This window comes from Luminiphilus syltensis NOR5-1B (assembly GCF_000158175.1).
Classification (GTDB): domain Bacteria; phylum Pseudomonadota; class Gammaproteobacteria; order Pseudomonadales; family Halieaceae; genus Luminiphilus; species Luminiphilus syltensis.
Genome location: NZ_DS999411.1, coordinates 643,502 through 697,252, shown reverse-complemented (window position 1 = coordinate 697,252; position 53,751 = coordinate 643,502). Strand labels below are relative to the sequence as shown.

Genomic DNA, 53,751 nt, shown 5'->3' with positions numbered 1-53,751 from the left:
TCGCCGATGGAGCTACGCGAGCAGCTCGAGTAATCCGGGGCTGAGCCGCCCGGGCCAGGTGCGACTTCAAAAGGGGTGCCATGCGGAGAGACGGACTATCCTTGAAACCCGCGATGAACCTCTTTTTCTCTGGATTTTTCTGGTGGCGCTTACCGGGCTCGAGCGATGATGGTGGTGAGCACCACAATTAAGGCTATGAATAGCCCAAGCGTTAATTCAGGAATACTCAGGCCAAACAGCGACCAAACGACTTCGGCGCAATTACCATCACCGGTGAGTAGCAAGGTCAGTGTTTCTGAAAAAGGCAGCGTCTCCAGCATGTAGGCCAGTGGGGGGCCGCAGGCGGGTACCTCCTCGGGAGGCAGGTGCTGTAACCAGACATGTCGCGCCGCAAAGCCACAGCCAATGCCGCTAAACAGCAGGGCAATCCCGCCGTAAACTCGTTGGCCCAGCATCGCAGGACCATGGACGAAGCCCAGAAAAGCGACGATACCGGTACCGATAATGAAAACCCGTTGCGTTAGGCACAGGGGACACACGGACAATCCCACCACATACTGCAGGTAGAGGGCGAAGCCCATCGCCGATGCGCAAATGAGAGCAACGCCGCCTAGCAGAACCCGGTTACTGATACCGCCAATCACGACGAAATCTCCTGATACTGTTGATAAAACTCGGCTAGAAAATCATCAAAACGGGTTGCATCCGCCGCTTCTATGGCGCTCTGCTCCGCCAATGATGCCTCGGCCATGGCTCTGAATTGATGGCTTTGTTCGGGGGTGAGTGGGCGTTCCCGAAAATCCTTGTCCCATCGCTTGGAGTATTTCAGTGCCAGTTGCCAAAAGGCGGTTCCACCCTGCTGCATTTCCCCGAGTAAACGCCCCGAAGGGGTCTCTTCGGGGTGCTCAATAAGATGCTGCACCTGTTGCATCGCCTGTGAGTAGCTTGTAGTTCCGTGCGCGGTATCCAGAAGACTCGCAGCATGCTTCATACGCGACAGGGCCTCGGTGGCAAGCTCACGCTGTGTGACTTCACCCTCCGCGGTAAGCAGTAGCTGGTTGGTATCGCGACCATTGTCTACCACCCGGCGCAGATTTTCGGCGTCCCGCTGGCGGGATGAATCATCGCAGGGCGGACTGTCACTGATCAGGCAGTCCACCAGAAAAGTATCAATGATTCTCGCGGTTTCCACATCAATACCCAGAGGTAAAAAAGGATTGATATCGACGCATCGCACTTCGATGTACTCAATGCCGTCCCGTTGAAGCGCCACCAGCGGTGCTTCGCCACTGCGTGTCACCCGTTTGGGGCGGATGGGGCTGTAAAATTCGTTTTCAATTTGCAGTAATGCGGTATTGAGTTGCGCCTGTTCGCCCTCGGCGGTGGTCGTGTACTGCTCGTAGGCCGGGTGAGGCGTGAGAATCGCCTCGCGCAACGTGCTGATATAGGTCTTCAGGCTGTTGTAACAGACCTGAAGACCGCGCTGCGCGTCGCTGTTGTAGCCCAGCCCACCCATGCGAAGCGCCGTCGCCTGGGGCAGATAAAAGCTATTGCTTTGACCGCCCACCGGAATCAGGTGGTGGTCTTTTTTACCCGCCAGAAAGCTCGCGCATACCGCCGGTGATGCACCCAGTAGGTAGATGAGTAACCAGACGCGGGAAAAGAAATTCCTGATCAGACCCAGGTAGCCCTCGGTACGAAAATCGGTGAGGCTGCCGCTCCCCCCTGCTGCTTCGTGGGCCTGTTGCCAGAAGGCTTCCGGCATGGAGAAGTTGTAGTGGATACCGGCGATCGCCTGCATCATTCGTCCGTATCGCACGCCGAGCCCGTTTCGATAGACTCGCTTCATCGTGCCGACATTGGAATGACCGTAGCTGGCGATGGGAATGCCTTGCTCTCCGGCGACGATGCAGGGCATGCTCGCGCCCCAAATCAGTTCATTATCGAGATTCTGGGCGGTGAATCGATGCAATTGGTCGAGATAGTCGAGGTTGGCCTCAATGGTATTACTCACAGGCGTTATGAATTCGAGCAGGGACTCTGAATAGTCGGTGGTAATGGCGCCGTGGGTCAGTGCCGAACCCAAAGCTGCCGGGTGTGGGCTTTGCGCGAGCATCCCGCTGTCGCGATTGACCCGCAGGCCTTCCTTTTCAATGCCTCTGCGTATGTCGGAAAGTAGCTGAATGCCCTCGTTTTCCAATACGCTGCGGCGGAAATGCGCCTGTGTGTCCAAGTTAACTCCTCAGGGGGTGGGCAGCCGCGCTTTGGCGCGGTTTAATGGGGGCTAAGTTTACGGCCTTGGCCCTGCCGACGTACAGCGCGACAAAACTTGAGGTGCACGTATTATGAGAATAACCGAATGGCTCAAGATCCTGGCAGACCAGGGGGGATCTGATTTATACCTGAGCACGGGCGCCCCGCCGTGCGCGAAGTTCGATGGAGCAATGCGTCCGATAGCTTCGACGGTTCTCGGTGCAGGTGAGATTGCCGGGATTGCCGATGAGGTGATGGATGATTACCAGCGCGCCGAATTCAAGAAGGAATTGGAGCTCAACCTGGCGCTTTCGGTGCCCGGATCTGGGCGTTTTCGGGTCAATATTTTTCGCCAGCGCAACGAGGTCAGTATTGTTGCGCGGCATATCGTCACTGATATTCCTAACTGGAAAGACCTGGGCCTGCCCGAGATCCTGACGCAGCTCATCACACGCAAACGGGGTTTAATTCTTTTTGTGGGCGCCACCGGGTCTGGTAAATCCACCTCGCTCGCCGCCATGATCGACTACCGGAACAGCAACTCCAGCGGGCACATTGTGACGATCGAAGATCCCGTCGAATACGTTCACCGGCACAAGAAGTCCATCGTCAACCAGCGAGAGGTCGGAGTTGATACCCGCAACTGGCACAATGCGCTTAAGAATACCCTGCGCCAGGCCCCGGACGTTATTCTTATCGGCGAGATCCGCGACCGCGAGACCATGGAGCATGCGATCTCCTTTGCCGAGACCGGGCATTTGTGCATATCGACGCTGCACGCCAATAACGCCAACCAGGCCCTCGACCGCATCATTAACTTTTTTCCTGAGGAAAAACGCAACCAGTTGCTGCTTGATCTATCCCTGAATCTGCAGGCCTTTATATCCCAACGCCTTATCCCTAAAGCAGGGGGTGGTAGATGCGCCGCTATTGAGGTGCTGCTCGGGACGCCCACCGTGAAGGAGCATATCGTGAAGGGCGAGATCGACTCGATCAAGGAAGTCATGGCGAAGTCCGAGGCGCTGGGTATGAAGACTTTCGACCGCGCGCTGCTCGAGCTCTTTAAGTCCGGATTAATCTCCGAGGATGATGCCCTGCGTAACGCCGACTCCGCCAATAACCTTCGTCTGCAAATAAAGCTCGATAGCGAAGAGGGTATTAGTTCGACGACCAGCGGGTTCAGTCTCGAGGACAAAAATGAGGACCTGGATGCGGGCCCCAAGGTTTTCTAAGACGCGTTGCTACTCGTTCTGAGCGGCGGCATGCAGGGCAATAAACCGATCCCATATGGCGAGGTCGGTATCGCTGGCGTTGAGCACCATCAGGCGGACCTGCCAGTCCCCATTTGCTTCACGATGCCGGCTGGTGACCTCACAGCTGAGAATAATAGGCGCCGCCTCCCCCGGCAGTTCAATACCGAGCTCATGGATGCTGCCGGTCTTTACCGGCTGATCGAGGGTGACGCGTAGCTCTCGTGAAGCAATGGTATTGACGGAACCGATGGCAATAATGGCCGGTTCCGAGCCGTCGTGGGCAGGCGCCAGTATCTGTACGTAGGCTCTGGGGGTTTGCGGCCAGTCGTGGACGGTGATGGGCTCAAGACCGGGCGCCATTAGTTAAGACGCTCCTGTTGTTCCTTGCGGAGCTCATTCACGGTTTCACGGAAGTTGGTTTTACGCTCCAGAATATCCACCATTTCTCGGTCGATCAGCGCCAGGAGTTGCGCGACGGTTAGCTCCCTGAGTTTTATGCCCTCGCGATTGGTGAAGATATAACTGTCCTTTTCCAGATCCCTGACGGCGACTCGAGCCATGAGTGGTGGGTTGCGGTCATGGAAGCCCAACCAGGTACCCATGGGTATCTGCATTTGCACCACGGTATGGCTTTCATAGGGCGCCTCCGCTGTGGGCATGGCATGCGGATCTTGCTTCGGTGCATAAACCTCCTGTTGGGAGGGGGCTTGTTGTGACTCTTCAGGAGCGGCGTCTGGTGCCGAAGATTCTGTAGTTTGCTGGGCCCGGGACTCGGGGGGCTCGGGCGACGGCGGTGATCGCCGATTCCACTGCTCGGGCTCTGGTTTTAACTCTGGCTTGGGTTCCGGGGAGATCGAATGAGTTACCGATCCAATGTCGGGTGCATTGGCGTTGACATAGCTCGCCGGCTGCCACGGATTGTGGGTCTTATGTTGTCCCCACTCTTTGGTCTCCGTACCTTGTTGCCCGCTTTGCCCGCTTTCGCCGTTGCTCGATGGGGATGCTTCATCCTGCTGCTCGGCGTGGGCATCATCGACGGATACCGCTGTGTCGGTATTCTCCTGCGCTTCCTGTGCTTCCTGCGTCGATCGCAATTCCTCCGCAGCGGCCGCTTCGGCTTCGCGCCGCTGGGAAACCTCCCGCTGTTGTGCCTCCGTGACCTCAACCATCGCCCGACAAAAACTATCGGCAATCGTCAGCGGCTTCGCTTCACCCGAGTCGAGCATCGACTTGAACTCGGCGGTGGGGATTCGTCTCGCTCTGGCCCCGTTAAAGTCCATAAAAAGCAGGAAAAGGTTGTCGAGTAGCGGTCGGATCAGTCGTAACCGCTGCTCACCCTCTGCGCTTTCAAGGCTGTACCATTCTCCAGACTGGATCTGGCAGTCCTCAAGCTGATCTCTTTTCAGCGGCGGGTCCATCACGATACCGTTCACGGTGATGGGATCGGCCTGAATCAAGCCCATGTCCTGTCCACGGACATTACGCAGCAGTGCGTACTCGATCAGACCGACGGCACCGGTAACCGCATCATCGTTCGGCTGCAGGCTCAGCAGCTGGCGCGACAGTGTGGCGGGCAATTGCTGCATGGCGTGGTGCAGCCGCTGCAGGCCATTGGCATCGTCTTGTGACACAGGCTGAACCGCATCGACCACCAGTTGGGTAGTGGCTAAAAAGCTTCGCCACGCCTGTCCTTCCGCCCCCTCGCGCTGAACCACGAGCACGCCACTTTCATACCAATCTGACTTCAGGAAGCGCGCGACTGACGCCGGTACCTGGTGTTCGGTAAGAATTCGATTGATAGCCGAAGCGGCGAAAATCTGTGCGACTTCTTCGTTGAGAGACGTCAGTTCCCGCTGTATCAGGGTGACATCGAGACGACCCAACTGTTGATAATGACTGTCTATCTTCTGGCTGAAGTCGGAGAGCGTATTTTCCAGGACATTCTCGTTGGGAAAATCCCGGCGAGCCTGGCGAAGCGCAAGGCGCAAGCCTTCCGCTACGGTGTCATTATTACTACTGACACGCTCCTGCCAGCCGACTAGGCCGTTTCTGATGCCGTCCAGAAGGCGATGTACGGGGTGCCCGCCCGGGATAAAGAAATGGGCATCGGATACGGCGAAAGCCGCCGCAAGGGGTCGCGCGAGATCGAGTAACTGATCGAGCCGGTGGTCGAGGGGGTAGCGTTCTCGCCATTGCCTGAACACGCTATCGATCCAGTTAAGAAGCGCCGCATCCTGATGAGAGGGTGGCATGAAACCGGCGTCGTGCAACATGGCCTCGAGTGACTGCTCGCTGGTACCCAGCTGTTCGAGCGCCGAAACCAGGGCTCGAGTGGTCATCGCGTCATGACGATCGGCGACGGCAAAGCCATCGCGAACATCCGACTCGAGTGAGCTTGTCAGTGGCAGCGGCTGCTCATCCTGCACGGAAATCAGGCCCTCGTTGCGTGGCGCGGCCGCTGTGATGCGGTGCGATCACGATGAATCGATGTCGTATCCTGGTCACGGGCGTTTGGTATCTGCCAGCAATTTATCCACGATACGCTCCAAGTGCTTGAGATTATTACACTCTGCGGCTGTGTGACAGTGTCTAATAACCGGTAGCATTTCCGAATCACGGGTGCCCCAGGCGCTGCGGGGCTCTGGATTGAGCCAGATTAGTTGCCGGCATCGGGCTTTTATCTCGGCGAGCAGGTCGAGGCGCGGGTCGCTGTTACTGTTCCGAGCATCCCCCAGAATCACGACGGTCGTATTGCGATTGATATCCTGAAGGGCAAGCTGCGAGAACTCACTGAAGGCGCGTGCATAGTCGGTGGCGCCACCGTAGTCGAGGTTGACGCGGTCAATAGCGTCTTCAATGGGGAGCTGAGCAAACAGATCGCTGACTTCGCCCAGTTTGCCCGAGAATGCAAAGCTCCGGGTTCGGGGCAGCACGTCCTGAAGCGTGTAAAGAAACATGAGGAGGAATTTGGCATAGGTCGCGACCGAGCCGCTGACATCACAGATCGCCAGTAGCTGAGGGCGTCTGCGCCGGGTGCGTCGCCAGCGGGTCTGAAAAGGAATGCCGTCGGTGGGTAGTGACCTGCGCAGTGTTGCCGGCACATGCAGTTGCCCGCGCCTCGCCTGTTGGCGCCGTTGCCCGTGGCGCGCCGCCAGCTTCCGCGCCAGCCGAGCCATGAGTTTCTTCATGCGCTGGATTTGGTGTGGCGCGACATTGCCCAGGCGCACTTCTTTTAGCGCGTCATCAAGCAGTTCTTCGGTGGCCCCGCCCGCATTGACCAAATAAGCCCGCTCGACACGGTCACGGATACGCTCGCGCAGAACCTGCCGCCATTGCTGCACCAGCGGCAGTCGGGGGTCTGAAGCGGTCTCAAGCGCGATTACCAGGCCTCGCAACCCGCCTTCACCGATGGCGTCGAGCATGCGTCGCGTATATTGGCCCCGCTGGGTAAAGGTCTTGATGCCGTTCAGCTGTACCGCGGTGGCGGCGGCTTCGATGGATAGGGCGACGGTTGAGGCCTCCCCGCGAAGTAGGGCTTCCGCAAGTGTTGCCTGATCGGTATTCATTGCCTCTGGATAGTCGGTTTGGAGCTGTTTAAACGTGTTGAGATCGGTGTTGGCCGCATCCTTATCGCCGGACCCGCCATCGCCATCGCCGGTGCTGGTGTCAGGAGTCGACGCCGCATTCGGATTCACGGCTATCTCCGTGCTGAAAAAGCGATCGAAGGCGCGGTTATAAATGGCCGCTTCACGCTCACTTTTTGCCAGTACCGAGGCCAGGCCATGCTTGAGCGTGTCGCGTTGGGTATAACCGAGCAATCCTGCAACACGCACCGCGTCCATTGAGTCGGCGGGGGATATCGGAATGTCCTGGCCGCGAAGAAACCTGATAAAAGACAGTAATTGATCGCCGGCAGACGTCATTGGGTCATCTAACAGCAGGGCCGAGCAGTTTATGCAAACTGCCCTCGGCGGTGGCGACGTCTTCCTCGTATTTCAGCAACACGTTCAGGGTATCGTGCACCAGGTGAGTATCGAGCTGATCCGCATGTAACAGCAGCAATGCCTTGGCCCAGTCGATGCTCTCCGAAATGGCGGGTGCTTTCTTGAGGTCCAGCTCCCGAACCGCGTGGACGAAACGGACCAACTGATCGGTCAGGGTAGCCGAGGCATTGGGCACCCGCTGGGTCACTATTTGGCGTTCGAGTTCCAGTGAGGGGAACGGAATATGCAGATGCAGACAGCGACGTTTCAAGGCATCTGACAAGTCCCGCGTGTCGTTACTGGTCAGAAACACAATGGGCTTGGATTTGGCTTCAATAGTGCCGATTTCGGGTATGGATACCTGAAAGTCCGATAACACCTCGAGTAACAGCGATTCGAACTCGAAGTCCGCCTTGTCAACTTCGTCAATCAGAAGCACGGCCCCGTCGGGCTGCTCCAGTGCGCGCAGCAGCGGTCTTGGTTCGAGAAACTCCGGGGAATAGAAGACATCACCAAATTCATGCAGTCGCTGCATGGAATCCCTGAGCCCGACAGCGCCTGAAAGGATTTCAGCCAACTGCTGTTTCAGCACCTGGGTGTAAAGAAGCTGCTTGCCGTATTTCCATTCATACAGTGCTTTGGCTTCATCCAGCCCTTCGTAACACTGCAGGCGCACCAGGGGTCTGGCGACCACTGAGGCACAGGTTTTGGCCAGTTCCGTTTTACCGACTCCCGGCGGACCCTCCACCAAAATGGGCTTGTTGAGGGCGGCGGCGAGATAGACCACCGTCGCGATACGACGGGTGCAGATGTAGCCGGCCTGCTCAAAATTATCGGTGATAGTGTCAATATCCCCGAGGCCTGGGTATTGGCTGATAATCAACTCCTCGTTCGGTTACTCAACGCAAGATCGCCGGGCTGAAGTCACCCGCCGGAAGCATTCATAAAGCGGATAATTTGAGGTTCATCGGGTGCATCGAAGTGATGTCGTTCGGGCTTGGCCGCCAGCGCTGATGCAATAGCAGACTTGAGCTCGCTGTCTGTGTAACCCTGGCGCATCAGGTCGCGCAGGCTAATGGAATGTTCGTTACCGAGGCACAGCAACAGGCGCCCCTCAGCGGTAACACGCAGCCGGTTGCAAGCGCCGCAGAAATTGTTGCTGTGGGGTGAAATCACGCCGATGCGCGAGTCGCTGCCTTCGATGGCAAAATACCGTGCAGGCCCCGACTGTGGGCCTGCAGTGGTCGCATTGAGTTGCCACTGGTCGCGTAGCAGGTCAAGAACCGAATCTGAGTCAAACAGTGCCAATGGCTTGCCGCCCTGCGTGACCTGCCCCAGGGGCATCTCCTCGATGAAGGCAATATCGATACCGCGCTCGATGGCAAATTCGGTAAGCGGTATGACCTGGTCTTCATTCTGGCCACTGAGAATGACGGCGTTGAGCCGAATACGGGGAATCCCGGCGGCAACGGCAGCATCGATGCCTGCAATAACCTGCGATAGTTTTCCGGTTCGGGTCAGCTCGGTGAAGCCCGCCGGATCCAGCGTATCGAGGCTGATATTGACGCTGGATAGCCCACTTTCGCGCAGGGTGACCGCTCGGCTCGCGAGTTGGCTGCCGTTGGTGGTCATGGCGAGTTCCCTGAGTTCAGGTACTTTGCCGAGGTTCGCCAGGAACTCATCAACACCCCGCCGAACCAGAGGTTCACCCCCCGTGACGCGTATCTTACGAACGCCAAGATCGACAAACACCCGCGCCACGCGCTCGAGCTCCTCCAGCGACAGCACCTCGCGCCGGGGCAGGAACGTCATGGTCTCCGCCATACAATATTGGCAGCGGAAATCGCAGCGGTCGGTAATCGACAGGCGAAGATACTCGACGTGGCGTCCGAAGCCATCCACCAGGGTGTTGGGAACACTATCAGTCATAGACGAAGTTTAACTGATAATCCTGCTTGGGCAGGAGACCTGATCGCAGAGCTGTCGATTCTCGCGGTATTTGCGATTTACAGCCCCTGGTTTGTGGGTGACCATGCCATTCACTTATAGGAAGCGGATTACCGTCACCAATGTTCCATCCGTCACGCTCACCCCTCCCCGGGATAGTTATAGCTCTGGCTGTGGCGCTGGCACTCGCCGGGTTCGGCCATTCGACGGCGCTGGTGGTCACTGCGACAGTTGGCGTACTGTGTATTTGTTGGTGGGTTTTTGAGCCCATACCGATTCCAGTGACCTCGCTGTTACCGCTATCGCTGATGCCTTTATTCGGTGTGCTGACACCCGCAGAGACCGCGCAGGCCTATGGATCGCCCCTTATTCTGCTGCTACTCGGCGGCTTTCTGCTTTCCCGGGGAATGGAGTCCAGCGGAGCCCACCAGCGGCTTGCCCTGGGCGTGGTAAATCTGGTGGGCAGTCACAGTCCCCGAAGACTCATTTTTGGCTTCATGATAGCCGGCGCCTGCCTCAGCATGTGGATTTCGAACACCGCCACGGTTCTGATGCTGGTGCCGGTGGCGCTGGCGGTCATTCACAGCAGCGATGATCCGAAAAAGCTGGCGCCGCCGCTGCTTTTGGGGCTCGCCTGGGCCTGTAGTATCGGTGGTATCGGAACACCGATTGGTACGCCGCCGAACCTCATTCTAATGCAGGTTTATGAAGAGGTATTTGGCGAGTCCATTGGTTTTACCCAATGGATGCGCTGGGGATTGCCGATTGTGATAACGCTGGTTCCGCTAGTCGGACTGTGGCTCACCCGGGGGCTGCCCGATCGATTGTCCGTCTCCCTGCCGGCAGTGGGCCAATGGCGCAGTGCCGAGCGGCGAGTGCTGATTATTTTCGCGCTGACGGCGCTGGCCTGGATGACCCGCGCAGAGCCATTTGGCGGCTGGCGCGCATGGTCGGGGCTGGAATCCGCCAATGACGCCTCAGTCGCATTTCTCGCCGTGATCGCCTTATTCCTGGTTAGAGATGCCGAGCGCAAGCCGCTGATTAGCTGGGAGCAGGCACAAACCATCCCCTGGGGCGTATTGTTGCTCTTTGCTGGCGGTATCTGCTTGGCCAAGGCATCGGTGGCGTCCGGTCTGAGTGGCCTGGCAGGAGAAGCCATGACCGGAGTCACGGCATTGCCACCGATTGTGATGTTGTTGATGCTTTGCCTGCTGGTCACTTTCATCACCGAAGCGACGTCGAATACGGCGACCACAGCGCTGTTGATGCCAATACTCGCTGCCGCGGCGCTGGCATCGGATGTTGAACCGCTTCTGCTGATGCTACCTGCAGCAATGAGTGCCAGTTGCGCGTTCATGCTTCCCGTAGCCACAGCGCCCAATGCGGTGGTTTACGGGACGGACTTGCTGACCATTTCCCGAATGGCCCGGGAGGGAGTCGTTGCCAACGTGTTGGGAGCAGCGGTGATATCAGGTTTCATTTATTGGGCGCTTGTCTGATACCACCGCCCACTTGGTTTACAACAGCGCCATCATGGTTTCAGCGGAGCTGACGTCGACACCACCGTCCTCATCAATATTCAGTGCGGTGACGGTACCGTCTTCAACGATCATGGCGAAGCGCTTGCTGCGCGTGCCAAGGCCAAAGCCGCGAGCGTCGAGCACGAGGCCTAGGGCCTCGGTAAAGTCCCCGTTACCATCGGCGAGCATGGTGATGGCTTCGGCATTTTGCTGCTTGCCCCACGCATCCATGACGAAGGCATCGTTGACCGACATACAGATAATACTGTCGACGCCGCTGGCTTTGATTTTGTCTGCATTGACGACAAAGCCGGGTAAATGGGTCATGGAACACCCGGGCGTGAATGCGCCGGGCACGGCGAACAGCAGTACTTTTTTGCCATTAAAGAGTTCGCCGGTAGTAATCGGTGCGGGGCCTTCTTCGCCCATTACCATCAGAGTGGCTTCGGGGAGTTTGTCGCCTTTGGCTATAGTCATGGTTGTTTCCTTTTCCGGTTGAATGAATCATTTCTGGTTACGATTCCATGGGTGCATAGGATCGAAACATCAGCCGTCGTCGCTTGCAAGCATCTGGCTGTAAAGGCGTTCACAATCGTCATAGAAATCCTGCGCCTCCGAACCGAGGTAGGGGGCGCAGTATGAGAGCGTCTGCAGCACGCCGCGATGGACAGTTTGGGTACGGTCCTCGGCCTGGCGACGCAACTGCTCGTACGAGAGCCAATACACGATATTCATTGTCATGGCGTCTGCGAGACTCAGCAGGCGCTGATCCTTATCGCCGCGAAGTCGACCACCGACGAGATCCGAAGCCACTGCAAAGCAGGCGGCTCGCTGTAGGCTCAGAAGGCGTCGAATGCCCCGGTCAATCTCCGGATAACGCTGCATCAGGTCAATCATATTGATAAAGATAAAGCGGTGGTCAAACATATGTTCGAACACCACCGTCAGAAACAGCCAGCTACGTTCTATTGACGCTGTCTGTTCGTCATGGAAAAGGGAGGGGTCGTTAAGTGGGGCGCCCAGTACGGCGACCAGCTCGCGCTGCACGGTCGTGAAGAGCGCACTGATAATGCTGTCCTTGCCCTTGAAATGGTAATACAGATTACCGGGGCTGATATCCAATTCCAGCGCTATGTCGTTGGCGCTTACATTGCGTTCGCCGTTCTCGTTGAATAGAGCCAGCGCTGTATCGAGAATCCGGTCTTTGGTTTTCAAAGCAATCACCGAGTTTGATATCGGTGCAGCTTAACAATAAAAAAAGGGGGCCGAAGCCCCCAAAAAAATTGGACCTAAGTGGTGTTACGCGGTCTTGACGAGCTTGGCGCGCAGTTCTTCAAAGCGAGCCTTGGCCTTGTCCATCTGTGCTTCGAGCTTGGCGCGATCAGCGATGGCGTCGAACTCAAGATCTTCCAGTACTTTGAGGGCTTCTTTCTCAACGGCGGTACCGCGCTTGATCAGCGCCTTGTAGAGGTCTTCAGCCTGCTTGCGACGTGAATCAAGACGATCCTGTGCGTCGTCTACCTGCTTCTGCAGGCTTTCGAACTGGTCAATCATCTGATCGTAGGCCTTGCCATAGACACCGAGGCCGGCACGCAATGCATTGCGGCTGGTTTCGATCGCGGTGGCACGCATATCAGACTTCTTGGCTGCGGGCTTGCGCTTGGCGGTAGTTTTTCGCTTTGCGGTGGTCTTCCTCGCAGGCGTTTTCTTCGCAGTCGTCTTTCGCTTCGCCGCAGTTTTACGCTTGGCGGTTGTCTTGGATTTGGGGGTTACTTTGGCTTGTTCTGCCATGATTACTCTCCTGCTGTATTCAGTGGTATGTCGATTAGGCGTGTTGCCCTACTCTGACGTTGGATCGAGTGTGGCGCCTAATTTTAGAATCCACACTCTAAAAGCGGATTTTTACCACTGGGGGCTGAGCGACGGTGATGTAAGACAGGGGAAGCCTGGAGGCCGGAGCGCGTAAGCGGAACTAGTCGGGGTAGCAGTTGAGTGCGGTGGCCTGCCACGCGGGTTTGGGATACGCCCAGTAGAGCACTCCGCGGCGCTTGAAGGGTCGCCATTTATCGAGGGGTGTCGCCAGTCGATTGGCGATAAGCGCCCAGACCATCGGATTCAGCGTCATACCGTTGTGGCTTCCGTAGACCTCCACATTTTCAGTCTGGTCATGGCCGCTCGACTGCAGGCTGACGCGCCAGTCGAGTATTCCATCAGTGCGCGAATACACCGCGGTCGTCGGTACCGGCGGCGGCAGGTGCCACAGACTCTCATCGGTTTGCCCCGGCTCACGGTTGAGGCGCGCATATACCGCATTCAGGCCCGATGCATGGTCCCGCTGGATACCGATGGGGCTGGCGAGAGTAATCACCTGGCGGATTCTTTCGGGGTGCTCGCGTGCGACTTCACGGGCGAATACGCCACCGAGGCTGTGCCCGATCAGGGTGATCTTGCGCCCTTCGTGCTCATTCAGTTTGGCAACACGCATCCCTAGCGACTGGGGATCGACGGTACTGTGACCCAGATTTCGCCCCTGTTTCCAGCCTACAGCGTGGTAACCCAGACGCCTCAGAAAAAAACTCAGCGGCATGTTGTAGGTGTCGTCACCGGCGAAGCCGGGAATAATCATAACGGGGTGTTCATCTCCTCTGGGGAGTGCCGCAAACCACGTGGGGCAATAGAGGAGGCAAGCGGTCTCCCAGGCCATGCGCGGACCGTCAAGCGAAGACAGCAACCAGCCCGGTGGCTGGATCGGTTTTTCGGTGAGTTTGGGGCGCCTCTTCATGCCGATGCTTTTTTTCCACGGGCCGCTTTCGCGGTGCCGATGTCCACCACGCCCGGGTCCGGCAGAAACGTTGCTTCGAGCTCTTCAAGGGCCTCGCCCGAGTAAACAGCCAGACGCTGTAAACGAGGCACGCTGTCCCGGCAACCCGAATACCCAAAACTCAGTGAGCCGTTATAGCTGTAACAGGTGATGTTGAGCGCCTGGCCATGTGTGACTGCGGAGACCGGGTACATCGCCTCGAGTTTCGCGCGATGCAGATAAAGGGGTTCGGTAGGCCCCGGTACGTTCGATATATTGACGTTAAAGACGGGAGGCGTTCTGCCCTCAAGATTGAGCGATGTCTGCATGGCGTTCGGCGACATGATGATAGCGGTAAAGTTTTCGATTTCTTCGCGGGAAAGGTCCTGCAGAACACCTTTGGCGCGGCGGGTGGACTCACAGATGACTTCTAGCCGGCGTTTGGGGTCCGCTATGTTCGTCGCCAGATTAGCCATGGCGTAGGACACCGCCGGACCTGCACTCTGGTCGTCTTTTGGTTTCAGCGATACGGGAATACCACCCACCAGGGGTCTGCCGGGCAGTGCATTCTGCTCCTGCAGAAAGCGGCGCAAGGCGCCTGCGCTGATGGCGAGAACAATATCGTTAACCGTACAGCCGGCGGTTTTGGACAGCTTGCGAATTCTGGCGAAGTCGTAATTCTGGGTGGCGAACCGGCGTTGCCCCCCGATTCGGCCATTGAATATCGTCATCGGCGCCTGATAGGGCAGCAGCAGGGGGTCCTTGTCGTTGATACCTGCCTTCAGGGTGTCGTAAAGCTGACGCGCCACATGGGTGGCTGATGCTGCGGAGCGTCGTGCTCCGGTCAGTGCTCTTCGCAAGCGTGAGGTCGTCGTTTTATCCTCGAACAATTCCTCGGGTATAGGCGCGGACCAGAGTGCTGGTGAGCTGGTGTCGTCGGGATCACTGGACATGGAGCGCTGCAGCATGCGGACACCGGCAATGCCATCAACAATGGAGTGGTGCATCTTTAAATAGACAGCGAAGCGGTTGTTCTCCAGACCCTCGATAATGTGGTACTCCCACAGCGGACGCGAAAAATCGAGGGGGTTGCTATGTAGCCTTGCGATCAGCATGCCGAGCTCCCGCTCACCTCCGGGTTTTGGGAGGGCGAGGTGGCGCACATGGTACTCGAGATCCAGATCGTAATTGCGTTCCCAGACCGGATAGGGCCTCAGCGGTGTTGGGCGTCGGAGTATCTTATTGAAAGGGTTGACGAATTCGGTGGACTGGCGCAGATGCGCTACCAGCTGATTCAGAAAGTCGGGTTCCGCGTCCTCGGGCAGCGAGTAAACGAGGAGGGTGGCCACGTGCATGGGCCGTGACGGCGACTCCATCGCAATCCAGGCAAATTCATTCAGGTCGAGACGCTCTTTGGCGGGCATTATCACTCCGGGCCGCTGCGGACCTCATAGTTACCGTCCGACAGCATAACAAACAAACATGATTGTTTTAAGCCCGAATTTACTGCGTCGTGGATACTGCGCTCAAGCCTCGGGCGGTCGACGGGTTTAGTTGAATCGATCAGCCCTTCGGGCCGGCCGCGATGATCGCATCGCTGACATCAAAATTCTTGATATTGGCCTGGAACAGCTGAGCCAGCTTTTGAGCCTGGGCCTCGTAGGCCGCGGGATCGTTCCATCCGGCTTTGGGATCAACATATTTAGGATCAACACCAGGAATAGACGCCGGGAAATCCAGATTCAGCGTGTCGATATGTTTGGTTTGGCCGTTAAGCAGGGCGCCGCTCTGCGCGGCGTGAACTACCGCTCGTGTCACGGGGATTGGGAATCGGGTGCCCGATCCGCCCGGGGCGCCCGAACCTCCGGTCCATCCGGTATTGATGAGGTAAACCTGGCTGCCAAAGTCCTCAATACGCTTCATTAATAACTCAGCGTAATCTCCTGCTGGCCGCGGCATAAAAGGGGCTCCGAAGCAGGTTGAAAACGTGGGATGTATACCGGCTTCAGCGCCGACTTCGGTCGAGCCTACGCGGGCGGTATAACCTGACAGGAAATGGAATGCAGCGGCCTCCTTGGATAGAATCGACACAGGCGGTAAAACGCCGGATACGTCACAGGTCAGGAAAATCACACACTTGGGTTCGCCTCCGGAGTTCGTCTCGGTGCGCTTATCGACGTGCTCCAACGGGTAGCAGCATCGGCCGTTTTCGGTGAGGCTCGTGTCGCTGTAGTCGGGGGCGCGGTGGTCATCGAGCACCACATTCTCGACGATGGCACCGAAGCGAATTGCCTCCCAGATCACCGGCTCGTTCTTGTGGCTCAGGTCGATGGTTTTGGCGTAGCAGCCACCCTCGATATTGAATACTGCGCCCTTCGACCAGCCGTGTTCGTCGTCTCCGATCAGGTAGTAGTCGGGGTCTGCAGACAGGGTGGTTTTTCCCGTGCCTGAGAGGCCGAAGAAGAGTGTTACGTCGCCTTGCTCGCTAACGTTGGCGGAGCAGTGCATGGGCATGACGTCCTTCTCGGGCAGCAGGAAGTTCTGTACCGAAAACATCGCCTTCTTCATTTCACCGGCGTAGCGCATACCGGCCAACAGCACCTTGCGCTGATTAAAATTGATAATCACACAGCCGTCAGAGTTGGTGCCATCCCGCTCCGGGTCACAGACGAAGTTGGCGACGTTGAGCACCTTCCACTCCGGCTTGTTCGCTGGATTATAGGCCTGGGGCCGGATGAACATATTGCGGCCGAACAGCGACTGCCAGGCGGTAGCGGTGGTCACCTTGACCGGTAGATAATGGTCGCTGTGTTCGCCCACGTGCAGATGTTGCACGAAGGTGTCGGACTCGCCGGCGAAGGTGCGAACGCGATCCCACAGCGCGTCAAATTTGTCTTCGTCAAACGGCCGATTGACCGGGCCCCAGTTAATAGCGTCTTCGCTGGAGGGCTCTTTGACGATGAAGCGGTCACCGGGGGATCGCCCTGTTCGCTTCCCCGTTTCTACCCGCAGTGCGCCTGTCTCAGACAGTACGCCCTCGCTGCGCGCCAGAGCCATCTCTATCAGCTGGGCAGATGAAAGATCGGTGTGCTTCTGGGGCGCGTTGCTCTCGCTGGGGGCAGTCGTCATAGGAGATCCGAATTACAGGGCGGCGAATGGGGCCAAGATTTTAATGCAGAACCTTCGGCTTAGCGAGCCCGGGTATGTCGCTTTGTGCGAATTCGTAGGTTACGCCACACATTTCACAGTTCATGCTCACTATGCCCTCGTCCGCGATAATTTCAGCGAGCTCGCCCTCGGGTAGCGCCGACAGTGCATTCAAGCTGCGCTCTCGAGAGCAGCTGCAGTGAAAGACCACGGATTTCGGTTCAAAAAGGCGCAGGGTTTCCTCGTGAAAAAGCCTGTAAATCAATGTCTGCGGAGATTCGCCATTGAGCTCCTGAGTGGTCAGTGTATCGGCCAGAATACAGACATTGGCCCATTGCTCGCCGCGTTGCTCCGAACCCTGCTCGAGCTGCGCGGGTAGCTGCTGGAGCATAAGCCCACCCCCGGTGACACCATTGCTGGCAAGCCAGAATCGGGTGTTGAGTTGCTCACTTTGCAGAAAATAATCCTCGAGGGTGGCGGCCAGTGAGCCCCGATCCAGTGCCACGATTCCCTGATATCGCTGTCCGCCCTCGCGTTCAATAGTAATAGCCAGTTGACCTTCACTCAGTAGCGCGAGGTGGTCTTCTGGGTCAGCACTGATGTCTCCGCGGGCAATGCCACGAATCTCGCGATCGCTGGTACATTCCACCATTACCATGGACAGTGGCCCGTCGCTGCGTGCCTGCAGTACAATTCTGCCCCGATATTTCAGATTATTGCTGATAAGGACTGCCGCACAGGCGAACTCCCCCAGTATTCGTTTGCTGGCGGCGGAATAGGGATGGGTCGACAACATCTCAGCCAGAGCTTCTTGCAGACGCACAGACTCACCCCGGATGTCTGCCTCATCAAACAAAAATCGGGCGCTTATGTCGTGGTCTGAATCACTTCGCATAGGTACAGTTTAATGGGCTGGCCGCTTGCGGTGGGGTTGCCAAGGCTGTTTTATGGGGCAAACAGGGAAATTAACATGAGTACGATACGGATTAATCGCACGCACTCCCTCAATGAGTCGGGCTGTCACGAGGCCCTTGAAGACCTCACGGCCTATTTGCAGGAGGAATTTGCCGCCAAGGTCACCCGCCAGGACGGAACATTAAGCTTCTCGGGCAGCGGCTTTGCGGGGGAGGTGTGCGTCGAACCCGGACGCGCCTCGGGGAAGATCAAGCTGGGACTGCTGGCGCGCCCGTTCCGACGAACCCTGGAGAATGAGATTAATCGCCACCTCGATGCTCGATTTGGCACCGGGTGACGACGGGGTTAGCTGGCCAGGGCTTTGACCTTGGCGTTGAGGCGGCTTTTGTGACGCGCTGCCTTGTTTTTCTCGATGATACCTTTGCTGACCATGCGGTCGAGCACGGGTACCGCCTCATCCAGTGCCGCTTTTGCAGCTGACGCATCACCACTGCCAAGCGCAGCGAAGACGTGCTTAAGCTTGGTGCGCATAAACGAACGCAGGCTGGCGTTATGCAGGCGGCGCTTGTCATTCTGACGCGCACGCTTTCGGGCTTGGGGGGAATTGGCCACGGTTTTCTCCGATAGAGGTCATTAAAAAGGCGCGCAATGATCCTTGAAGGACGCCGTGGTGTCAACACGGCCAGCGCGCTTGTGTGGCTTATTTGGCGTTAAGGGCCAGCAATTGGCCAGAGAAATGGGGTTAGGCGAGTAAGACCAGGATCCAGCCCAACAATGCAACGCCGATGACTTGCCACGCCTTGCCCAGTCGAAAAAAGCCGTAAAAATATCCGACGGGGGGCAGCAGCAATGAGAAAAGACCCCATGCGTAGCTGTCCTTCCAGGAAACCACCAATAACAGGATCCAACTCACGAGCAGCGTTGCTGCACCGAGCGTCATTAACAGGGCGCTGGATGCTTCCATTTATAAGTCCTCAAAATGAAACGTTCTTTATCGCGGCGAAGCCTACCAGAAACCGGGGGGAAGTTGGCATTTTAAGGCGTGTGCTTCTCCAATATCGTGCATTCGGCGGTTTCAATCGGCAGGTTGTGCTTTGTTTCGATCGCAAATGGTTGTGGCTCGGATCGTTTGGCGAGGATAATAGGGCAATGAACCTTTTATGCCTCAGGCGCCGGCCGAGTCAACGATGACACGCTTGTCCGAAGACGACCCCTATGCCGATATTCGGCCCTATACCGATGCCGAGGTTCCAGCCGTCGCGGCGCGAGTCGCCCGCGACAGTGGGTTTGCCCGGGCGATGGCGCGATTGCGTCTGCCCGGTTTGCGTCGTTTTGCGCCCGGTCTTGCGCATTGGCTGGTCCAGCGGTGGCTGATCCGCCAGGCAAAGAGTCTGCATACCATCAGTGATTTCCAGTTATTGCTGGAACCCCACCTGACCAGGATCATCGATGAGACCGCGCGTTTCACGGTTTCAGGTCTCGACAAGCTGGATAAATCCCAGTCCTACCTCTTTATCAGTAATCATCGGGATATCGCCATGGATCCCGCCTGTGCCAATCTGGCGCTGCATCGCGCAGGCCATCGAACGGTCAATATCGCGATTGGGGACAATCTGCTTAAAAGCTCCTGGGTTGCCGATGTGATGCGCCTCAATAAGAGTTTTATCGTCAGACGCAATATTTCAAAACCACGTGAACTCATGGCTGCGTCAAAGCAACTCGCTGGATTTATCCGCTCGACGGTTACCGAAAATCGCGGGTCTGTCTGGATCGCGCAGCGTGAAGGCCGCGCGAAGGATGGCATCGATGCCACCGAACCCGCTGTCATAAAAATGCTGACGCTGGCTCGCGATCGCAAGCTGGAGTCGGCCGACGCCGTGCTGCAATCGCTCAATATTGTGCCCATTGCCATCGCCTACGAATTGGACCCCTGTGACCGGCAGAAAGCCGCGGAGCTGGCGGCAGGCGGCAGCTACCGGAAATCCGACGACGAGGATGTCCAATCCATTGGCCGGGGCATTATGGGGCAGAAAGGGGGCATTCATATCGCTTTTGGCGACCCGATTGACAACGCCGGAGACGTCGATGACGTTGTGAGGGAGATCGATCGACAGGTGCACCGCAACTACGCGCTGTTTCCAACCAATATCTGGGCCTGGGAAAAGCTCAACGGTGCGCCAGTGCCGATGGATCTCCCCGTGCAGCCCGGTACGGTCAGCCGGGAGGCTTTTGCCGCGAGGGTAGATGCGGTCGACCCTGAGCATCAGCACTGGATGCTGACCGGCTACGCGAATCCGGTTCAAACGGCTCTGGCCTGTCACAAGGATGTCTCCCAACTTGCTCGATGAGGCGATGAAGGAAGAGATTCGCGCGGCTTATCTTCAATTGGTGTCCTCCCGAGGGCTTGCCCCACGGGTTGGCCAACGGCAAATGATCGCAGAAATCGCCAATGCGCTGGGTGATCCACAGGCGCCGGAACCGATTGCCGTTGTGGAAGCCGGGACCGGAACCGGGAAGACGATTGCCTACACGGTCGCCGCACTGCCCGTGGCGCGCGCGCGGCAGAAACAGCTGGTGATAGCGACGGCGACGGTCGCGTTGCAGGAGCAACTCATCAGTAAGGATCTACCCGACATTCTGCACCACAGCGGGCTCAACTTCAGGGTGCAACTCGCCAAGGGCCGTGGGCGCTATGTCTGCCTGCAAAAACTCGATCATCAGCTTGAAGGGCGCGCGGGTACTGCGCCTTTAATTCCCCTGTATCCCGATGAGATGGGGGCGTCGGGTCTGAGCGATGCCGGGCCCGTGTTTGAGGCCATGCTGGATGCCTTGGCGGGGTCGAGCTGGGACGGGGACCTTGATAACTGGACGGGGGTTCTCGAGCCGTCGGCTCGCCGGGCGGTGACGACTGATCATGTGCAGTGCTCCGGTCGGCGCTGCCCCCATGTCACCAACTGCAGCTTTTTCAAGGCGCGGGATGGGCTGCTCGACGCCGATGTGATCGTCACGAACCATGATTTGGTGCTTTCCGATCTCAAACTCGGTGGCGGCGTCATACTGCCGGCGCCTGAGGACTGCCTGATTATTTTTGATGAAGGCCACCAGTTACCCGATAAGTGCCTTAGTCATTTTACCCTTTCGGCCCCGATCGGCGTGTTGCGCCAGTCGATGCGTGATGCGGGCGGTTGGATTGCCCGGGATGCGGATTCCCTGGGGCTGTCAGTCGGCGACCTGGCGTTACTGGAGCAGCTTGAGTCGAGCGCTATGGATCTCGATCAGCTACTCGACGGCGTTGGCGCCTGGTGTTGGGACTACATTGATCAGCAGGACGGTGAATCCAGGGACCATCGGTTTGAGCATGGAATCGCCCCCACTGAGCTTATCGCCATGGCAACACCGTTGGCCGATAGCTGGCGCCAGCACCTCTCGCTGGCCCAACGCTTTGAAATGAGCATCGAAGGCCACCTCGAAAACGCGCAGGGGGAGAATCGGGATTTACTCGAAATCGCACTGGTCAACGCCGGCACAATGGTCGCCAGGGCTGAGAGTCAGTGTGGTCTCTGGTCGAGCTACTCCGATTCCGCTGAGCCGGATGAGCTCAAGCCCTGGGCTCGCTGGATGCGGCATTCGGGCAGCGAGGACAGCATCACGCTACTGGCGAGCCCGGTACTTGCTGGAGATCTGCTTCACCAGCACATTTGGTCGAGGGTGGCCGGTGCGGTCGTCACCTCGGCGACACTGTCGGCACTGGGTACGTTTGATCGTTTTCGCAGTCGCTCCGGAGTGCCGCAGGGGGCGCGTTTCAAGCAGGTGATCAGTCCTTTTGACAGCAAGCGGGCGCAGTTTATTGTGCCCCCGATGTCGGCTGATCCCAGCGACGCCGCGGGTCACACGGTCGAGCTCATCGAGCTGCTGCCGCAATTGGTCGCCAACGACCGTGGCACCCTGGTGCTGTTCAGCTCAAGGCGCCAGATGGAAGAGGTCGCTGCCGGCATCGAGGCCACGATTGACAGGCTGGTGCTCATGCAGGACACGCTGAGCAAAGGGGCATTGCTGGATCGGCATCGCGATCACATTGACGCGGGTCATTCGAGCATGATCCTGGGTCTTGCCAGTTTCGCCGAGGGTATTGATCTGCCGGGCGTTTATTGCGATCACGTCATCATCGCCAAGCTGCCTTTTGCCGTACCCGATAGCCCCCTTGAGGCCGCCCATGCCGAGTTACTGGAGCGACAGGGACGCAATCCTTTTATGGAGATTAGCGTTCCCGATGCGGCCTTAAAACTGGTGCAGGCGAGTGGCCGACTTTTGCGCACGGAAACCGACAGCGGTACCGTAACGCTACTTGATCGCCGGGTGATTACCCGCCGATACGGGCGCGCGATTATGGATTCGCTACCGCGATTTGAATTTAATCTGGCGCCGTGAGCGTCTCCCTGATGGGTACGAAGAGTGGGGAAGAGGAGAATGAACCACGGAGGCCAGTCAATCTATGACGTCATTAGATCATCGGCTTGAGATAGCCGCGCGGTTGATTGATGTGGAGGCCGCTTTGCGTCAGTTGCGCCTCTGGGACGAGACACCGCCATCGGCAGAAGCGCTGGCTTCCGCACAGCCGTTCGCGGTCGATACGCTGGACTTCTACCAGTGGCTACAATTTATTTTTCTTCCCACCATGCACGGCATTATTGAGCGGGGTCAGGCAATGCCAGACAGCTGCGCCGTCGCACCCATGGCAGAAGAAAGCTTCAACAGCACATCTCCGCCGGTGGTGGAGCTCATTGTGACGTTGGAGGAGCTGGACCAGCTGATCACTGCGGCACCCTGATACGGGGATCGCGCTGAAACCAGGGTCGCAGAAGATGGCGTCGATGACCCGGTCACCGGGCAGACAAGAAAAGGGGTGGAATGCCCCCGCCGATCGGCGGGGGCCGGTTTAACGGCTGTGAATCAGAACTGAAGGCCCTTGGTAAACGCGCCGTCGAGGACGACGTTGGTGCCGGTGGTAAAGCTCGCTCGAGGACTACACAGGAACACGACCTGATCGGCGACTTCCTGGGCTGAGCCCATGCGGCCCATGGGGATTGCGGCAACCGTACCTTCATAAATCTCGGGCATGGCCTCCTTGATCTGATCCCAGGCGCCGCCTTCGATAAAGATCGGTCCCGGGCTTACCGAGTTGACACGGATACCCTTCGGCGCCAGGTCATGGGCCAGGTTGCCGGCGTAATTGAGCAGCGCGGCCTTCATGGCGCCATAGGGCGTGGCGCCGGCAAAGGCCTCGATCGCCGCGGTCGAAGAAATGACGACGATAGCGCCACACTCGGATTTCTCAATGTGGGGCTGGGTTAACTGAACACCGCGCCACGTGGACAACAAGTCCGCTTCAAAGTTGGCACGCCAGCCGTCCTCTGAGGCGTCTGCACCACCGGCAGAGACATTGGGTACAAAAAAATCGACGCCGCCCAGTTCGGCGACGCACTGGCTAACCCAGGTTTCAAGCGAGGCGGGGTCGGCGACATCGACAACACCACCGGCGACCTTGACACCGCTGGCACTGAGTTCCTTGACCGCGGCATCGACTTCGTCGCTATTGCGCGCGCAGATTCCGACGTGGCAACCCTCGGCGGCAAACGCCTCGGCGATACCGCGTCCAATACCCTTGGTTGAGCCCGTGATCAGTGCAACTTTACCTTTTATTCCTAAATCCATTCTCCACCTCCCAGTGGTGTTATTCGTTATTGAACCGCTTATTGATGATAAGCACTGTATCAGGCCGCGTCGGTCAGCCTGATGAAATCAACCAGCGCATCCTCCCGCGAACATACCCAGCTTTCCAGTGCCGTTACGCGCTTGAAATAATGTCCGACCACGTACTCGTCGGTGGTGGCGATGCCACCATGGAGTTGGATGGCTTCCTGCGTGACTTTTCGCGCCGTTGACGTGACCTTTACTTTTGCGGCGAGGGTAAGTCTGCGGGCGTCTTCCGAACCGGCGTCCAGCGCCCGGCAGGCCGCGCCCACGAGCGAGCGACACAGCTCGATTTGAATCAGCATATTGGCCATTCGGTGTTGCAGGGCCTGAAACGAGGATAGCGGCTTACCAAACTGCACCCGCTGTCGCGTGTAATCGACGGTGGTGTCCAGCGCCGCCTGCATCGCGCCGAGGGCCTCGGCGCTGGCTCCAAGAATGGCTCGGTCACGCATTGTCATGAATGCGGACCGGGCGAGATCACCGCGCGCCATCAAGCTGCTAAAAGGTAACTCCATATCAAAGGCCAGATTGGCCGCGGAGCGACCATCGTAGGTCTTGTAGCGGGTGACCGTGAGGCCCTCGGCGTCCTTGGGCACGAGAAAGAGGGCGAGCTGCCCCTCGAGCTTGGCGGTGACGATAAAGTAGTCAGTGACCGCCCCCGCGGAAATATAGGCCTTGTTGCCGGTAATTTTCAGTCCATTGGCGACGTGCTGCGCGTGGGCGCTCAAATTGTCGATATCGGCGGTCGTATCGGGCTCCTGATGTGCCAGTGCGTAAATTTTTTCACCGGACACCAGTGCATCGATGTGGCTCGATTCGACGGCGACGCCGGGGTAGGTGAGAACGCTTCCGGCGACCACTGTGGATTCGAGCATGGGCTCAAGCACGAGATGCTTGCCAAACTCCTCCGACAACAGCGCGACCTCTTCCATACCAAAGCCCAGCCCGCCGTGTTGCTCGCCGAAGGGCATCGCCAGCCAACCCATTTCTGCGAAGGCCTGCCAATGGGTGGTGCTTATGTACTGCTCGGAGTTAGCCATGTCGCGCCGGCTGTTGAAATCGTAGGTGTCCCGCAGGTAGCGCTGGGCACTGTCGAGCAGCATCTGCTGTTCTTCGTTCATTTCAGATGTCCTTATTACTGCGCGCTAGAGTTTGAGGATTTGTTTGGCAATGATGTTGCGCTGGACTTCAGCAGTCCCCCCGTAAATCGTCGCCGACCGGTTGTTGATATATTCGGCCATTGTGGTTGTGGCGTAGTCGGGCACGGGTGTTTCGCCCTCAAAATGTGGGTCGAGACCCTCGGGAAAGTACGGGGTAATCGCCCGTCCGACCGCGTCAACACTCAGCTCATTGAATTGCTGGGATAGTTCGGTACCCACGGCTTTTACCAGCGAGGACAGCGCGCCGGGGTTGCCGCCGGCGGCAAATGAACCTTTGATGCGCAGCTCAGTCTGTTCCAGCGCCATCGCTTCGATTTCGGCTTCCGCCAATTGCGTCCTGAAAACAGGATCCTCCAGCTTGGGTCTTCCGCCGCGCCCGCGTATTCGCAGCGCCTGGTCGCGAACTTTGCCCAGTTGTTTCTTGATATCAATTGTAAAGTTGTGCCCGCCGCGCTCGAATTCGAGCAGTGACTTGGCCACCGACCAGCCATCGTTTTCGTCGCCGACGAGGTTGGTCACGGGGACTTCGACATCCTCAAAAAACACCTGACACTGCTCGACCTGACCATCGAGGCTTACGATCGGGTCAATGGTGATTCCCGGCAGGTCAATATCCATTAACAGGAAGCTGATCCCCGCCTGTGGCTTGACGTCCTTGTTGGTGCGCACCAGACAAAAGATCTTGTTGGAATGCTGGGCGAGGCTGGTCCAGATCTTGGTGCCGTTGACACGATAGTGATCGCCATCGCGCTCAGCCGTTGTTTTCAGCGACGCAAGGTCGGAGCCCGCGCCAGGTTCAGAGTAGCCCTGGCACCAGACATCGTCACCCGACAGAATACGGGGGATAATCTCGGTTTTCTGCGCCTCGGTACCGTATTTCATCAACAGCGGCCCAAGCATCTGGATACCCATTGCAATAATGCTCGGGGCATTGGCGAGCTTGCACTCCTCCTGAAAAATATAGCGCTGGTGAATATCCCAGCCCGGGCCGCCATACTCTTCGGGCCAATCCGGAGCTGCCCAGCCCTTCGCGTGTAAAATTCGCTGCCAGGCCATGCTACTTTCAAAATCCGAGAAGACGCTGGTGGTCAGTTTGCCCGCGCGTCGGAGCTCCGGGGTGAGTGACGCTTCGAGAAATTGGCGCACTTCCAAACGAAATGCCGCGTAGTCCGTCATATTTTGCTTCCTGCTGATAGTTACGACCCTGTGTTAAGGGTTTTGCTGTGCCGTTACAAGCCGGTCTTTATTGGTGAGGTCGGCGTTCTACAGTGAAATATTTTTTTCTTTCAGTTCCCTTCGGAGTACTTCCTTCTGCACCTTGCCCGATGCGGTTTTGGGTAATTCCGCCCGCTGCTCGACGTGCTGCGGCCACTTCTGCTTGGCGACATCGAGCGTTGCCATGTGCTGGCTCAGCGCTTCCAGATCAGGCGCTGTAGCACCCGGGGTCGATACAATAATGGCGGCGACGCCCTCGCCAAGGCGTTGGTGGGGCGCGGCGACAACGGCGACTTCGGCGACCGCCGGATGAAGCTCAATCGCCTCTTCAATTTCCCGGGCGCTCAGGTTTTCACCGCCGCGGATAATAATGTCTTTCTTGCGGTCGGTGATGCAAATTGCCCCCGATGCCAGCAGCTTGCCAATATCGCCTGTACGGAAAAAGCCATTGTCATCGTAGGCCGCGCTGTTTTGATCGGCATCGGCGTAGCCGAGCATCATGGCAGGCCCACGAATCAGTAATTCTCCCTCGTGCTCCAGTCCCAGATCATTGCCGTCGTCATCGCAGACAATGACTTCATAGTTGTGTATTTTTCCGTCGGTGTTGGCGGCAAGATCAATATCCTCAGGCCTTGGAAACCCAACCGTGACCAGCGGCGTTTCGGTAGAGCCATACACTCTCACGGCCTGGCAGTCAGTAAGCACTTCTTTGGTGTCGTAAATCAGCTTGGGGGGTACTGAGGCGCCGCCGCACGCAAATACCAGAACCCGGGCAATGTTTGCCTGCGCTTTACAGTGTCGACGAGCTCGCGCAAAAATGGTGTCGCGCTGACACAGAGAGTGGCGCCATATTTCTCAATCAATTCGACGGCCTCTGTGACCACCCAGGCCTCCATGAGCAGCGACTTGGAATCGCTAAAAAAGGGCAGTTCGATGCCATTGGCGTAACCGGTGATGTGGGTTACCGGCGATGGCATCAGCATGAGGTCATTGCTGTCCATGGACCAGCCACTGACACCGTTCATAAGCGCTTTTTCAAGGGTATTGTGGCTGTGTCGAACGGCTTTCGGGTTTCCGGTGGTGCCCGACGTGTAGAGCTTTATCTTCTCGTCATCGGGATCCACCGCAACGTCGCTGAGTTGATCCGCATTGGCACTTGTCATTGCGCTATCGAAGTCGACAAAACCCTCGGGCAGTGCTCCCGATGCGCCGACGACAACCACCGTTGACAGGTCGGGTAACTGGGAGCGAAGCGTTGTCGTCATTTCGACGTAGTTGAAATTGCGCAGTGTTGCCGGGATGAAGAGAACCCGGGTTTGCGCATCCTTCAGGATAAAACCGAGTTCCTTACCGCGATAAATGGGGACGATAGGGTTAATAATCAGTCCCGCAAGGGAAGCAGCGATAGCCACAATCACCGATTCGCGGGTATTGGGTAGCTGGAAACTGAGGGTGTCGCCGGCTGCAAGGCCCATATTCTGGAGTGCAGCTGCGAGGGTTCGCCCCTCGCGATAGGCGTCGGCGAAGGACAGGGTGCTGCCGTTGCCAAAAAAGATAGCCGTTTCCTGGTTGCGTTCATCAGCCAGTAGTCGTGCGCGCTCGGCCAGCGTCGCATTGCGGTAGCTTGTGCTTTCAATATTATTCATTGTTTTCGCCGCTGTTTTCATTGTGTCATTGGTGTTCGAATACCGGGATGCCCTTCATTACTCTGCGCCTGCGTCTCAATCGCGAGCAACCAGCGCGGCTCGACCCCCTCCCGCAGCGCGCACTGTTCCGAATATACCAGCCACCACTGATAAAACAAGCAAGTTTGTTTGTTATCGCCGTACCAGCCGTTTTGACAGGTGTCACGCCAGCTTGACACCTGCTCGCCCGCTCAATTACTTTCAAAACAATCAAGCATGTTTGTCGTGCAAGTCACGACCGGCATAGTGAAGCTTTATCGAAAGTGACGCCTTAACTAAGGGGTGGCGTTGTCTGTGGCAACATAACTAAAAAAAGCGGCGCAGAGCGCAAGGAAAGACGGGGTATGAATGCAGATATTGGCAAGGCCGGGGCTGGACCATTGCGGTGCCTGGGTCTATCGACTGGAAAGTTAATCCATTGCGACGGTCGACCGGTAGCCGGTGTCTTTGCCCGCGAGGCCTGCGCCTCAGTGGTCGACGTCGAGATGAAGTCTGCCTGGTCCAAGGTATGACAGTGGTGATGCCATGAGGACGGCTACGATGCTTGATTCACTGATTGCTAAACAACACATTGAAAAGCGGCTGGCGCAGCATGCGCGGGGTATCGATCGAGCCGATGAGCTTCTGTTAAAAGAGGCTTATCACGATGATGGTACCGTCGATTACGGTGTATTTGCGGGAAGCGCCGCCGAGTTCGCCGGCTTCCTCACCCCGGTTCAGGCAAGTGCGCCGATCTCCCTGCACCGGCCCAGTAATACCTGGTGCAAGGTCAGTGGCGATCGGGCGGTGACCGAAAGTTACGTTATCGCCTATGTAGTGATGCCCACTACCGGTGATGCGCAGCCCCATCTGGTAGGCGGGCGCTATCTTGACCAGCACAGCCATAAGAATGGCGAGTGGCGAATGCAACATCGTCAGTACATTCTCGATTGGTGTATCCAGTATCCCCCGGCGGGCCAACAGGATACACCGCCGGCCTTTGCGCTGGTGGGCGCACCGCCTCGGGGCGGTCATCACACTGCAGACGCGGGCAATACCCTGCTTATGGCTTATGCCGCGACCAAAAAACCGCAACAGGAGAGCAACGCCATGGCGACCGATACCGCAATAGATCACGCCCTGTCTCACCAGGCGATTACCGAGTTGAATTATCGCTATTGCCGTGGCGCCGACCGGGGTGATGTTGAGACCCTGCTGTCGGCGTTCCACGATGATGCCGTCGTTATGTCAGGTGTGTTTAACGGTTGCGCCCGGGAGTTTGCCGATACCGTGCTGCCGGCGATCAGCGGGATGTGCACCGCGCACACAGTGACCAATCACTGGATCGAAATCGACGGTGATGCCGCCGTGGGTGAGAGTTACGTCATGGCCTTTCAGGGCATTCCTGGGGATTCGCCTGAGGATCGGTTGATTGGCGGTCGTTACATCGATCGTTATGAGCGCCGCGACGGGGAGTGGAAAATCGCCGAGCGCAGCTTCGTCATGGACTGGGCGATGTCTGAAGATTCAAAAGACCTGCTCAATGCAGGCATGTTCGAAGCGATGAATAAAGGCTGCCGTGGCGATCAGGACCCGGTTTATGCGCTGTGGAATTCCCTGAATGGATAGCGTCTTTGCGGCAAATCAGACCTTAAATGACGCCCAAATCGACGTTAATGGTCTTTTTAGCGTGACTGCCCGCTAGCCGTGATCGCAAAATATTGATGCCGGGCCTTGAGGTATAGGAGCCCATGGTTGCCATGTTTGGCCGCTAATCCTGAAGGTTTTATTGCGTCTTATTCGGTCGTCGGTGCCGCCTGAGGTTCTGCGAAAGGAGCTTTGGCCAGACTCGCTGCTCTGGGCTCTTTCACCCGGACATGGTGACAATGAATGTATCCAGAAGGCAGACAATAATCTCCAAATACGCGGCACGCGTGTGCCAGATTTTTTTGCATAGTAAAAAGGACTAGTCATGCAGAGTGCTATCGAGTTGCAGCAAGCTTGTGTCCGGTTGACCACGCTTATGCTGGCGGTGCTTTGGCCTTTATCGGCGATGGCAGAAGATATCCACCAGGCGCGCGCCAATTCCGACGCTTACGCGGATGTCACCCGTAATGTGGATCCGGACACCCAGGCCAAAGGTGCTGCGTTGTACACCGAACATTGCGCCCAGTGTCACGATCGCGCGGTACCCCGGGCGCCCCAGCGATTTATCCTGGCCCAACTGACGCCGGACTCGATTCTTTCCGCGCTCAATGATGGCATCATGCAGGGCGTCGCCAGCGGAATCCCCGAGAGTGGGCGTGTTGCGATTGCCGAATTCCTTACCCAACGCAAGCTCGATAACAGCGATCCCCTCGCCGCTGGTGTGGAATGCGCGGCAGATCGCGCCGCCTTTGATCGGGATCAGCCACCCGGATTGCCTAACTGGGGCTTCGATGACGCCAATAGCCATCATATTGGCTCCGAGCTGCACAACGTCGGCGCCGCCGATCTGAAGCTACTCGAACCGGCGTGGGCCTTCGCCTTTCCCAGTGCAACCAGGGCCCGTTCCCAGCCTGTCATTGCCGGGGGCGCGGTCTTTGTCGGCAGCCACAAGGGCATTGTTTACGCGTTCGATCTGGAGACCGGCTGCACACGCTGGCAATTTGTCGCCGGTGCCGAGGTGCGTACCGGCATGACTCTCCAGACCTGGGAGGCGGGTGACGACGACGCACAGCCGCTGCTGTTCTTTGGCGATCTGACCGGTCACCAGTACGCCCTTGATGCCTTCTCTGGCGAGCTGGTGTGGCGTAAACGAATGGATGAACACCCGGGCGTTACGCTGACGGCGTCGGCGGTATTGCAGGGCGATACGCTTTATGTACCCCTTTCGTCGCTGGAGGTTGGCGCGGCGATTGACCCGGAGTATCAATGCTGCTCCTTTCGCGGCGCCGTGGTCGCTGTTGAAGCGAGCACCGGTGAAGAGCTGTGGCGGGCGCACTGGCTGCCTCCAGCCCAACCGCTGGGGGCCAATCCGGTGGGCACCCCGCGACTGGGCCCGTCCGGTGCGCCGGTATGGAACAGTCCCGCATTTTGGGGCGATTATCTTTATGTCGGCACCGGTGAAAACTACTCGTCGCCGGCGACGGATACCAGTGATTCCGTCATTGCCGTCAACCGCCACAGTGGCGAGATCGAATGGGTGTATCAGGCCCACACCAATGACGCCTGGAATGCCTCCTGCGAAGAAGCCACACGTTACAACTGCCCTGAAGAAGATGGGCCCGACTATGATTTTGGCGCTGCGCCCGTGATCGCCTACACGGAGGAGGGTGAGCCCGTCCTGGTGGCGGGGGGCAAAAGCGGACTGGTTGTGGGTCTAAAGCCGGATACCGGCGAGTTGCTATGGAAAAACAAAGTGGGTCGTGGCGGTGTCGTTGCCGGTGTCCACTTTGGTATTGCCACGTTCGGTGGCAGGGTATTTGTTCCCATCAGCGACGCACCGGATGGCAAGGTTTACGATGAACCTGCACGACCCGGTATGTATGCCCTCGATGCCAGAACGGGTAAATACCTGTGGCGCACGCCTTCTCCGACCGATATTTGCCAGGGTAGGCCGGGGTGTTTTCCCGGTTACTCCGGGGCGATATCGGTGACCGACGACTACGTTCTGGCGGGCTCCAATGATGGCTTCTTACGCGCCTATGATGTGCGCGACGGTACTGTCATCTGGCGTCACGATACCACTGAGACGGTGTTGGCAGTGGGTGGGCGTGAGGCAACCGGCGGTTCGATGGGTGGTGGATCTGCACCGCTGGTGTATGGGGATTATCTGATCACCAACTCGGGTTATGCCTTTGCCGGAAAAATGCCCGGTAATGCGCTGCTGGTGTTTCGCAAGCGGCGCTAAAAACAAGCGGCGCTAAGACTAAGCCGTGCTAAGACCAAGCCGCACTAAGATAGAGCCGCGCTAGGGGGTGGCGTCGCTTGAATCGAGCAGCAGGTCTTTGGCGAGGGTAACCTCGTAGCGATCGACCAGGGTGTTGAGCACCTCCGCGCGCTGGCTAAGGCGTCGCTCGCGCAGAATATCCTCCTCGACGCGCACTTTTATCGTTTCGAGTTTAGGTGTCGCAGCGGCGCTTAGCGCCGTTACCCTGACCAGGTGATACCCCAGGCGGGAGGCGATGGGCCCCTGCCATTTCTGGGCATCGGGTGTTAGGGCAAATACCTCCTCGGCAAATTCTTCCCCAAAATGAGACCCGATATAGTACTGATCGCGCTCGGCGTAGTGTCGGTGGTACGGGAAGCGATCCCCCAAAGCGCTGGTGGATGACAAGGTAGCCGAATTCAGCGCGGTGCGCGCCTCCTGTAGCGCCTGCTTCCCGTCAGGGTCGCGGTCGTCGCGGGCAAAATATAAATGGCTGAACGAGATCTGGGCGGGCGTCCGGTAGCGGTCACGATGCTCGTCAACGTAGGCCGATAAGTCGGCAGGTGTGATGTCGAGGGCTGGGACGGCTTCAGCCTCAGCGATAAAGCGCATCTTTTGAGCCAGGCGCTTGCGGATGACCGTATCGCCTTCGAGTAATCCCAGCCTGAGGGCCTCGCGATAGAGCACCTCCTCTTGCACCCATTGATCGATGACCTGCTGGCGCGCCTTGTCGGGGAGTGTCATGAACCGCTCGGTCGCGTTTATGCTGTCGGGTATCCGGAATTGCTGCTGATAAAACGCGATCAACTGTGGGCGGTCGAGGGTAATACGGTTTGAATTTGCGTCATCATCCGGGCTGGGATAAAGCGCGAAAAGCAGCGCCCCGATCACGGTAAAGTGGACCAGGGGCTCGCGTAACCACTTCATGGCTCGGGTGAGGGTGGGGTGTACCAGATGGGTGAGGAGTAGGCGCGGTCCTGAATGGCGATCCGTGCCGGGTCCGGGATATCGGACCCAAAAAATGCCGCATCATAGACCGTCCACCGGGGAGTGGGGATCTCGATAACCCGGGCGTAATAAAAGGCGGGTTCGGTGGGGTCGAAATCCGGATCCTGCCACACCGCTGCAAGCTCGGCATCACCAATACTGTTGAGATAGGTGGCATTTTCCAGATCGGCGGTATCGCCCACCGGGGGGATCAATCCCGTACTGGGGTCTGCCTGGCGATTATCGGAAAGCGCGACGTCGAATACCTGCTCATGGGTTTCCCCGTCGGCATCCAGCCAGCCCTTGATAATCTGCACGCGATCCAGATTGGCGCCATCGGGGTCGCGAACCGCTGCCACCATTATCGTCGGGCTCGCCCCGTCTGGCCCGGTTACCAGGTCACCGCCCATGGGTACGCCCTTTCGATAACCGATATCAGCATAGTCAGGCCGCTGTACGTCCTGGGCCTCAAAATCCCAACCCGCGAAGAATCGCAGACCGATGCGGCTACCCGATGTGGCGTAGACCTCGCGCCGCTTGAAGGCTTCAAAGATCGACTCGCGGGTGTTGTCCTCTGCCCAGACGGCGGCGAGTCCGGAGGCCACCAGACGCCAGTTTTCCTGGAGCTGGTGCGCCATTTTTTCGCGGAAGCGATCTTTGGCGGGTTCATCGTGGCCGAATTTGCCAAAGTAATTGTTTTCGGCGGTGGTACTCAGGCCAGTATGCATATCGCTGCTGCCAATCAACCCGAATTTAAACGGATTCACACCCAATTCCCGTTCGTAGCCCAGCCCCAGTTGCAGTGCCGAGCGGGCGTATTCGTACGGCAGCATGTCGGGGTCTTTATCCGCGGTCAGGGCTATATTGCCGTCGTCCCAGGTCTCGAAATCGGCAAATTCGTCGTCGGGGGAAAGCGCGGGGTGGGTTTCTCCGTCTCCCTTGACCTGGGTCACTTCATAAACGGGTTCCCAGCGCGCCCGCTGTGTGGCGTAGGCCGCATCAAAGGCCTTGCCGTTTTCCCTGATGGGCCCGAACATGCGTCCGTTACTCACATTGCCATTGTGCGCGATAGCGAGCACTTCGCCGCCGGTGGTGCGTTCATAGTCAGTGAGTGCCGCCCAGAGATCTTCCGGTGCGGTACTGTGTTGGGCGGTAAACGGCAAAACCTGGTGCGTCTGCTCATGGTCGCCCTTGAACAAAACCACCCGGTGCAGGTTGTCGCCGGTAATCATTGACGTCCACTCGTAACCAATGAGCGTGGTGAACACGCCGGGTTGGTAGTACTGATCCGCCGTTTGAGTGACATCCTCCCATATTGACTGCCGCACTGGCGTGGGCACCTTGAACTCGGCATCGGTTTTCTGAATCGCCAGGGAAAATTCCAGCGCAAGTTCCTGAAATTTTCCCTCGTCCATCAGGCTCCCAAGAAAGTCGCCAAACTGCCATTCCTTCAGCCGAGGGTCTTTTTTCTCCAGCATGGGAAACACGCCGAGATACTCGGAGTGATCAGTAATCGCCAGAAAGTCGAGGGGACGACGCAGTTTGGCAGCCATTCCGTTGTCGGCAATCACTGTCTCCCCGCGTGCGAATCGATAAGCCTGCTCCCGGTCGAGCCGAGTTTCCAGGGTAAAGGCATCGGGGGACTGGGTGGTATGCAGGTGGGTATCGCCCCAGTACAACTGCCGCGATGACTGCCGTGCGGGGGGGGAGTAGGTGTTGGGGTCGCCGATGAGTGCCTCTCCGGCGAGTGTGGGCGAGGCGCTGAGGGCTCCGCCAATCAACAGCGCAGCGCTGAGTCCGATCAAGGGTCTGTTTTTCATTTTATTATTTCTCTCGTGCTGCAAATCCATCGGGAGCTATCTTGCTAGATCGCCCTCTGCTGTTAACCCCCCCCTGCTACAGAGGGTAATGCTAAACCGCTTAGCTATCGGCCATTGCCTCTGCAGCGGCCTGCTTCGCTGCCTGGCTGGCTTCATCCACTGGCGAGATTGCCCATTCAATACCGCGGCGCAGCAGCGTGTAAAACACAGGAAGATCCCAGGAACAACGATCAATGGTAGGCCAGTAATCGAGCAGTGGCTGCATGTCGTAGTGATGGCGACAGTGCCCCAGTGTCAGGTATAGCACGGCGCCTTTGTCCTGTTTATTGATGTAAAAAACGGGATGCTTGGCCTGCTCCCATTTGTCTTCGACAAAGCCGGGCGCATCGCCGCCGAATTCGGTTTCCAGCAACACCTCAAGATCACCGTAGGTGCGCATCAGGTATTGCTCGTCGCTGGCGTCGAAAGGCTCGACACCTTCGACCAGCGGGTGGTCGGGCTTGGCCACGGTAACTTTGTAGGGCTCAATGGGCGGGTGCGATCGGAACATGGAGCCGAGGGTTTCCACGAACAAGGGGGCCCAGTCGGGGGTACCGAAGTTACCGTCGGACATCAGGCGAATAATCGAGTTGGTGCCGTGCAGCGCATACCAACGCCCGCCGCTGCGGACCCACTCGCGTAGCGCCTCCTGAGCCGGGAGCGATGGCACCACGTTGCAGGTGTAGCTGATCAGAAAGTCCGCTTCGGCCAATGCCTCCAGGTTCTCGAAATCTTCAAACACGCGCACGCGCACACGCTCGTGCTCGGCGAGAAGTTTAAGCAGCTCGAGTCGTGCGAAGTCGATATCGTGCCAAAGCCCACCGGCAATGAGTACACAGTTGATGCGTCCTGCCGTTCTTGCTGAGTCACTCATTGCAGGCTCCCGTCAGGCATTCAGGTACTTGTCGATGGTCTGATGCAGATGCCGTATGCGGCTTTCCTGATAACTCGCGAGGCTCACCGCCTTTTTGTGTGAGGCCTTCATGCCTTTTTGTACCGCCGGCAGGTTGGCATCGTCCTGATCGAACACGGGGCCGAGGGCGCCGAGATTGGGATAGGAAGAAAAGGATTCATCCGCGGGGATGACATGGCAGGGTGCCGGGTCGGGCCGCTCGCTACCCTCTGGGTAACGCAACAGGATCATCACCTCGAAAATACAGCTGTCGGGATCGTCACCGTTGGGAATGAATTTGTAAACGATGTTGCCGTTGTAGCCAATCCACACCTGGAAGTTGGGGAACAGGCTGTAAAGAATCGCATCCTCGAGCTCAGCCATGGTGGCGCCCGACAAATCCTGCCCTGAGGCTTCTTCGAACATGCCGCGATTCATGTCGGCAACGTAGCGTCGCGCGTCGACCCCATCGGGCATGTCGACCCCTTCGTCGGAGTCTTTGGCCATTCGGCCTGACAGCTTGAGGATATCCCGCGTGATCGCTTCTTCCGAGATGCCCTCGAGGTGCGGACTCGCCACGCCCATGGGGGTCACGGAGCGGGAGATGTGGTCGCCGTAAGTGTCGTACTGGGAATTGGCGTCGCCGGTGAAGGTCAGGATCTGTTTGTGCGTCTCAACCGTGTGGTACGACTCCATGAAGGCTTCTGCACCGACTTTCCAGTTGCAGTTCATGACGCGCTTGACGTGCACCCCCTTGAAATACTTCTCCAACGGATAGCGGGAGAAATGCTCAGGCATCACCTCCATGTATTCTTCAAGCGGCTTGCAGTTGTGGTCAAAGTTAATAAAAACAAAGCCGCCCCAGGTGTCGACCTGTACTTCCGGCAGCGACATATCCCGGTCTTCAAGGTGCTCAAAGTCCCACTGGCAGGGGATGCCCTGAAACTCGCCCTCGAGGTTCCAGGTGGCGCCGTGGAAGGGGCAGCGAAACTCGCCTACGGTGCCGGATTCGTCGCGCAGGCTTCGACCGCGGTGCAGGCAGGAGTTGATAAAGCCCTTGAGTGTGCCCTCGTTGGTGCGCACCACGATAACGCTTTGGTCGATGATGTCGTAAACCACGTGATCGCCTGATTCGGGTAGATCTTCTTCGCGACACACCATCTGCCAGACTTTCGACCAGAGCTTTTCTTTTTCCAGGTCAAAGAAATCCTTGCTGATGTAGCGATCGACCGAGAGGTCCTCATCGCCCAGGTAGGGATTGCTCTTCTCCCGCAGAAAATCAGGAACTTCGACGGTTTCCTTATCGAGCAGGTCCTGCCAGGTGGTGCCCTCAAACCGGCCGCCATCGCCCTGCAGCTTCTTTGTCGCGTTATTCATCGCTCATCCTCCGAAAAATCATTATGTCTGTACTTATCGGGCCAGTATATTGACGCCGCTTATTCCTGGCGCGCCATACACGTGGGTATAGCCCGTTCGTGGTTGATTTGGAACCTGCCGCGCTCCCGCGTCACCGCGGAGCTGCAAGCAGATTTCATAGACCTGCCGTAAGCCCGATGCCCCCACAGGCTCACCGTTGGCGAGGCACCCACCATCGGTATTAACCGGGAGTCGCCCGTTGATTTCGGTCACTCCATCGGCGATCCATTGTTCCTGGTCGCCATGATCGCAAAAGCCATTTTCTGCCATGTGCATGATCTCTGCACCGACCTCGGTGTCCTGAAGTTGTGCCACGTCGATATCTTCGGGTCCGACCCCGGCGAGCTCAAAGGCCGCCCTCGAGGCATTGACGGTGGGTGCATCTCCAAGAAGCGGCGCCTGCGAAGGGCTGAAGACTTCAAAGCTGCCATAGTTTCTCGATCTAACCACGGCGGTCTTTAGGATAATCGGATTACGGGTAAATCGCTGTGCGATATCGGCCCTGCAAACCACGAGGGCGCAACCGCCCTCTGCGGGCGAGCAGAACATGTACTTGTTCAGCGGTTCGCTCACCATGGGGGCTTCCGCGATTTCGTCCCGGGACAAGGCCGTACGCCGCCATGCTGTCGGAGTGATGGAGCCGTTTCTGAAGGCCTTCTCGGCGACCCGGATCAGGGTATCCCTGGAAATGCCGTAGTCGTGCATGTAGCGCTGGATCTTCATGGCGAAGAATTGGGTGGTGAGCATGAGACCGGTTTCACCGTACCAGTCATCGAGCCCCCAATCCCTGGGCTGCGGGTTGAAAGCCCCCCTCGGGTGCTTGTCAAAACCGACGACCAGCCCGACGTCGTACTGTCCCGACTTGATCGCAGAATAGGCGGCATTGAGGGAGCTGCCACCGGTTGCGCAGCCGTTCCAGATATTAGTGAACTGCAGGCCGGTCAATCCGAGGAGATTCACCAGTGAGTCGGCATTGCCACCGTCCTGGCTGCCGCCAAAGGCAAACTGCATGTTCTTGAACTCGGTGCCCGCATCGCGAAGTGCCGCGCGCGCTGCCTCGGCCCCCTGTTCGAGCCCGGTGAGTGCGGGACTGCGTCCAAAGGGGTGTAGCCCGAGACCGACGATAGCGACATCCATTAAGCGGTCTCCGGGCTTGCACGGAATTGAAAGGTCAGTAACTCGGTACCGTCTTCGTCGCGGCGAACTGGTATCAGTTCGAGCGCCATGGGCATGCCGATACGCAGGTCTCCGACCGAACTCTCGCGGAGTCGGCTCTCCACGCGTAGTCCACAGGCCATTTCCACATAGCCGACGCCATAGGGTCGGAAGGTTTCGGCGGTTTCATCGGTAGCGTAGGGCGCTTTTGGCATGAAGGATTGGATGGTCCAGGTCCATAGCGAACCCTGATTTCCCAAACTTACTACTTCGGTTTCTGAGCCGGCGCAGGCGCGACAGCTCGACTGTGCGGGGAAGGCATGCTCCCCGCAGTTTTGGCATCGGCTGCCGAGCAGTTCCACCTGACCCGGTGGCCAGGTAAAGAGTCCTTCATGGAGGGGCTTTTGCTGACTCATGACAGGGCTCAGTGGTTCACCGCAATGCCTTCGGCATCGAGCACGGCCTCGTGCATGGCCTCTGAAATAGTGGGGTGGGGGAACACCGTCTCGGCAAATTCTTCGGTAGTGATCTCCGCACCCATGGCGAGGGCGAAGCCCTGTATCTGCTCGCTCACACCGTGACCAATCATGTGCGCGCCAAGGAGCTCCCCCGTCTGCTGGTCGACAATCGTCTTGATGAGTCCGTCGCTATGGCCAGCTGCCAGTGCTTTACCGTTTGCGGTGAGGTCAAATCTGCCCACCTTGATCTTTTTCCCCGCCGCCTTTGCCGCGGGTTCGCTCAATCCGATGCTGGCGATTTGAGGCCGTGCATAAATACACCCCGGTATCAGCCGTTCACCGGCGGGCTTGATATCCATCCCGGCGATATGCTCGATACAGGCAATGCCCTCATGTACGGCCTTGTGCGCCAGCCAGGGTGCGCCGGCAACATCGCCAATCGCATACACCCCCGCCACATTGGTTTCACCATAAGCGCCAGTCACGATGGAGCCTTTGTCGGTGTCGAGCCCCAACGCTTCGAGACCCATGCCCTCAATGTTGCCATCCACACCGACGGCCACCAGTAAACGGTCGCAGGCGATAGCGCCATCGGAGCCATCGCTCTTGGTCACATTGACTGTGAGACTGTCTGGCATGGCGTCCATGGAGGCAAACCGCGTGCGGGTACGGCAGTCGATGCCACGCTTAGCCAAAGCCTTGGCCATGCGCTCGCTGATTTCCGGGTCTTCGGTGGGTACCACCCGGTCGGCGGCTTCAACGAGGGTAACCTGAGCGCCGATATCCGAGTAAAAACTGGCGAACTCGACGCCAATGGCACCCGCACCAATAACGACCAGATGATCGGGTCGTGTCGTTGCAGTCATTGCCGCTCGGGCGTCCCAAATCCGGGAATCGTCTGATGGCAGGCTGGGCAGCTGCTTCAGGCGCGCACCGGTTGCGACGATAATATGCGGTACGCGGTACTCCTGTTGCTCGCCGGTGCTCGTGGTGACTGCGAGCTTGCCTTTTTCAGGGATACTGCCGTGCCCGGAAAGGTGGGTTACCTTGTTTTTACGCAGCAGGAATTCCACCCCCTTGGACAACTTCCCCGCGGTCTGCCGGCTGTGCCTGACCATGGCTTCCAAATCGATGCTATCGACAGAGGCCTCGATGCCAAACTGACTGGCGCTCCCGATGTCGGCGATGAGCTCCGCGCAATGCAGCAGCGCCTTGGTGGGAATACAACCCCAGTTGAGACAGACGCCACCCAGCTCTGCGGACTCCACCAGCACGGTGGAAAAGCCCAATTGTGCAGCACGAATGGCGGTTGAATAGCCGCCGGGCCCGCCGCCAATCACGGCAATATCGAAATCGCTCACGGTTGCCACGCGATCAGCCCAGCATCATTGCAGGATTTTCAATGAGCGCTTTCAGATCAGCAAGGAACTGCGCCGCATCGGCACCGTCCACCACCCGGTGATCGCTTGCCACGCTGAGGCTCATTATCTGGCCGACGGTGGCCTCATCATTGCGGATGACGGGCTTCTTCTCCGCGCTGCCGACGGCGAGGATTGCGACCTGGGGCGCATTGATGATCGCATCAAAGCTGCTAATCCCGAACATGCCAAGATTACTGATACTAAAGCTGCCACCATCGAGTTCCTCACCGCTGAGCCGACCTACTTTGGCTCGAGTAGCGAGGTCACGCATGGCGGAAGATATGCTGGCGAGTCCATGCCGTTCTGCTGATCGAAGCACAGGCATCATGACCCCGCCGTCGATGGCAACCGCCGATGAGATATGGCATTCGGAGAATTGCTCGAGGGTTTCGCCATCAAAACGGGCATTGAGTGCCGGGTTTTGCTGAAGCGCGCAGGCGCAGGCCTTGATCAGAATGTCATTTAATGAAATTTTGACATCGGTTCGATGCGCATTGAGCTGTTTTCGCAGTGCCATCGCCTCGGTGACGTCGACATCAATGTTCACCCTGAAGTGAGGAATAGATTGCTTCGACTGATGCACGCGCTGCGCGATGACCTTGCGCATGCCGCTCAGCTGGGTTCGCACGGGTGCTAGAGACTCAGGCGGCGCCGCGGTTCCGGTAGGCTCGGCGCTGGAGGAGGTTGCCGATTTTGTTCTCGCGGCAACGGCTTCGACATCGGCCTTGCTGACCCGACCGTGACGGCCCGATTGTCGACATTCGTTCAGGTTAATACCCAGTTCGGCAGCCAATCTTCGGGCAACAGGGCTCGCTTTCACACCGCTGTCATCAGGCAGTACCGCTTCGCCGAAGTCGCGTCCCGCGGGCAGGTCGACAGCCACATTGGCCGCATCAGCCGCGCTCCGGAGATCTTCGACGGTCACACGATCGTGCCGACCGCTGGGGCTGACATTATTCAGGTTGATATTATTGGCCTTGGCCAGGCGTCGGGCGACCACCGTGGCCGGCACTTCGCTGTCATCGCCGCCAGCGCTGAGGCTGGAGGAAGCCGACGGCCTGGTTGCAACCGGGGTCGCGGGCTCCGCGGTTTCAGCGGCGGGTGATTCACCGGGTGCGGCGGGAGCCTCCTCGACAGCCACGTCGGCGGGGTCGGGTGCACCTGAGCCCATAAACGCGTCGATTTCATCGTCGGTGGCGTCGCCGTCGGCAAGCACGACAAGCGGCGCACCCACAGCCACGATGTCGCCGGTGTTGGCGCAAATTCTGACGACGGTTCCCGACGATGAAGCCGTAACGGTGTTGACGATCTTTGCGGTTTCGACATCGACAACGTCATCGCCCATATCGATGGTGTCCCCTACGGAGACATGCCAATCGGCGATTTCACCCTCGGTCATTTCCATGCCCCACTTGGGCATGGCTACCTTGTTCAAGTTAGCCATTATCGACCTCCGAGGGTTTCTCGAACGGCCTGCTCGATAGCTGCTTCACTGGGGATGTAGGCATCTTCGAGAACGGGTGCGAACGGCACGGGTGTGTGCGGAGCGGTAACGCACTTGACCGGTGCGCGCAGCGAAGAAAACGCATGTTCCGCGACAATGGCCGAGACGTCAGCGGCAAGGCTACAGCGCGGATTGGCTTCGTCGACGCAGATCAAGCGGCCACTCACCTCAACGCTTTCGAGAATGGACTCGCTGTCAAGGGGCGATGTCGTCCGCGGGTCGATGACGTCGCAGTGGATGCCTTCTTTCGCCAGCTTGTCGGCGACAGCAATGGCTTTGGGCACCATTGCACCGAAAGCGACGATGGTGGCATCGGAACCCTCACGGGCAAAGGCAGCCTCCCCAAAGGGAATCGTATACATCTCGTCGGGGACCGGACACTTGGTCTCGTAGAGCAGTTTATGCTCGATAAATACGACCGGGTCATCGTCCCGTATAGCGGAGATCATCAAGCCCTTGGCGTCGTAGGCATTGCTGGGCATGACGACCTTGAGCCCCGGTATGTGCGTCAGGACCGGGTGCAGCATGCTCGAGTGTTGTGCGCCAGCGCGCATACCGGCACCGGCTGTACCCCTGATCACGATGGGGGTGCGGGCTTTGCCGCCAAACATATAGCGGAATTTTGCCGCCTGGTTGAAGATCTGGTCGAAGCAGACGCCGATAAAATCAATAAACATGAGTTCGGCGACGGGGCGCAGCCCGGTATTGGCGGCGCCGGCGGCGGCGCCGATAATCGCCGATTCGGTGATGGGGGTATCGATAACGCGGGTGCGGCCGAATTTGGTCCCCAGGCCCTTGGTTACGCCGAAGACACCACCGTAGGCCTCGTCGCTGCCTTTACAGCCGGCGCCACCGGCCACTTCCTCGCCCATGATAATGACGCGGGAATCGCGTTCCATTTCCTGATGCAGTGCCTCATTGAGTGCTTCTCGCAATGTTTTGACGGGGTGCTCGTTAACGGCTGACTCTGACATTGTTATTTCCTTTATTCAGTAGCTGACGTGGACGTCGGTGTAGAGTTCTTCGACGGCGGGTTGTGGCGCTGCCAATCCCCGCTGTACGCCCTGCTCAATGGCATCGCCGGCCTGTGCATCCAGCATATCCAGCTCGTCGTCGGTCATGAGACCCTCGGAGGTGACACGCTTGCGGAAGATTTTCAGGCAGTCTTTGTTGGCGCGAAGGTCATCGAGCTCTCCTTCACCGCGGTACGCCTGCGGATCGCCGATGAAGTGTCCGTCAAAACGAATGACGTCCGCCTCGATGGCGTAAGGGCCCTTACCTGATCGGGTGTGCTCCACCGCCTTCTCCATGGCATCGTAGACCGCGAAGAAGTCGAGGCCGTCCACCTTGACCGCGGGGATATCGAAAGAGGCGACTCGGTTGGCGATATCGCCCGAAACGGCGTATTCGTCGCCGGTTCCCTCGGCCAGGTGATTGTTTTCGAAAATAAAGATATGGGGCAAGTCGAGAACCCCCGCCAGATTCAGCGCCTCCATGACGGTGCCCTGGTTGGAGGAGCCGTCGCCGCTGAACGACACCGCAATGTTCTTGGTGCCCAGGGTTTTTGCCGACAGCGCCGCCCCGTTACACAGCGGCGGACCACCACCGACAATGGCATTTGCGCCAAGCATGCCGCGATCAAAATCGGCGATGTGCATCGAGCCGCCTTTGCCGTTACACAGGCCGCCCTGCTTGCCCATGATTTCCAGGATCATTGCTTCAATATCGCAGCCTTTGGCGATGCAGTGGCCGTGACCGCGGTGCGTACTGCCGATGATATCTTCGTCGGTCAGGTGGGTGCAGATGCCGACACCGACGGCCTCCTGGCCATCATAGGTATGAACAAACCCCGGGATATTACCGGCCATGAATTCCTTGATCATCCGCTCTTCGAACTGCCGGATGGTCGTCATCGTGTAGTAAACCTTGTGCAGTGCTTCAGAAGACAGCGCCATTGCCACAGTACCTTTTAAAGTTTTTATCGATCCCTACGATACTAGGAGTGGCCCATAAAAAAAGCAAGCTTGATTGTTTGATATAAACGCGACTCACAGAAAGTCCGTCTGTGATTAAACTTAGCTTTACGTCGCACGCCGTTAAGAGCACCTGTGGAGACTGCCCGGTGCAGCTTTACGTCGCGATGACAGGGATCCGCTATGGGGAAGCAGGACATGACAAATTTGGACTCGCGAACAGGAGACGCCGGTGATGGATCTGACCGCAGCAGCACAGCCGTGCGTCAAAAGGCGAAGAAAGTGAGGGCCAACGGCGACGGCTGGCAGGCGGAAAAGAGCGCGATGACGCGCAAGGCGATTATTGACGCGGCAATCACGTGTTTTGTCGAGCGTGGCTATACCCGCACCACTACCGCATTGATAGCGGCGCAGGCGGGGGTCTCCCGGGGTGCCATGATGCATCACTTTCCCTCACGTTTTGCGGTACTGCAGGCCGTGGTGTCCCATCTGCACGCGACTCGTCTGATGGAATATCGGGAACTGATGCAAAATATCGACGATCCTGAGGCCGCACTGGAGCGTGAAAGCATCCGAAAGTCGGTGGTGGCGGCATGGAAGTACGTGAATCTGCCTTCTTTTGTGGCTTACGAGGAGCTGCGTGCAGCGTCGAGAACCGACGCCGAACTCGGGGATATCATTGCCGATGTCGAGAAGGACTTTGACCGCCAGTTCCTGCAGACGGTAAAAACCGTATTCCCCCACTGGACCAAGGTGCAGTCTCTGGAGGCGGCCCACGACCTTGTCCAGTTTGTGATGCAGGGTATGGCGAACAGCCATATGGGCAGTCAAAAGAAGAAGCGGGCAGACCGGGTGATCGATCTGGTTACCGACACGCTGATGAGGATTTATCAGGTCGAGGCGGACTGACCGACAGCGCTTTTGCACTACTCAGCCGGCACTGGTGCCGGCAGATCACCTCTCTCGCGTTCCCCGGGGAATGCCATTCGCTGACAGCCGCTGTTGTGCTAGAAAAAAACATGCTGTAATGTTTTGTTCTGTCTGAAAAATAACGATAAGTCGGAGAATAAATGGGCGCGTTTTCAGGAAAAGTGGTGTCAATAGTCGGCGCTGGCACACCCGGCAACATGGGTCAGGTCATGGCGCGACGGTTTGCGGAAGAAGGCGCAACCGTCGTGGTATCGGGCCGTGACAATGACGCACTGGGGCGTTTTGCATCGGAGATAGGGGGCCATTGGCTTCACTGTGATCTCTGTGATCGGAGTTCGATCTCGGCAATGTTCGAGCAGCACGTCGCGCAGTTTGAACGTGTTGACGTTGCCATCAATGCGACCGGGTGGGGGCTGCTGACGCCGCTCACCGAGACCACGGAAGCGGAGCTCGATCGGATGGTCGATCTTCAGTTCAAGGGCCCATTTATCTGGCTTCAGCACCTGGTTAAGGTGATGACCGCTCAGGGCGGCGGCTCGATCATCCAGATTTCATCCGCGACCGCGAAAATAATGCTCGATAACCATGCGGCTTACATGGGTACCAAGGCGGGTATCGACCATGTCATCCGCACCGTCGCCAACGAATATGGCGAGGTGGGAATACGGGCTAACTCGATTTCGCCGGGCTTGACGGAATCCCCTATGACATCAGAGGCGCTAAAGAGTGAAGCGCTGAAGCAGGAATTTGCCAAGTGCTACCCACTGGGTAGATACGGCACCTCGGAAGACATTGCCGAAGCCGCACTTTTTTTGGCCTCTGACCGTTGTTTTATGACGGGCGAAAATCTGCAGGTCAACGGTGGCCTTTGTCTGCGCAGAAATCCTCGGGCCAACGAGCTTCAGGCAGCGATGGTTGCCGCTGGCGAGATTCCCGGCTGACCGCAAGATACCCGGAAGCTGTCGTAATGGGCAGTGAATGAACAAAAACCCCAACACACTTTTTACCTCCAGCGAAGGAATATCCAGATGGCTTTATTAGAAAACAAGGTTTGCCTCATCACGGGCGCGGCCTCCAATCCCGGACTGGGCCACTCGATTGCCCACCGATTCGGTGAGCAGGGCGCCACGGTGATCGTTACCGATATGGACGGGGCGGGCGCCGAACGTACCGCTTCTGAGATCAACGACGCCGGTGGTACCGCGGTGGGCTGGGGACAGAATGTGACCTCGCGGGACGAATGGGTTGCGACACTGGCCAGGATCAAGTCGGACTATGGACGTATCGATGTGCTGGTGAACAACGCCGGAATCGCCGTGCTCCAGCCGCTGGAAGCCTTCACCATGGCGGATTACGAAAAGCAGATGAGTGTGAACATGACCAGCGTTTTCATGGGCACACAACTGGTTGTTGAAATGATGCGCGAGGATGACATCAAGGGTTCCATCGTCAACATGTCTTCGGTCGCCGCTTTGGTGGGCGTGGTGGGTGTTACGGCCTACGCAGCGAGCAAGGCGGGCGTCCATGGATTTACCAAAGCGGTCGCCGCTGAAACGGCGCGGCAGGGCATCCGATGCAACACACTCCATCCGGGTATGATCCTCACCAATATGAACGCCCAGGCCGCCACTGATAATCCGGAAGAGTACAAAATTATCGTCGATAAAATCCCCATGGGGTATATGGGGCCACCTTCATCGATTGCCGACGCGGCGCTGTTCCTGGCGTCTGACATGTCCAGCTATGTAACCGGCACCGAGCTGGTTATTGATGGCGGACTGATCAGCGTCTGACGGTCTTGCAGGCCAAACAGCACCGACTACTTTTACTGGGGAGAACCGAATGACGGACAACACACTCATGGACCAGTTGGCAATCAGGGCGCTATTGGATCGCTACTGCGACGGCGTCAACCAGAGGGATGCGACGATCTGGGGTGGTACCTGGGCCGAGGACGCGGTATGGGAACTCCCGCACCTGGAAATGTCGGGCATTCAGGGCCGAGAAAATATTGTCTCGGCCTGGGTCGAAGCCATGAAGTTGTTTCCTTTCGTCAACATGATGGCACAGCCTGGCGTCATCGAGGTCACTGGTGACAAAGCGACCATGCGCTCTTATACCACCGAAGTCGCGGTTACCCAGGATGGCAATGAAATACGTCCGCGGGGTGAGTACCACGACGAGTGTGTCAAGGTTGACGGAGAGTGGAAATTTTCCCTCAGGAAGTTCAAAGTCCTCCACGGTGAATAACGGTATCGCACCATAAAAAAGGCGAGATTTCTCTCGCGTTTTTTATACCCTTAAACTGAGTTTAGACGCCGGGCAACCCTGCGGTTGAGCCCCCGTCGATAACCAGCTCGGAGCCGGTGACGAAACTGGCGTCGTCAGAAGCCAGATACATCACCAGGGACACGATCTCTTCCATCTTCGCCATGCGACCCATGGGAGCTACGTTTTCCAGCATGTTTCGCGCCGCCGCCTGATCCGGGGCGCTGTTGATCGCGCCTTCAATCAAAGGCGTCTCGGTAACACCGGGGTGGATGGTATTACAGCGGATACCGGATTTACCCAGGTGTACCGCGGTTGACTTCGCCAGCAGGCGCAGTGCGCCTTTGGTGGTGGAATAGGTGACATCGCCCGCCAAGGCCAGAATGCCATTGATCGAACTGTTGAGAATGATGGAACCGCTGGGCCCACCGGGATTTTCTCGCATGAGTTCGACCGCCGACTTAATCGTCAGCATCGCCCCTGTCAAATTGATATCGATCAGCCGCTTCCACGCATCGACTTCCACGTCCTCGATATTGCTGTCGCCGGAGTTGGTACCGGCATTGGCAAAGGCAATATCAAGACGACCGTGTTCAGCACGAATCTGTGCCACCAATGCTTTCCAGCCCTCCACATCCTGCACCGCATGCTTGACAAAGGTGGCACCGGTTGCCTGCGAGATATCAGCACCAGCGGTCTCGTTGTTTCCGGTAAAGATGACGGAGGCTCCCTCGCGGGTAAAACCCTCGACGGCCGCTTTACCAATACCGTTGGTGCCACCCGTAATCAGCGCCACTTTACCCTGCAGCTTGCCACTCATAAATTTGCTCCGTTAACTGTTCGTTTGCTGTGATTTCGAGACTGAGTTCAGTCTGGATCTGCGATCTTGACGATGAGCTTGCCTTTATTGCCGCCGGTAAACAGCATGCGATAGGCATCGACGGTGTTTTCAATACCTTCAACAATGTGTTCGGCAAATTTGAGCTCACCGGAACGCACCCACGCTTTCAACTGCTCGATTGCCGCAGGGTACTCGTCGGCGTATTTGAGGTTCATCTGGCCGTGGACGCTCGCACCTTTGGCCAGCACCTGCCAGTAATTGAAAGGACCCGGTACCGGGCCGTCGGCATTGTAGGTGGAAATGGCGCCACAGAAGACCACCCGGGCGCCCTGCGCCAGATTCAGTAGTGCCGCATCGAGGGTTTCACCACCCACATTGTCGTAATAGATATCAATCCCTTCAGGGCACTTTTCCGCGATGGCCGCTGTAAGGTCGTCTACCGCCTTGTAGTTGATGGCGTCATCAAATCCGAGCTCGTCGCAGATGAACTGGCACTTCTCGTCGGCACCGGCGATACCCACGACGCGACACCCGTGTAACTTCGCTATCTGGCCCGCAATCGAGCCAACGCCACCGGCCGCGGCACTCATGAGTACCGTCTTGCCGGGGGCTGGCAGTCCCAGTTTCAGCATGCCGAAATAGGGAGTCAGACCCATGGCACCGCTGAGAATTGTCAAATGGTAGTGCAGGGGGAACTCACTGTTGTCCACCTTTTCAAGTTGCTCAGCGGGGGTGGTGCTGTATTCCTCCCAGGCGTTGGTTGCCAATCCGATGACGAAGTCGCCAACGGCGAGGGCGTCGCTCTCGCTGGCAACGACCTGGCCCAGGGTTGTACTGCGTATGGCCTCGCCGATGGCAATAGGCGGCAGGTAGGAGACCGCGTCATTCATCCAATCCCGCTGCGCAGGATCCAGCGATAAATAGAGATTCTTGATAACCACGTCGCCCGGCTGCGGTGGTTTAACGTCACCCTCAGCGAGCTCGATATCCTGTTCGGTGGGAAGCCCCGTTGGCCGTTGTCGCAGCACCAGTTGGCGCTGTTTCGATGGGTACATAATGTGATGTCTTTGCTGATTATTTGACACGAGATTAGGTGACGCCTGAGAAAAAAGCAAGCAAGCTTGACTTTTTATTGCCGGGTGCCTAGCCTCGGCGTTGAGCCAGGCTAAAAACACGCGTTTGCTATACACTCTCGCTGCTGCGGAGCGACTGAAAAACGATAGCCAACAGGTCCGTCCGTGGGCACAACAATAACGTTCATGGCACGCCCTGCCTTTGTGCTGTGTTGGAGATAACAATGGAATTGCTGGTTGAACACTCGCTGGATGCCGACCCTGACTTTATCTGGCCCCTGATCGTCGACTTCGGCAATATCGAGGCGTGGTGGCCACAGGGGCAGGCGATCGACATTGAACGTGTCGATATCGACGGCGAGGGCATCGGCATGACTCGCCATATTTACAATGCCGGCTTTAGTCATGCGGTCAGCGAACAGCTGTTGGCTCTTGATCCTGAAATCTACCGCTGGCAACTCGCGATAGTTGGCGAGCGGCCTGCGGGCCTTGTGCAGTACACCGCTACCGGACAGTTGCATCCGTCAGATGACGGTAGCTGCGGAATTTCTTATCGAGGGGAGTTCAGAACCGAACCGGGCAGGGAGCAGGAGGCGGAAACGTTTCTTCGCGGTGCCTACCAAATGATGTTCGATGGGCTGCAGCAGGCGGCCGATAGGGCTCGTGCTTCAAATGACGCTGCATCCACACAATAATCCAAAAACAGGAACTGGAATATGAATACCTTAGCCATTATCGCACGCACCGAATTATCGGCGGAGGACGCCCCGAAGTATGTTGAAGCGGCGCGTAAATTGATCGAACCCACTCGGAAGGAAGCGGGCTGCGAGATGTATGCCATGGCCGTTGATATCTGTGATCCCAACGTCATTTGGATTTCTGAGCAGTGGGCGAGTAAACAGCATCTCGACGATCACCTGCGCGCGCCACACATCCTCGAGTTCCTGCAGACCGTCGGTGGGCTGGACATCAAGAGCCTGGATGCAAGGCAATACTCGGTTTCCGCCATGGGCCCGGTCGAGATGCCCGAATAGCCGGGCTTTACGCACCGCTGAGCGATTAGGAGAAATAATGGAACTTGCAGAGCGTTATACCAAGATTATCAAGCGCATGATGGAGCACGTTGAAAACGGCACCACTGACTGGGCCGAGAGCACCATGCGCGTGGATTCATCCCAATACACCGATCCTGCCTTTTATGAAAAAGAAGTGGCCGCGATATTTAAAAAGCTGCCAGTGATGGTTGCGGTGTCTCATGAGATCCCGGAAACCGGCGACTTCCTCACCCGCGATTACCAGGGCGTGCCGCTGCTAATCACCCGGCAGGCCGATGGCAGCGCCAAGGTGCTTATGAATGTCTGTACCCATAGAGGTATGACCTTGACCCAGGCGGAGAGCGGCAACAAGCGGGTCTTTACCTGCCCTTATCACGCCTGGTCGTTCAGTGGGGACGGCACCCTGCGCGGAGTCGCTGAAGCGCCCAAGTTCGGTGAAGACTGCCGGGGCGATCGAGATCTGGTTGAGTTTCCTTCTCACGAAGAGGGCGGCCTTTTATTTGCGGTACTCGACCCCGATTCGACGGTGGATATTCGTTCGTATCTGGGCGGTATGATGGATGATGTGGTCCAAAAGGGCTTTAAAGACTGGAGCTATGTTGGAAACCGCGTGATCCATGGCGCCAACTGGAAAATCGCCTACGACGGTTATCTTGAAGGCTATCACTTCAAGGCTGCGCACCCGGAAACCATCGAGCCCAGAACATTTTCCAATATCATGGAGTTCGATGCCCATGGCCCCCACGTCTTTATTGGATTTCCGCAGAAAGGCATCCTCAAGCACAAGGACACCCCGGAGGAAGATCTCTGGAAATTTGAGAACGATGGGTATGACTACATTCGCCTGTTTTTCCCCAACGTCTCTATTTTTGTCGCTCCCGAAATTACTCAGGTCGCCCAGTTGATACCGGGCCCAACGGTGGACCAGAACACAACGATTCTTCATTTCCTGCACCCCGAGCCGCCAGCCGATGAGGCGGAAGCACAGGCGCGAGTTGAGATGGTCGACTGGCTCCGTGACGTCGTCGACAAAGAGGACTACCAGTTGGGACTGCAGGTGCAGCGCGGTTTACAGGCGGGCCATCAAAAGGATGTGATCTTCGGTCGCAACGAACGCGCCAACCAGTACGTGCACAAGTGGATCAAGTACTATGTGAACGGTGACGAGTCGGCGCCTGAACCCACCTTGTGATAATGGTCTGACCGATAAAAAAAGCCCGCATTGAAGCCAATGCGGGCTTTTTTCTTCATCGCGGATTTTGGCGGGATCAAGACCTGCACAGAACCTTCATCAGTCCGCTGAACGGCAATCGCTGATTACCACCTCCTCTTTATTGAAGTCGGTGAGGCAGGCGGTAGTCCTTTGAGCTGCTCGCGTAGCTCCAGCAGGGCCAGCGCACTGTCGGAATTGCTCGTCGACGCTCAAAGCACTCCCGCCCACCTCACCTCGTGGCGGTGCCATCGTCGGGGTTGCTTCGACTGTACTTGCAGCGATTGCTTAGGGTGGCTCGGCGGCGGTTTGCTCGAGCGTCGACGAGCGAGCGGTTTAATACGCCATCGCCGATGGAGCTACGCGAGCAGCTCGAGTAATCCGGGGCTGAGCCGCCCGGGTCAGGTATGACGTCATACGCGAGGCTTCTGAGGGGAGACTGGCGACCTCTGAAATCCGCGATAGGCCTTTGTTGTTTGCAATAGCCTGAACGTTAGTCGGCGGCTTCGAGTTTGACCATGAGCTTTCCCTCGTTCCCACCGCTAAAGAGCAGTGAAAAGGCATCGAGGGTGTTATCAAATCCGTCCACCATGTGTTCCTTGAACTGGATTTTGCCCTCGTTGAGCCACTCGGACATCTGGGCCTGCCCCTCTGGGAAGCGATCAAAATAGTCTTTGATCAAATACCCCTGAATGGTCACGCTTCGGGCGAGTACCTGCCACCAGTTGTAGGGGCCGGGCACGGGCTCGGTAGCGTTATAGCTACTGATCGCGCCGCAGAAAACGATGATGGCGTCGCTGTTCAGGTTCATCAGTGCCGCGTCGAGAATTTCGCCGCCGACATTGTCGAAAAACAGATCCACGCCCTCCGGGCAGGCCTTTGCAATCGCGTCGACCATATCGCCGCAGGTTTTATAGTTGATACAGTCATCGAAGCCGAGCTCGTCGGTGACCCAACGGCATTTTTCGTCGGACCCCGCCATACCGACCACCCGTAGGCCCATAAGCCTGGCGATCTGACCGCCGATTGACCCCACCGCGCCGGCGGCGGCGCTCATAAGCATGGTTTGCCCTGCCTGGGCCTTGCCGGCTTCGATCACGCCAAAATACGGCGTGAGACCAACGGCTCCCAGCATATTCACGTAGTAGTGAAGCGGGAAGGTATTGTCTTCGGGAACTTTGGTGAAGAATTCGGCGGGTACGACTCCGTGGGTTTCCCAGGCACCCATGCCATACACCAGATCGCCCTTTGCAAATCCATCGCTGGTGCTGGCGAGTACTTTGCCGCATACGGTAGAGCGTACGGGCTCTCCCAGAGGTATCGGCGGCAAGTAGGAGGGGGCATCGGACATCCAGCCGCGAATCGCCGGATCCAGCGAGAAATAATGGTTTTCGACCAGCAGGTGACCGGGCGGCAGCTCGCCGATCGTTTTTTCCTCAATGGTTACTTCATCGGTGCTGGGAACACCGTGGGGTCGCTTGGCAAGCGTCCACTGTCGTTTGGATGTGGGCAGCATGGTGCTCTCCGGTTTTTTTATGGCGGAATTTTGAGGTTAGCGGAGCTAGACTAAACACCCGGAAAAATTAAAGCAAGCTTGACGGTTTTTTTATTGGCTGCCTCAGTGCTATCCTCTATCCCTTTCTCAGGTTGGTTCGTTTGCTGGCCTTTACGTTATTGATCGGAGCAAGACATGTCGGATTATCAGGTGGCCTTTGCGGCCGACGTGCTGGAAAACAACAGCGGCAAAGCGGTCGAACTGGCCGGAATGAAAATATTGGTGTGCCGTGCCAGCAATGAATTTTATGCGGTCGAGAATCGATGCACCCACCAGGAAGCCGAGCTCGAGGGTGGACGCATCCGCGGATGCTTCATCTCCTGTCCGCTGCACGGAGTACGCTTTAACCTGAAGGACGGTGAGCCGATGGGTCAGCTCACCCGGGTTCCTGTTCGAACCTTCCCCGTGCGGGTCGAAAACGGGCAGCTTGAGGTTGACGTCAGCTAATCGTCTTAGAGGGCGGTCCATCCGCCATCAGCGGCAACCAGCTCACCGGTCATAAAGCTCGATGCATCACTGGCGAGAAAAAGAGCAAGATTGGCAATCTCCTCCTCGGTACCCAGGCGCTTCATAGGGTGTTGATCCGCGAGAATGCCCTGCATTTCCTCGGTAGTTGACGACACCAACAGTGGCGTTGCCACGTTCCCCGGACACATGGCGTTAATGCGAATACCCTTTTCGGCGTACTCGATGGCGGTATTACGAGTCAGACCCGCCACCGCGAATTTGCTGCTGACGTAAAGGCCAACGCCAGGAAAAGTTCGTCGTCCCAGGGCGGAATCCATATTGATGATATTGCCTTGTCCCTGGGGCTCCATGATGCGCAGAGCTTCCCGCAGACACAGCCACACCCCCTTTAGGTTGACCGACATCAAGCGGTCGAAATCCGCTTCTTCAGTCTCTGCGAGGGGTACTATCGGCGCTGATACGCCGGCGTTGTTGAGCGTGATATCCAGGCTACCCAGCGCCTCGACGGCGCCGTGGAAGAACTCCTTTACCTCGGCGGCGCTGCTCACGTTGCAGCTGCCGGTAAAACAGCGCTGGTTTGCGGCTTCAATTTCAGCCTTAACCGCTGCGGCCGCCGTTTCGTCGACGTCGCAAATGGCGACATCGGCGCCGGCGCGCGCAAAGGCCAGTGCGCAAGCTCTGCCCAAACCCTTACCGCCGCCCGTCACCAGCGCAACTTTTCCATCCAGCCTCAGTTCCATATATCCCCCTTTTTTATGATGAGTGGTCCGGATTTCTGGCCGCCCACTGATTAATGCTCGAGTGCGAACCCGGCGACATTGGTTGCTGACCGTATCGGCTTACTTAAAAACAGTCAACATTGTTTGTTATTTAAAAACGGCTGTGCGATAGTCACCAAACTAATAATAAGTGTAGGGCGACGCTATGGCCTTTGATTTAGAAGCTGAAGTGCGGGATCTCGCTGCGCGTCGAGACATCGCTGCAGCCTGTATGCGCTACATCCGTGGCCAGGACCGACTCGATCCGGATCTACACCGATCCGCCTTCCATGAAGGCGCCTACGTGGACTGCGGTTTGATGGCGGGATCGGCAGAGGAGTTTGTTGCATTCGCCCAGGGTTTTTTGTCTGACCTGGAATCCAGCCAACATATTCTTGGGCAAATGG

Annotated in this window: 52 protein-coding genes and 1 pseudogene (1 of these 53 running past the window's edge); 18 read left to right on the top strand and 35 right to left on the bottom strand. The window is 57.6% G+C overall.

Annotation, left to right across the window (positions count from 1 at the left end; all coding sequences use genetic code 11):
- Nucleotides 1–149: 149 nt before the first annotated feature.
- Nucleotides 150–644: a disulfide bond formation protein B gene (locus tag NOR51B_RS03150; protein WP_009019684.1), complete on the bottom strand. Its 495-nt coding sequence runs from the start codon at nt 642–644 to the stop codon at nt 150–152.
- Nucleotides 641–2,233, bottom strand: a complete 1,593-nt coding sequence (gene gshA, locus NOR51B_RS03145) for a glutamate--cysteine ligase (protein ID WP_009019730.1) — start codon at nt 2,231–2,233, stop codon at nt 641–643. The genes NOR51B_RS03150 and gshA overlap by 4 nt, the downstream gene beginning before the upstream one ends.
- 112 nt (nt 2,234–2,345) lie before the next feature.
- On the opposite strand from gshA, the gene NOR51B_RS03140 reads away from it, so the two are divergent.
- The gene (locus NOR51B_RS03140; protein ID WP_040481679.1) at nt 2,346–3,485 is read left to right on the top strand and encodes a PilT/PilU family type 4a pilus ATPase; all 1,140 of its coding nucleotides are present in this window, start codon (nt 2,346–2,348) and stop codon (nt 3,483–3,485) included.
- Between the two features lie 9 nt (nt 3,486–3,494).
- Here the strand turns inward: NOR51B_RS03140 and NOR51B_RS03135 are convergent, their stop codons facing one another.
- The 5 genes from NOR51B_RS03135 to moaA form a co-directional block, all read right to left on the bottom strand.
- Nucleotides 3,495–3,866: a PilZ domain-containing protein gene (locus NOR51B_RS03135; protein ID WP_009020218.1), complete on the bottom strand. Its 372-nt coding sequence runs from the start codon at nt 3,864–3,866 to the stop codon at nt 3,495–3,497.
- On the bottom strand, nt 3,866–5,932 hold the full coding sequence (locus NOR51B_RS03130) for a DUF1631 family protein (protein WP_009021704.1): 2,067 nt from the start codon (nt 5,930–5,932) through the stop codon (nt 3,866–3,868). Before NOR51B_RS03130 ends, NOR51B_RS03135 begins: the two co-directional genes overlap by 1 nt.
- Nucleotides 5,933–6,007: 75 nt before the next feature.
- Nucleotides 6,008–7,429, bottom strand: a complete 1,422-nt coding sequence (locus tag NOR51B_RS03125) for a VWA domain-containing protein (RefSeq protein WP_009021023.1) — start codon at nt 7,427–7,429, stop codon at nt 6,008–6,010.
- Between the two features lie 4 nt (nt 7,430–7,433).
- Nucleotides 7,434–8,372 carry an AAA family ATPase gene (locus NOR51B_RS03120; RefSeq protein ID WP_009018864.1) on the bottom strand — a complete coding sequence of 313 codons (939 nt, stop codon included), beginning with the start codon at nt 8,370–8,372 and terminating at the stop codon, nt 7,434–7,436.
- Between the two features lie 41 nt (nt 8,373–8,413).
- Complete coding sequence (gene moaA / locus NOR51B_RS03115; RefSeq protein ID WP_040481677.1) at nt 8,414–9,418, bottom strand: GTP 3',8-cyclase MoaA; 1,005 nt, start codon at nt 9,416–9,418, stop codon at nt 8,414–8,416.
- A 140-nt stretch (nt 9,419–9,558) separates the two neighbouring features.
- Between moaA and NOR51B_RS03110 the strand changes: the two genes are divergently transcribed.
- Nucleotides 9,559–10,935, top strand: a complete 1,377-nt coding sequence (locus NOR51B_RS03110; RefSeq protein WP_040481674.1) for an SLC13 family permease — start codon at nt 9,559–9,561, stop codon at nt 10,933–10,935.
- A gap of 18 nt (nt 10,936–10,953) precedes the next feature.
- Here NOR51B_RS03110 and NOR51B_RS03105 read toward each other — a convergent pair whose 3' ends face one another.
- The 7 genes from NOR51B_RS03105 to hslO all read right to left on the bottom strand — a co-directional run bounded on the left by NOR51B_RS03105 (nt 10,954) and on the right by hslO (nt 17,798).
- Complete coding sequence (locus NOR51B_RS03105; protein WP_009020596.1) at nt 10,954–11,433, bottom strand: peroxiredoxin; 480 nt, start codon at nt 11,431–11,433, stop codon at nt 10,954–10,956.
- Between the two features lie 69 nt (nt 11,434–11,502).
- Nucleotides 11,503–12,171: a TetR/AcrR family transcriptional regulator gene (locus NOR51B_RS03100; protein ID WP_040482284.1), complete on the bottom strand. Its 669-nt coding sequence runs from the start codon at nt 12,169–12,171 to the stop codon at nt 11,503–11,505.
- An 84-nt stretch (nt 12,172–12,255) separates the two neighbouring features.
- The gene (locus tag NOR51B_RS03095; protein ID WP_009020509.1) at nt 12,256–12,747 is read right to left on the bottom strand and encodes a hypothetical protein; all 492 of its coding nucleotides are present in this window, start codon (nt 12,745–12,747) and stop codon (nt 12,256–12,258) included.
- Between the two features lie 181 nt (nt 12,748–12,928).
- A complete protein-coding gene (locus NOR51B_RS03090) occupies nt 12,929–13,738 on the bottom strand; it encodes a lipase family alpha/beta hydrolase (protein ID WP_050759407.1) in 810 nt (269 codons plus the stop codon).
- A complete protein-coding gene (locus tag NOR51B_RS03085) occupies nt 13,735–15,180 on the bottom strand; it encodes a WS/DGAT/MGAT family O-acyltransferase (protein ID WP_009018883.1) in 1,446 nt (481 codons plus the stop codon). Before NOR51B_RS03085 ends, NOR51B_RS03090 begins: the two co-directional genes overlap by 4 nt.
- Nucleotides 15,181–15,319: 139 nt before the next feature.
- Nucleotides 15,320–16,885, bottom strand: coding sequence for a phosphoenolpyruvate carboxykinase (locus NOR51B_RS03080; protein WP_009018930.1), 1,566 nt, complete (start codon nt 16,883–16,885; stop codon nt 15,320–15,322).
- Between the two features lie 40 nt (nt 16,886–16,925).
- On the bottom strand, nt 16,926–17,798 hold the full coding sequence (gene hslO, locus NOR51B_RS03075) for an Hsp33 family molecular chaperone HslO (RefSeq protein ID WP_009019158.1): 873 nt from the start codon (nt 17,796–17,798) through the stop codon (nt 16,926–16,928).
- 75 nt (nt 17,799–17,873) lie between these two features.
- Between hslO and NOR51B_RS03070 the strand changes: the two genes are divergently transcribed.
- Nucleotides 17,874–18,155 carry a polyhydroxyalkanoic acid system family protein gene (locus NOR51B_RS03070; protein WP_009021007.1) on the top strand — a complete coding sequence of 94 codons (282 nt, stop codon included), beginning with the start codon at nt 17,874–17,876 and terminating at the stop codon, nt 18,153–18,155.
- A gap of 8 nt (nt 18,156–18,163) precedes the next feature.
- Here NOR51B_RS03070 and rpsT read toward each other — a convergent pair whose 3' ends face one another.
- Nucleotides 18,164–18,430, bottom strand: coding sequence for a 30S ribosomal protein S20 (gene rpsT / locus NOR51B_RS03065; protein WP_040481670.1), 267 nt, complete (start codon nt 18,428–18,430; stop codon nt 18,164–18,166).
- A gap of 130 nt (nt 18,431–18,560) precedes the next feature.
- Nucleotides 18,561–18,782: a hypothetical protein gene (locus tag NOR51B_RS03060; RefSeq protein WP_009021385.1), complete on the bottom strand. Its 222-nt coding sequence runs from the start codon at nt 18,780–18,782 to the stop codon at nt 18,561–18,563.
- Nucleotides 18,783–19,005: 223 nt separating this feature from the next.
- On the opposite strand from NOR51B_RS03060, the gene NOR51B_RS03055 reads away from it, so the two are divergent.
- The 3 genes from NOR51B_RS03055 (at nt 19,006) to NOR51B_RS03045 (ending at nt 22,646) form a co-directional block, all read left to right on the top strand.
- Nucleotides 19,006–20,166 carry a 1-acyl-sn-glycerol-3-phosphate acyltransferase gene (locus NOR51B_RS03055; RefSeq protein WP_040482282.1) on the top strand — a complete coding sequence of 387 codons (1,161 nt, stop codon included), beginning with the start codon at nt 19,006–19,008 and terminating at the stop codon, nt 20,164–20,166.
- Entirely contained in the window at nt 20,144–22,246 is a 2,103-nt protein-coding gene (gene dinG, locus NOR51B_RS03050) for an ATP-dependent DNA helicase DinG (RefSeq protein ID WP_009019201.1), read from the top strand. Before NOR51B_RS03055 ends, dinG begins: the two co-directional genes overlap by 23 nt.
- A 64-nt stretch (nt 22,247–22,310) precedes the next feature.
- Entirely contained in the window at nt 22,311–22,646 is a 336-nt protein-coding gene (locus NOR51B_RS03045; RefSeq protein WP_009021635.1) for a YqcC family protein, read from the top strand.
- A 122-nt stretch (nt 22,647–22,768) separates the two neighbouring features.
- Here NOR51B_RS03045 and NOR51B_RS03040 read toward each other — a convergent pair whose 3' ends face one another.
- The 5 genes and pseudogenes from NOR51B_RS03040 to NOR51B_RS14780 form a co-directional block, all read right to left on the bottom strand.
- Complete coding sequence (locus NOR51B_RS03040) at nt 22,769–23,530, bottom strand: SDR family NAD(P)-dependent oxidoreductase (RefSeq protein ID WP_009019706.1); 762 nt, start codon at nt 23,528–23,530, stop codon at nt 22,769–22,771.
- Between the two features lie 59 nt (nt 23,531–23,589).
- Nucleotides 23,590–24,693, bottom strand: a complete 1,104-nt coding sequence (locus tag NOR51B_RS03035; RefSeq protein ID WP_009021529.1) for an acyl-CoA dehydrogenase family protein — start codon at nt 24,691–24,693, stop codon at nt 23,590–23,592.
- A gap of 24 nt (nt 24,694–24,717) precedes the next feature.
- Nucleotides 24,718–25,908, bottom strand: a complete 1,191-nt coding sequence (locus NOR51B_RS03030; RefSeq protein ID WP_009020093.1) for an acyl-CoA dehydrogenase family protein — start codon at nt 25,906–25,908, stop codon at nt 24,718–24,720.
- Between the two features lie 87 nt (nt 25,909–25,995).
- Complete coding sequence (locus NOR51B_RS15840; protein ID WP_326544572.1) at nt 25,996–26,445, bottom strand: AMP-binding enzyme; 450 nt, start codon at nt 26,443–26,445, stop codon at nt 25,996–25,998.
- 48 nt (nt 26,446–26,493) lie between these two features.
- Nucleotides 26,494–27,593, bottom strand: a pseudogene (locus tag NOR51B_RS14780) (AMP-binding protein); the annotation flags it as partial.
- A gap of 383 nt (nt 27,594–27,976) precedes the next feature.
- Here NOR51B_RS14780 and NOR51B_RS15350 point away from each other — a divergent pair.
- The 3 genes from NOR51B_RS15350 (at nt 27,977) to NOR51B_RS03010 (ending at nt 31,503) form a co-directional block, all read left to right on the top strand.
- A complete protein-coding gene (locus tag NOR51B_RS15350; protein WP_009018843.1) occupies nt 27,977–28,144 on the top strand; it encodes a hypothetical protein in 168 nt (55 codons plus the stop codon).
- Nucleotides 28,145–28,172: 28 nt separating this feature from the next.
- Nucleotides 28,173–29,240 (top strand): nuclear transport factor 2 family protein, encoded by a 1,068-nt coding sequence (locus tag NOR51B_RS03015; protein ID WP_009019029.1) that lies wholly within the window; start codon nt 28,173–28,175, stop codon nt 29,238–29,240.
- A gap of 343 nt (nt 29,241–29,583) precedes the next feature.
- The gene (locus NOR51B_RS03010) at nt 29,584–31,503 is read left to right on the top strand and encodes an outer membrane protein assembly factor BamB family protein (protein ID WP_009021441.1); all 1,920 of its coding nucleotides are present in this window, start codon (nt 29,584–29,586) and stop codon (nt 31,501–31,503) included.
- 60 nt (nt 31,504–31,563) lie between these two features.
- On the opposite strand, the gene NOR51B_RS03005 is transcribed toward NOR51B_RS03010, so the two are convergent.
- The 10 genes from NOR51B_RS03005 to NOR51B_RS02960 all read right to left on the bottom strand — a co-directional run bounded on the left by NOR51B_RS03005 (nt 31,564) and on the right by NOR51B_RS02960 (nt 43,168).
- On the bottom strand, nt 31,564–32,448 hold the full coding sequence (locus NOR51B_RS03005) for a peptidyl-prolyl cis-trans isomerase (RefSeq protein WP_009019170.1): 885 nt from the start codon (nt 32,446–32,448) through the stop codon (nt 31,564–31,566).
- Nucleotides 32,445–34,328 carry a DUF3604 domain-containing protein gene (locus tag NOR51B_RS03000; protein WP_050759513.1) on the bottom strand — a complete coding sequence of 628 codons (1,884 nt, stop codon included), beginning with the start codon at nt 34,326–34,328 and terminating at the stop codon, nt 32,445–32,447. The genes NOR51B_RS03005 and NOR51B_RS03000 overlap by 4 nt, the downstream gene beginning before the upstream one ends.
- A gap of 100 nt (nt 34,329–34,428) precedes the next feature.
- Nucleotides 34,429–35,241: a ThuA domain-containing protein gene (locus NOR51B_RS02995; RefSeq protein WP_009020746.1), complete on the bottom strand. Its 813-nt coding sequence runs from the start codon at nt 35,239–35,241 to the stop codon at nt 34,429–34,431.
- Nucleotides 35,242–35,253: 12 nt separating this feature from the next.
- Nucleotides 35,254–36,636 carry an aromatic ring-hydroxylating oxygenase subunit alpha gene (locus tag NOR51B_RS02990; protein ID WP_009021403.1) on the bottom strand — a complete coding sequence of 461 codons (1,383 nt, stop codon included), beginning with the start codon at nt 36,634–36,636 and terminating at the stop codon, nt 35,254–35,256.
- A 33-nt stretch (nt 36,637–36,669) separates the two neighbouring features.
- Nucleotides 36,670–37,812 carry a thiolase family protein gene (locus NOR51B_RS02985; RefSeq protein ID WP_009019972.1) on the bottom strand — a complete coding sequence of 381 codons (1,143 nt, stop codon included), beginning with the start codon at nt 37,810–37,812 and terminating at the stop codon, nt 36,670–36,672.
- Entirely contained in the window at nt 37,812–38,246 is a 435-nt protein-coding gene (locus NOR51B_RS02980) for a Zn-ribbon domain-containing OB-fold protein (protein ID WP_040481664.1), read from the bottom strand. Before NOR51B_RS02980 ends, NOR51B_RS02985 begins: the two co-directional genes overlap by 1 nt.
- Before the next feature lie 8 nt (nt 38,247–38,254).
- The gene (gene lpdA / locus NOR51B_RS02975; RefSeq protein ID WP_009019471.1) at nt 38,255–39,658 is read right to left on the bottom strand and encodes a dihydrolipoyl dehydrogenase; all 1,404 of its coding nucleotides are present in this window, start codon (nt 39,656–39,658) and stop codon (nt 38,255–38,257) included.
- A gap of 4 nt (nt 39,659–39,662) precedes the next feature.
- Nucleotides 39,663–41,153: a 2-oxo acid dehydrogenase subunit E2 gene (locus tag NOR51B_RS02970; RefSeq protein ID WP_040481659.1), complete on the bottom strand. Its 1,491-nt coding sequence runs from the start codon at nt 41,151–41,153 to the stop codon at nt 39,663–39,665.
- Nucleotides 41,153–42,187: an alpha-ketoacid dehydrogenase subunit beta gene (locus NOR51B_RS02965; protein ID WP_009018856.1), complete on the bottom strand. Its 1,035-nt coding sequence runs from the start codon at nt 42,185–42,187 to the stop codon at nt 41,153–41,155. Before NOR51B_RS02965 ends, NOR51B_RS02970 begins: the two co-directional genes overlap by 1 nt.
- Nucleotides 42,188–42,202: 15 nt before the next feature.
- Nucleotides 42,203–43,168, bottom strand: coding sequence for a thiamine pyrophosphate-dependent dehydrogenase E1 component subunit alpha (locus NOR51B_RS02960; RefSeq protein ID WP_009019831.1), 966 nt, complete (start codon nt 43,166–43,168; stop codon nt 42,203–42,205).
- A gap of 216 nt (nt 43,169–43,384) precedes the next feature.
- On the opposite strand from NOR51B_RS02960, the gene NOR51B_RS02955 reads away from it, so the two are divergent.
- The 4 genes from NOR51B_RS02955 (at nt 43,385) to NOR51B_RS02940 (ending at nt 46,366) form a co-directional block, all read left to right on the top strand.
- On the top strand, nt 43,385–44,095 hold the full coding sequence (locus NOR51B_RS02955; RefSeq protein ID WP_230198387.1) for a TetR/AcrR family transcriptional regulator: 711 nt from the start codon (nt 43,385–43,387) through the stop codon (nt 44,093–44,095).
- Between the two features lie 161 nt (nt 44,096–44,256).
- Nucleotides 44,257–45,057: an SDR family NAD(P)-dependent oxidoreductase gene (locus NOR51B_RS02950; protein WP_009019823.1), complete on the top strand. Its 801-nt coding sequence runs from the start codon at nt 44,257–44,259 to the stop codon at nt 45,055–45,057.
- Between the two features lie 87 nt (nt 45,058–45,144).
- Complete coding sequence (locus NOR51B_RS02945) at nt 45,145–45,909, top strand: SDR family NAD(P)-dependent oxidoreductase (RefSeq protein ID WP_009020594.1); 765 nt, start codon at nt 45,145–45,147, stop codon at nt 45,907–45,909.
- A gap of 49 nt (nt 45,910–45,958) precedes the next feature.
- Nucleotides 45,959–46,366, top strand: coding sequence for a nuclear transport factor 2 family protein (locus NOR51B_RS02940; RefSeq protein WP_009021680.1), 408 nt, complete (start codon nt 45,959–45,961; stop codon nt 46,364–46,366).
- 61 nt (nt 46,367–46,427) lie between these two features.
- Here the strand turns inward: NOR51B_RS02940 and NOR51B_RS02935 are convergent, their stop codons facing one another.
- Both NOR51B_RS02935 and NOR51B_RS02930 read right to left on the bottom strand, forming a co-directional pair.
- A complete protein-coding gene (locus NOR51B_RS02935) occupies nt 46,428–47,204 on the bottom strand; it encodes an SDR family NAD(P)-dependent oxidoreductase (protein WP_009020296.1) in 777 nt (258 codons plus the stop codon).
- Nucleotides 47,205–47,251: 47 nt separating this feature from the next.
- Nucleotides 47,252–48,280, bottom strand: a complete 1,029-nt coding sequence (locus NOR51B_RS02930) for an NADP-dependent oxidoreductase (protein ID WP_009021480.1) — start codon at nt 48,278–48,280, stop codon at nt 47,252–47,254.
- 242 nt (nt 48,281–48,522) lie between these two features.
- Between NOR51B_RS02930 and NOR51B_RS02925 the strand changes: the two genes are divergently transcribed.
- The 3 genes from NOR51B_RS02925 to NOR51B_RS02915 are packed head-to-tail and all read left to right on the top strand — an operon-like array spanning nt 48,523 to nt 50,545.
- Nucleotides 48,523–48,993: an SRPBCC family protein gene (locus tag NOR51B_RS02925; protein WP_009019756.1), complete on the top strand. Its 471-nt coding sequence runs from the start codon at nt 48,523–48,525 to the stop codon at nt 48,991–48,993.
- Between the two features lie 21 nt (nt 48,994–49,014).
- Nucleotides 49,015–49,332, top strand: coding sequence for a putative quinol monooxygenase (locus tag NOR51B_RS02920; RefSeq protein ID WP_009020980.1), 318 nt, complete (start codon nt 49,015–49,017; stop codon nt 49,330–49,332).
- Between the two features lie 37 nt (nt 49,333–49,369).
- Complete coding sequence (locus tag NOR51B_RS02915; protein ID WP_040481656.1) at nt 49,370–50,545, top strand: aromatic ring-hydroxylating oxygenase subunit alpha; 1,176 nt, start codon at nt 49,370–49,372, stop codon at nt 50,543–50,545.
- A gap of 511 nt (nt 50,546–51,056) precedes the next feature.
- On the opposite strand, the gene NOR51B_RS02910 is transcribed toward NOR51B_RS02915, so the two are convergent.
- Nucleotides 51,057–52,079, bottom strand: a complete 1,023-nt coding sequence (locus NOR51B_RS02910; protein ID WP_009020517.1) for an NADP-dependent oxidoreductase — start codon at nt 52,077–52,079, stop codon at nt 51,057–51,059.
- A gap of 174 nt (nt 52,080–52,253) precedes the next feature.
- Here NOR51B_RS02910 and NOR51B_RS02905 point away from each other — a divergent pair, with 174 nt between their 5' ends.
- Nucleotides 52,254–52,565 carry a Rieske (2Fe-2S) protein gene (locus NOR51B_RS02905; RefSeq protein ID WP_009019768.1) on the top strand — a complete coding sequence of 104 codons (312 nt, stop codon included), beginning with the start codon at nt 52,254–52,256 and terminating at the stop codon, nt 52,563–52,565.
- Nucleotides 52,566–52,570: 5 nt separating this feature from the next.
- On the opposite strand, the gene NOR51B_RS02900 is transcribed toward NOR51B_RS02905, so the two are convergent.
- Nucleotides 52,571–53,326 carry an SDR family NAD(P)-dependent oxidoreductase gene (locus NOR51B_RS02900; protein WP_009020536.1) on the bottom strand — a complete coding sequence of 252 codons (756 nt, stop codon included), beginning with the start codon at nt 53,324–53,326 and terminating at the stop codon, nt 52,571–52,573.
- 184 nt (nt 53,327–53,510) lie between these two features.
- Between NOR51B_RS02900 and NOR51B_RS02895 the strand changes: the two genes are divergently transcribed.
- Nucleotides 53,511–53,751 carry the 5' end (the start) of a nuclear transport factor 2 family protein gene (locus tag NOR51B_RS02895; RefSeq protein ID WP_009020811.1) on the top strand. Its footprint extends 284 nt past the window's final position, so the window shows 241 of its 525 coding nt (coding positions 1–241); its start codon is at nt 53,511–53,513; its stop codon lies beyond the right edge, outside the window.

Coding starts and splice junctions, on each gene's coding strand:
- NOR51B_RS03140 (WP_040481679.1), top strand. CDS start 2,346: ATGAGAATAACCGAATGGCTCAAGATCCTGGCAGACCAGGGGGGATCT.
- NOR51B_RS03135 (WP_009020218.1), bottom strand. CDS start 3,866: ATGGCGCCCGGTCTTGAGCCCATCACCGTCCACGACTGGCCGCAAACC.
- NOR51B_RS03125 (WP_009021023.1), bottom strand. CDS start 7,429: ATGACGTCTGCCGGCGATCAATTACTGTCTTTTATCAGGTTTCTTCGC.
- moaA (WP_040481677.1), bottom strand. CDS start 9,418: ATGACTGATAGTGTTCCCAACACCCTGGTGGATGGCTTCGGACGCCAC.
- NOR51B_RS03110 (WP_040481674.1), top strand. CDS start 9,559: ATGTTCCATCCGTCACGCTCACCCCTCCCCGGGATAGTTATAGCTCTG.
- NOR51B_RS03105 (WP_009020596.1), bottom strand. CDS start 11,433: ATGACTATAGCCAAAGGCGACAAACTCCCCGAAGCCACTCTGATGGTA.
- NOR51B_RS03095 (WP_009020509.1), bottom strand. CDS start 12,747: ATGGCAGAACAAGCCAAAGTAACCCCCAAATCCAAGACAACCGCCAAG.
- NOR51B_RS03090 (WP_050759407.1), bottom strand. CDS start 13,738: ATGAAGAGGCGCCCCAAACTCACCGAAAAACCGATCCAGCCACCGGGC.
- NOR51B_RS03085 (WP_009018883.1), bottom strand. CDS start 15,180: ATGCCCGCCAAAGAGCGTCTCGACCTGAATGAATTTGCCTGGATTGCG.
- NOR51B_RS03080 (WP_009018930.1), bottom strand. CDS start 16,885: ATGACGACTGCCCCCAGCGAGAGCAACGCGCCCCAGAAGCACACCGAT.
- hslO (WP_009019158.1), bottom strand. CDS start 17,798: ATGCGAAGTGATTCAGACCACGACATAAGCGCCCGATTTTTGTTTGAT.
- NOR51B_RS03070 (WP_009021007.1), top strand. CDS start 17,874: ATGAGTACGATACGGATTAATCGCACGCACTCCCTCAATGAGTCGGGC.
- NOR51B_RS03060 (WP_009021385.1), bottom strand. CDS start 18,782: ATGGAAGCATCCAGCGCCCTGTTAATGACGCTCGGTGCAGCAACGCTG.
- NOR51B_RS03055 (WP_040482282.1), top strand. CDS start 19,006: ATGACACGCTTGTCCGAAGACGACCCCTATGCCGATATTCGGCCCTAT.
- dinG (WP_009019201.1), top strand. CDS start 20,144: ATGTCTCCCAACTTGCTCGATGAGGCGATGAAGGAAGAGATTCGCGCG.
- NOR51B_RS03045 (WP_009021635.1), top strand. CDS start 22,311: ATGACGTCATTAGATCATCGGCTTGAGATAGCCGCGCGGTTGATTGAT.
- NOR51B_RS03040 (WP_009019706.1), bottom strand. CDS start 23,530: ATGGATTTAGGAATAAAAGGTAAAGTTGCACTGATCACGGGCTCAACC.
- NOR51B_RS03035 (WP_009021529.1), bottom strand. CDS start 24,693: ATGAACGAAGAACAGCAGATGCTGCTCGACAGTGCCCAGCGCTACCTG.
- NOR51B_RS03030 (WP_009020093.1), bottom strand. CDS start 25,908: ATGACGGACTACGCGGCATTTCGTTTGGAAGTGCGCCAATTTCTCGAA.
- NOR51B_RS15840 (WP_326544572.1), bottom strand. CDS start 26,445: ATGCTCGGCTACGCCGATGCCGATCAAAACAGCGCGGCCTACGATGAC.
- NOR51B_RS15350 (WP_009018843.1), top strand. CDS start 27,977: ATGAATGCAGATATTGGCAAGGCCGGGGCTGGACCATTGCGGTGCCTG.
- NOR51B_RS03015 (WP_009019029.1), top strand. CDS start 28,173: ATGCTTGATTCACTGATTGCTAAACAACACATTGAAAAGCGGCTGGCG.
- NOR51B_RS03010 (WP_009021441.1), top strand. CDS start 29,584: ATGCAGAGTGCTATCGAGTTGCAGCAAGCTTGTGTCCGGTTGACCACG.
- NOR51B_RS03005 (WP_009019170.1), bottom strand. CDS start 32,448: ATGAAGTGGTTACGCGAGCCCCTGGTCCACTTTACCGTGATCGGGGCG.
- NOR51B_RS03000 (WP_050759513.1), bottom strand. CDS start 34,328: ATGAAAAACAGACCCTTGATCGGACTCAGCGCTGCGCTGTTGATTGGC.
- NOR51B_RS02995 (WP_009020746.1), bottom strand. CDS start 35,241: ATGAGTGACTCAGCAAGAACGGCAGGACGCATCAACTGTGTACTCATT.
- NOR51B_RS02990 (WP_009021403.1), bottom strand. CDS start 36,636: ATGAATAACGCGACAAAGAAGCTGCAGGGCGATGGCGGCCGGTTTGAG.
- NOR51B_RS02985 (WP_009019972.1), bottom strand. CDS start 37,812: ATGGATGTCGCTATCGTCGGTCTCGGGCTACACCCCTTTGGACGCAGT.
- NOR51B_RS02980 (WP_040481664.1), bottom strand. CDS start 38,246: ATGAGTCAGCAAAAGCCCCTCCATGAAGGACTCTTTACCTGGCCACCG.
- NOR51B_RS02970 (WP_040481659.1), bottom strand. CDS start 41,153: ATGGCTAACTTGAACAAGGTAGCCATGCCCAAGTGGGGCATGGAAATG.
- NOR51B_RS02965 (WP_009018856.1), bottom strand. CDS start 42,187: ATGTCAGAGTCAGCCGTTAACGAGCACCCCGTCAAAACATTGCGAGAA.
- NOR51B_RS02960 (WP_009019831.1), bottom strand. CDS start 43,168: ATGGCGCTGTCTTCTGAAGCACTGCACAAGGTTTACTACACGATGACG.
- NOR51B_RS02955 (WP_230198387.1), top strand. CDS start 43,385: ATGACAAATTTGGACTCGCGAACAGGAGACGCCGGTGATGGATCTGAC.
- NOR51B_RS02950 (WP_009019823.1), top strand. CDS start 44,257: ATGGGCGCGTTTTCAGGAAAAGTGGTGTCAATAGTCGGCGCTGGCACA.
- NOR51B_RS02945 (WP_009020594.1), top strand. CDS start 45,145: ATGGCTTTATTAGAAAACAAGGTTTGCCTCATCACGGGCGCGGCCTCC.
- NOR51B_RS02940 (WP_009021680.1), top strand. CDS start 45,959: ATGACGGACAACACACTCATGGACCAGTTGGCAATCAGGGCGCTATTG.
- NOR51B_RS02935 (WP_009020296.1), bottom strand. CDS start 47,204: ATGAGTGGCAAGCTGCAGGGTAAAGTGGCGCTGATTACGGGTGGCACC.
- NOR51B_RS02930 (WP_009021480.1), bottom strand. CDS start 48,280: ATGTACCCATCGAAACAGCGCCAACTGGTGCTGCGACAACGGCCAACG.
- NOR51B_RS02925 (WP_009019756.1), top strand. CDS start 48,523: ATGGAATTGCTGGTTGAACACTCGCTGGATGCCGACCCTGACTTTATC.
- NOR51B_RS02920 (WP_009020980.1), top strand. CDS start 49,015: ATGAATACCTTAGCCATTATCGCACGCACCGAATTATCGGCGGAGGAC.
- NOR51B_RS02915 (WP_040481656.1), top strand. CDS start 49,370: ATGGAACTTGCAGAGCGTTATACCAAGATTATCAAGCGCATGATGGAG.
- NOR51B_RS02910 (WP_009020517.1), bottom strand. CDS start 52,079: ATGCTGCCCACATCCAAACGACAGTGGACGCTTGCCAAGCGACCCCAC.
- NOR51B_RS02905 (WP_009019768.1), top strand. CDS start 52,254: ATGTCGGATTATCAGGTGGCCTTTGCGGCCGACGTGCTGGAAAACAAC.
- NOR51B_RS02900 (WP_009020536.1), bottom strand. CDS start 53,326: ATGGAACTGAGGCTGGATGGAAAAGTTGCGCTGGTGACGGGCGGCGGT.